At 65.2% G+C, this 56164-nt stretch carries 54 protein-coding genes and 1 tRNA gene (1 of these 55 running past the window's edge); 21 read left to right on the forward strand and 34 right to left on the reverse strand.

Features of this window, described 5'->3' with window-relative positions; genetic code table 11:
* Nucleotides 1-18 precede the first annotated feature (18 nt).
* The 3 genes from thrC to AC1Q7H_RS14060 are packed head-to-tail and all read right to left on the reverse strand — an operon-like array spanning nucleotide 19 to nucleotide 4082.
* Nucleotides 19-1464 (reverse strand): threonine synthase, encoded by a 1446-nt coding sequence (thrC, locus tag AC1Q7H_RS14050; protein ID WP_013957129.1) that lies wholly within the window; start codon nucleotides 1462-1464, stop codon nucleotides 19-21.
* 21 nt (nucleotides 1465-1485) lie between these two features.
* Nucleotides 1486-2796, reverse strand: coding sequence for a homoserine dehydrogenase (locus tag AC1Q7H_RS14055; RefSeq protein WP_013957130.1), 1311 nt, complete (start codon nucleotides 2794-2796; stop codon nucleotides 1486-1488).
* 50 nt (nucleotides 2797-2846) lie between these two features.
* Nucleotides 2847-4082, reverse strand: coding sequence for a pyridoxal phosphate-dependent aminotransferase (locus AC1Q7H_RS14060; protein WP_211979849.1), 1236 nt, complete (start codon nucleotides 4080-4082; stop codon nucleotides 2847-2849).
* Between the two features lie 344 nt (nucleotides 4083-4426).
* Between AC1Q7H_RS14060 and AC1Q7H_RS14065 the strand changes: the two genes are divergently transcribed.
* The 5 genes from AC1Q7H_RS14065 to AC1Q7H_RS14085 all read left to right on the forward strand — a co-directional run bounded on the left by AC1Q7H_RS14065 (nucleotide 4427) and on the right by AC1Q7H_RS14085 (nucleotide 8856).
* Nucleotides 4427-4810 carry an Mth938-like domain-containing protein gene (locus tag AC1Q7H_RS14065; protein WP_211979850.1) on the forward strand — a complete coding sequence of 128 codons (384 nt, stop codon included), beginning with the start codon at nucleotides 4427-4429 and terminating at the stop codon, nucleotides 4808-4810.
* A gap of 127 nt (nucleotides 4811-4937) precedes the next feature.
* Complete coding sequence (locus tag AC1Q7H_RS14070) at nucleotides 4938-5402, forward strand: peroxiredoxin (RefSeq protein ID WP_013957133.1); 465 nt, start codon at nucleotides 4938-4940, stop codon at nucleotides 5400-5402.
* Nucleotides 5403-5830: 428 nt separating this feature from the next.
* On the forward strand, nucleotides 5831-7534 hold the full coding sequence (locus AC1Q7H_RS14075; protein WP_211979851.1) for a PhoH family protein: 1704 nt from the start codon (nucleotides 5831-5833) through the stop codon (nucleotides 7532-7534).
* 135 nt (nucleotides 7535-7669) lie between these two features.
* A complete protein-coding gene (locus AC1Q7H_RS14080; protein ID WP_013957135.1) occupies nucleotides 7670-8131 on the forward strand; it encodes a hypothetical protein in 462 nt (153 codons plus the stop codon).
* 47 nt (nucleotides 8132-8178) lie between these two features.
* A complete protein-coding gene (locus tag AC1Q7H_RS14085) occupies nucleotides 8179-8856 on the forward strand; it encodes a C40 family peptidase (RefSeq protein ID WP_211979852.1) in 678 nt (225 codons plus the stop codon).
* A 60-nt stretch (nucleotides 8857-8916) separates the two neighbouring features.
* On the opposite strand, the gene AC1Q7H_RS14090 is transcribed toward AC1Q7H_RS14085, so the two are convergent.
* From AC1Q7H_RS14090 to AC1Q7H_RS14125, 8 genes are all read right to left on the reverse strand, one after another.
* Nucleotides 8917-9924, reverse strand: a complete 1008-nt coding sequence (locus AC1Q7H_RS14090; protein WP_013957137.1) for an inorganic phosphate transporter — start codon at nucleotides 9922-9924, stop codon at nucleotides 8917-8919.
* A 13-nt stretch (nucleotides 9925-9937) separates the two neighbouring features.
* Nucleotides 9938-10564, reverse strand: coding sequence for a DUF47 domain-containing protein (locus AC1Q7H_RS14095; protein WP_010809517.1), 627 nt, complete (start codon nucleotides 10562-10564; stop codon nucleotides 9938-9940).
* 191 nt (nucleotides 10565-10755) lie between these two features.
* Nucleotides 10756-12147 carry a replicative DNA helicase gene (locus AC1Q7H_RS14100; RefSeq protein WP_013957138.1) on the reverse strand — a complete coding sequence of 464 codons (1392 nt, stop codon included), beginning with the start codon at nucleotides 12145-12147 and terminating at the stop codon, nucleotides 10756-10758.
* Nucleotides 12148-12315: 168 nt separating this feature from the next.
* Nucleotides 12316-12768 (reverse strand): 50S ribosomal protein L9, encoded by a 453-nt coding sequence (gene rplI, locus AC1Q7H_RS14105; protein ID WP_013957139.1) that lies wholly within the window; start codon nucleotides 12766-12768, stop codon nucleotides 12316-12318.
* A 32-nt stretch (nucleotides 12769-12800) separates the two neighbouring features.
* Nucleotides 12801-13079: a 30S ribosomal protein S18 gene (gene rpsR / locus AC1Q7H_RS14110; RefSeq protein WP_006163606.1), complete on the reverse strand. Its 279-nt coding sequence runs from the start codon at nucleotides 13077-13079 to the stop codon at nucleotides 12801-12803.
* A gap of 3 nt (nucleotides 13080-13082) precedes the next feature.
* A complete protein-coding gene (priB, locus tag AC1Q7H_RS14115; RefSeq protein ID WP_013957140.1) occupies nucleotides 13083-13382 on the reverse strand; it encodes a primosomal replication protein N in 300 nt (99 codons plus the stop codon).
* A 77-nt stretch (nucleotides 13383-13459) separates the two neighbouring features.
* Nucleotides 13460-13834: a 30S ribosomal protein S6 gene (gene rpsF / locus AC1Q7H_RS14120; protein WP_010809513.1), complete on the reverse strand. Its 375-nt coding sequence runs from the start codon at nucleotides 13832-13834 to the stop codon at nucleotides 13460-13462.
* A gap of 118 nt (nucleotides 13835-13952) precedes the next feature.
* Nucleotides 13953-14945 (reverse strand): asparaginase, encoded by a 993-nt coding sequence (locus AC1Q7H_RS14125; RefSeq protein WP_013957141.1) that lies wholly within the window; start codon nucleotides 14943-14945, stop codon nucleotides 13953-13955.
* 258 nt (nucleotides 14946-15203) lie between these two features.
* Between AC1Q7H_RS14125 and lexA the strand changes: the two genes are divergently transcribed.
* Both lexA and AC1Q7H_RS14135 read left to right on the forward strand, forming a co-directional pair.
* The gene (gene lexA, locus AC1Q7H_RS14130) at nucleotides 15204-15857 is read left to right on the forward strand and encodes a transcriptional repressor LexA (RefSeq protein ID WP_013957143.1); all 654 of its coding nucleotides are present in this window, start codon (nucleotides 15204-15206) and stop codon (nucleotides 15855-15857) included.
* 110 nt (nucleotides 15858-15967) lie between these two features.
* A complete protein-coding gene (locus AC1Q7H_RS14135; protein WP_010809510.1) occupies nucleotides 15968-16138 on the forward strand; it encodes a hypothetical protein in 171 nt (56 codons plus the stop codon).
* Between the two features lie 39 nt (nucleotides 16139-16177).
* Here AC1Q7H_RS14135 and AC1Q7H_RS14140 read toward each other — a convergent pair whose 3' ends face one another.
* The 4 genes from AC1Q7H_RS14140 to dusA form a co-directional block, all read right to left on the reverse strand.
* Complete coding sequence (locus AC1Q7H_RS14140) at nucleotides 16178-16555, reverse strand: hypothetical protein (RefSeq protein ID WP_211979853.1); 378 nt, start codon at nucleotides 16553-16555, stop codon at nucleotides 16178-16180.
* A gap of 58 nt (nucleotides 16556-16613) precedes the next feature.
* Nucleotides 16614-16689 (reverse strand) — tRNA-His (locus AC1Q7H_RS14145).
* A gap of 106 nt (nucleotides 16690-16795) precedes the next feature.
* Nucleotides 16796-17104 (reverse strand): hypothetical protein, encoded by a 309-nt coding sequence (locus AC1Q7H_RS14150; protein WP_153953610.1) that lies wholly within the window; start codon nucleotides 17102-17104, stop codon nucleotides 16796-16798.
* A gap of 981 nt (nucleotides 17105-18085) precedes the next feature.
* Entirely contained in the window at nucleotides 18086-19150 is a 1065-nt protein-coding gene (gene dusA / locus AC1Q7H_RS14155; RefSeq protein ID WP_211982279.1) for a tRNA dihydrouridine(20/20a) synthase DusA, read from the reverse strand.
* A 661-nt stretch (nucleotides 19151-19811) separates the two neighbouring features.
* Here dusA and AC1Q7H_RS14160 point away from each other — a divergent pair.
* Nucleotides 19812-20114: a hypothetical protein gene (locus AC1Q7H_RS14160; protein ID WP_211979855.1), complete on the forward strand. Its 303-nt coding sequence runs from the start codon at nucleotides 19812-19814 to the stop codon at nucleotides 20112-20114.
* A 1349-nt stretch (nucleotides 20115-21463) separates the two neighbouring features.
* On the opposite strand, the gene AC1Q7H_RS14165 is transcribed toward AC1Q7H_RS14160, so the two are convergent.
* From AC1Q7H_RS14165 to AC1Q7H_RS14175, 3 genes are all read right to left on the reverse strand, one after another.
* Nucleotides 21464-22024 carry an NADPH-dependent FMN reductase gene (locus tag AC1Q7H_RS14165; protein ID WP_013957150.1) on the reverse strand — a complete coding sequence of 187 codons (561 nt, stop codon included), beginning with the start codon at nucleotides 22022-22024 and terminating at the stop codon, nucleotides 21464-21466.
* A 129-nt stretch (nucleotides 22025-22153) separates the two neighbouring features.
* Nucleotides 22154-23242 carry an enoyl-CoA hydratase/isomerase family protein gene (locus AC1Q7H_RS14170; protein ID WP_211979856.1) on the reverse strand — a complete coding sequence of 363 codons (1089 nt, stop codon included), beginning with the start codon at nucleotides 23240-23242 and terminating at the stop codon, nucleotides 22154-22156.
* 93 nt (nucleotides 23243-23335) lie between these two features.
* The gene (locus AC1Q7H_RS14175) at nucleotides 23336-24901 is read right to left on the reverse strand and encodes a methyl-accepting chemotaxis protein (protein ID WP_211979857.1); all 1566 of its coding nucleotides are present in this window, start codon (nucleotides 24899-24901) and stop codon (nucleotides 23336-23338) included.
* Between the two features lie 239 nt (nucleotides 24902-25140).
* On the opposite strand from AC1Q7H_RS14175, the gene AC1Q7H_RS14180 reads away from it, so the two are divergent.
* The 3 genes from AC1Q7H_RS14180 to AC1Q7H_RS14190 all read left to right on the forward strand — a co-directional run bounded on the left by AC1Q7H_RS14180 (nucleotide 25141) and on the right by AC1Q7H_RS14190 (nucleotide 27840).
* Nucleotides 25141-26004 (forward strand): sterol desaturase family protein, encoded by an 864-nt coding sequence (locus tag AC1Q7H_RS14180; protein WP_211979858.1) that lies wholly within the window; start codon nucleotides 25141-25143, stop codon nucleotides 26002-26004.
* Nucleotides 26005-26174: 170 nt separating this feature from the next.
* Entirely contained in the window at nucleotides 26175-26498 is a 324-nt protein-coding gene (locus AC1Q7H_RS14185; protein ID WP_492381401.1) for a hypothetical protein, read from the forward strand.
* Between the two features lie 829 nt (nucleotides 26499-27327).
* The gene (locus AC1Q7H_RS14190) at nucleotides 27328-27840 is read left to right on the forward strand and encodes an autotransporter outer membrane beta-barrel domain-containing protein (RefSeq protein ID WP_249221343.1); all 513 of its coding nucleotides are present in this window, start codon (nucleotides 27328-27330) and stop codon (nucleotides 27838-27840) included.
* A 75-nt stretch (nucleotides 27841-27915) separates the two neighbouring features.
* Here the strand turns inward: AC1Q7H_RS14190 and typA are convergent, their stop codons facing one another.
* A complete protein-coding gene (gene typA / locus AC1Q7H_RS14195) occupies nucleotides 27916-29736 on the reverse strand; it encodes a translational GTPase TypA (RefSeq protein ID WP_153953615.1) in 1821 nt (606 codons plus the stop codon).
* A 188-nt stretch (nucleotides 29737-29924) separates the two neighbouring features.
* On the opposite strand from typA, the gene AC1Q7H_RS14200 reads away from it, so the two are divergent.
* From AC1Q7H_RS14200 to AC1Q7H_RS14240, 9 genes are all read left to right on the forward strand, one after another.
* On the forward strand, nucleotides 29925-30413 hold the full coding sequence (locus AC1Q7H_RS14200; protein WP_211979860.1) for a MarR family winged helix-turn-helix transcriptional regulator: 489 nt from the start codon (nucleotides 29925-29927) through the stop codon (nucleotides 30411-30413).
* 98 nt (nucleotides 30414-30511) lie between these two features.
* A complete protein-coding gene (locus tag AC1Q7H_RS14205; protein ID WP_211979861.1) occupies nucleotides 30512-32056 on the forward strand; it encodes an efflux transporter outer membrane subunit in 1545 nt (514 codons plus the stop codon).
* A 44-nt stretch (nucleotides 32057-32100) separates the two neighbouring features.
* Nucleotides 32101-33357, forward strand: coding sequence for an HlyD family secretion protein (locus tag AC1Q7H_RS14210; RefSeq protein ID WP_013957160.1), 1257 nt, complete (start codon nucleotides 32101-32103; stop codon nucleotides 33355-33357).
* Nucleotides 33358-33359: 2 nt separating this feature from the next.
* Nucleotides 33360-34973: a DHA2 family efflux MFS transporter permease subunit gene (locus AC1Q7H_RS14215; protein WP_013957161.1), complete on the forward strand. Its 1614-nt coding sequence runs from the start codon at nucleotides 33360-33362 to the stop codon at nucleotides 34971-34973.
* A 198-nt stretch (nucleotides 34974-35171) separates the two neighbouring features.
* Complete coding sequence (locus AC1Q7H_RS14220; RefSeq protein WP_013957162.1) at nucleotides 35172-35954, forward strand: IclR family transcriptional regulator; 783 nt, start codon at nucleotides 35172-35174, stop codon at nucleotides 35952-35954.
* Nucleotides 35955-35972: 18 nt separating this feature from the next.
* A complete protein-coding gene (gene pepE, locus AC1Q7H_RS14225) occupies nucleotides 35973-36677 on the forward strand; it encodes a dipeptidase PepE (protein ID WP_211979862.1) in 705 nt (234 codons plus the stop codon).
* A 60-nt stretch (nucleotides 36678-36737) separates the two neighbouring features.
* Nucleotides 36738-37661, forward strand: a complete 924-nt coding sequence (locus AC1Q7H_RS14230) for a DUF1177 domain-containing protein (protein ID WP_211979863.1) — start codon at nucleotides 36738-36740, stop codon at nucleotides 37659-37661.
* On the forward strand, nucleotides 37658-38356 hold the full coding sequence (locus tag AC1Q7H_RS14235; RefSeq protein ID WP_211979864.1) for an AroM family protein: 699 nt from the start codon (nucleotides 37658-37660) through the stop codon (nucleotides 38354-38356). The genes AC1Q7H_RS14230 and AC1Q7H_RS14235 overlap by 4 nt, the downstream gene beginning before the upstream one ends.
* An 84-nt stretch (nucleotides 38357-38440) precedes the next feature.
* Nucleotides 38441-39433: a Bug family tripartite tricarboxylate transporter substrate binding protein gene (locus tag AC1Q7H_RS14240; RefSeq protein ID WP_013957166.1), complete on the forward strand. Its 993-nt coding sequence runs from the start codon at nucleotides 38441-38443 to the stop codon at nucleotides 39431-39433.
* Between the two features lie 37 nt (nucleotides 39434-39470).
* On the opposite strand, the gene truB is transcribed toward AC1Q7H_RS14240, so the two are convergent.
* From truB to AC1Q7H_RS14280, 8 genes are all read right to left on the reverse strand, one after another.
* Nucleotides 39471-40418, reverse strand: a complete 948-nt coding sequence (gene truB, locus AC1Q7H_RS14245) for a tRNA pseudouridine(55) synthase TruB (RefSeq protein WP_153953618.1) — start codon at nucleotides 40416-40418, stop codon at nucleotides 39471-39473.
* A 99-nt stretch (nucleotides 40419-40517) separates the two neighbouring features.
* Nucleotides 40518-40886: a 30S ribosome-binding factor RbfA gene (rbfA, locus tag AC1Q7H_RS14250; RefSeq protein ID WP_010809484.1), complete on the reverse strand. Its 369-nt coding sequence runs from the start codon at nucleotides 40884-40886 to the stop codon at nucleotides 40518-40520.
* A gap of 60 nt (nucleotides 40887-40946) precedes the next feature.
* The gene (gene infB, locus AC1Q7H_RS14255; RefSeq protein ID WP_013957168.1) at nucleotides 40947-43835 is read right to left on the reverse strand and encodes a translation initiation factor IF-2; all 2889 of its coding nucleotides are present in this window, start codon (nucleotides 43833-43835) and stop codon (nucleotides 40947-40949) included.
* Between the two features lie 91 nt (nucleotides 43836-43926).
* Nucleotides 43927-45402, reverse strand: coding sequence for a transcription termination factor NusA (gene nusA / locus AC1Q7H_RS14260; protein ID WP_013957169.1), 1476 nt, complete (start codon nucleotides 45400-45402; stop codon nucleotides 43927-43929).
* A complete protein-coding gene (gene rimP / locus AC1Q7H_RS14265; protein WP_013957170.1) occupies nucleotides 45399-45887 on the reverse strand; it encodes a ribosome maturation factor RimP in 489 nt (162 codons plus the stop codon). Before rimP ends, nusA begins: the two co-directional genes overlap by 4 nt.
* 301 nt (nucleotides 45888-46188) lie before the next feature.
* On the reverse strand, nucleotides 46189-48087 hold the full coding sequence (rluB, locus tag AC1Q7H_RS14270; protein WP_492379021.1) for a 23S rRNA pseudouridine(2605) synthase RluB: 1899 nt from the start codon (nucleotides 48085-48087) through the stop codon (nucleotides 46189-46191).
* Between the two features lie 5 nt (nucleotides 48088-48092).
* Nucleotides 48093-48947: an SMC-Scp complex subunit ScpB gene (scpB, locus tag AC1Q7H_RS14275; protein ID WP_211979866.1), complete on the reverse strand. Its 855-nt coding sequence runs from the start codon at nucleotides 48945-48947 to the stop codon at nucleotides 48093-48095.
* Between the two features lie 569 nt (nucleotides 48948-49516).
* Nucleotides 49517-50275, reverse strand: a complete 759-nt coding sequence (locus AC1Q7H_RS14280) for a sulfite exporter TauE/SafE family protein (protein WP_013957174.1) — start codon at nucleotides 50273-50275, stop codon at nucleotides 49517-49519.
* A gap of 78 nt (nucleotides 50276-50353) precedes the next feature.
* On the opposite strand from AC1Q7H_RS14280, the gene fnr reads away from it, so the two are divergent.
* The gene (gene fnr / locus AC1Q7H_RS14285) at nucleotides 50354-51079 is read left to right on the forward strand and encodes a fumarate/nitrate reduction transcriptional regulator Fnr (RefSeq protein WP_013957175.1); all 726 of its coding nucleotides are present in this window, start codon (nucleotides 50354-50356) and stop codon (nucleotides 51077-51079) included.
* 61 nt (nucleotides 51080-51140) lie between these two features.
* Here fnr and AC1Q7H_RS14290 read toward each other — a convergent pair whose 3' ends face one another.
* The 7 genes from AC1Q7H_RS14290 to ccoN form a co-directional block, all read right to left on the reverse strand.
* Nucleotides 51141-51386 carry a hypothetical protein gene (locus AC1Q7H_RS14290; RefSeq protein ID WP_013957176.1) on the reverse strand — a complete coding sequence of 82 codons (246 nt, stop codon included), beginning with the start codon at nucleotides 51384-51386 and terminating at the stop codon, nucleotides 51141-51143.
* The gene (locus tag AC1Q7H_RS14295; protein ID WP_013957177.1) at nucleotides 51383-51592 is read right to left on the reverse strand and encodes a membrane protein; all 210 of its coding nucleotides are present in this window, start codon (nucleotides 51590-51592) and stop codon (nucleotides 51383-51385) included. The genes AC1Q7H_RS14290 and AC1Q7H_RS14295 overlap by 4 nt, the downstream gene beginning before the upstream one ends.
* 44 nt (nucleotides 51593-51636) lie before the next feature.
* Nucleotides 51637-53085: a cytochrome c oxidase accessory protein CcoG gene (gene ccoG / locus AC1Q7H_RS14300; RefSeq protein WP_436223091.1), complete on the reverse strand. Its 1449-nt coding sequence runs from the start codon at nucleotides 53083-53085 to the stop codon at nucleotides 51637-51639.
* Nucleotides 53086-53158: 73 nt separating this feature from the next.
* Nucleotides 53159-54076 carry a cytochrome-c oxidase, cbb3-type subunit III gene (gene ccoP, locus AC1Q7H_RS14305; protein ID WP_211979868.1) on the reverse strand — a complete coding sequence of 306 codons (918 nt, stop codon included), beginning with the start codon at nucleotides 54074-54076 and terminating at the stop codon, nucleotides 53159-53161.
* Between the two features lie 2 nt (nucleotides 54077-54078).
* A complete protein-coding gene (locus AC1Q7H_RS14310) occupies nucleotides 54079-54243 on the reverse strand; it encodes a cbb3-type cytochrome oxidase subunit 3 (RefSeq protein ID WP_013957180.1) in 165 nt (54 codons plus the stop codon).
* A 3-nt stretch (nucleotides 54244-54246) separates the two neighbouring features.
* Complete coding sequence (ccoO, locus tag AC1Q7H_RS14315; protein WP_013957181.1) at nucleotides 54247-54909, reverse strand: cytochrome-c oxidase, cbb3-type subunit II; 663 nt, start codon at nucleotides 54907-54909, stop codon at nucleotides 54247-54249.
* 18 nt (nucleotides 54910-54927) lie between these two features.
* A protein-coding gene (gene ccoN / locus AC1Q7H_RS14320; protein ID WP_013957182.1) for a cytochrome-c oxidase, cbb3-type subunit I crosses the window boundary here: on the reverse strand, nucleotides 54928-56164 show its 3' portion. The gene runs 212 nt beyond the window's last position; 1237 of the gene's 1449 nt are visible here — the last part of the coding sequence; its start codon lies off the right edge, out of view; its stop codon occupies nucleotides 54928-54930.

The following is a 56164-nucleotide window of genomic DNA, read 5'->3' on the forward strand; positions in this document are numbered from 1 at the left end:
CTACACGCACCCGCGCGCTTACAGGCCGGTGTGGCCGGCGATGTAGGCCTTGACCTGCGCGGCGTCGGCGGGCATCACTTCAAAGCGCTGCGGCAGCCTCTCGATGCCCTCGAACCTGGCCGGGCGCTCCGGCTCGTGGCCGAGCGCTTCGCGGATGGTGTCGGCGAACTTGGCGGGCAGCGCGGTTTCCAGCACCACCATCGGCACACCGGCGCTGAGATGCTCGCGCGCCACCTTGACGCCATCGGCGGTGTGGGTATCGATGGTGATGCCGTAGCGCGACGACAGGTCGCGGATGGTGGCCAGCCGGTCCTGGTGCGTGCTGCGGCCCGAGACAAAGCCAAACTGGCGGATACGGTCGAATTCCGGCGTGCCCGACAGGTCGAAGCCGCCCTTCTCTTCCACGTCACGGAACAGCGCCGCCAGCTTGCCGGCGTCCTGGCCCAGCAGGTCGAACACGAAGCGCTCGAAGTTCGAGGCCTTGGAGATATCCATGCTCGGGCTCGACGTGTGGTACGTCTCGGCCGACTTGCGCACGCGGTAGGCGCCGGTGCGGAAGAACTCGTCGAGCACGTCGTTCTCGTTGGTGGCGACCACCAGCTTGTCGATCGGCAGGCCCATCATGCGCGCGATATGGCCGGCGCAGACGTTGCCGAAGTTGCCGGACGGCACGCAGAACGAGACCTTCTGGCCCGGGCCGCTGGTAGCCAGCAGCCAGCCCTTGAAGTAGTACACCACCTGGGCCACCACGCGCGCCCAGTTGATCGAGTTGACCGTGCCGATCTTCTGGCGCGCCTTGTAGTCGAGGTCGTTGGAGACCGCCTTGACGATGTCCTGGCAGTCGTCGAACACGCCTTCGACCGCCAAGTTGAAGATGTTGGCATCCTGCAGGCTGAACATCTGCGCGGTCTGGAACGCGCTCATCTTGCGGTGCGGGCTCAGCATGAACACGCGGATACCGCGCTTGCCGCGCATCGCGTACTCGGCGGCGCTGCCGGTATCGCCCGAGGTCGCGCCCAGGATGTTCAGCTCCTGCCCGGCGCGGCCCAGCGCGTACTCGAACAGGTTGCCGAGCAGCTGCATCGCCATGTCCTTGAAGGCCAGCGTCGGGCCGTTGGACAGGCCCAGCAGTTGCAGCTTGGTGCCGCCTTCCTCGCCCAGCGTGCGCAGGGGTGTGATGTCGGCGGTGTTGTCGCCCTCGCGTGCGTTGCAGTACACCTCGGCGGTATAGGTCTTGCGCGTCAGCGCGCGCAGGTCCTCGGCGGGAATATCGTCGCTGAACTTGCGCAGGATCTCGTAGGCCAGGTCGGCATACGACAGCTTGCGCCAGGATTCGAGCTCATCGGCCGTGACTTGCGGGTACTCGGTGGGCAGGTACAGCCCGCCGTCCGGCGCCAGGCCGCCCAGCAGGATCTCGGAGAAGGTTTGCGGCAGCTCATGGCCGCGGGTCGACTGGTATTTCATCTGAATCTGCCGGTCCGGCCCTTAGTTCAGTTCTTCCATGCGCAGGCGCGTCACGTCGGACAGCACGGTCTGCAGCGCCTCGATCTTGGCGATCGCCGCGTTGACGTGCTTCTCGCGCGTGATGTGGGTCAGGATGATGATGTCGGTCTGCGGCTCGCCTTCGCGCGATTCCTTCTGCAGCATGGCGTCGATCGAGATACCGCCTTCGGCCAGGATGCGGGTGATCTCGGCCAGCACGCCGGTCTCGTCGGCCACGCGCATGCGCAGGTAGTACGAGCTGTTGATCTCTTCGATCGGCAGCACCGGCACGCTCGACAGCTCATCCGGCTGGAACGCCAGGTGCGGCACGCGGTGGTTAGGGTCGGCGGTATGCAGGCGGGTCACGTCGACCAGGTCGGCGATCACGGCCGAGGCGGTCGGCTCGGCGCCGGCGCCCTTGCCGTAGTAGAGCGTCGCGCCCACGGCGTCGCCCTGCACCAGCACGGCGTTCATCGCGCCTTCCACATTGGCGATCAGGCGCGAGGCCGGCACCAGCGTCGGATGCACGCGCAGCTCGACACCGTCGTCGCGGCGGCGGGTGATGCCCAGCAGCTTGATGCGGTAGCCCAGTTCCTCGGCGTACTTGATGTCGACGGCCGAGAGCTTGGTGATGCCTTCCACGTGGGCCTTGTCGAACTGCACCGGCATGCCGAAGGCGATCGCGCTCATCAGCGTGACCTTGTGCGCGGCGTCGACGCCTTCGATGTCGAAGGTCGGGTCGGCTTCGGCATAGCCCAGCTGCTGCGCTTCCTTCAGGACCACGTCGAAATCGAGGCCCTTGTCGCGCATCTCGGACAGGATGAAGTTGGTGGTGCCGTTGATGATGCCGGCGATCCACTGGATGCGGTTGGCGGTCAGGCCTTCGCGCAGCGCCTTGATGATGGGGATGCCGCCGGCCACCGCGGCTTCGAAGGCGACGATCACGCCCTTCTTGCGCGCGGCTTCGAAGATCTCGTTGCCGTGCACGGCCAGCAGCGCCTTGTTGGCGGTGACCACGTGCTTGCCGTTCTCGATCGCCTTGAGCACCAGCTCGCGCGCGATGCCATAGCCGCCGATCAGTTCGATGACAATGTCGATGTCGGGGCGGCTGACCACCTCGTTGGCGTCGCTGACGATCTCCACTTCTCCGTTGGTCAATTCGCGCGCGCGTTCGGTGTTGAGATCGGCCACCACGGCAATCTCGATGCCGCGGCCGGCGCGGCGACGAATTTCTTCCTGATTGCGCTTGAGCACGTTGAACGTGCCGCTACCGACGGTACCGATGCCGAGCAGGCCAACTTTGATGGGGTTCATGGACAATCTTCTGAGTTGCTAAGGATGAATTGCGGCGCGGCCCGCGAAAATCAGGCCGCTGCCTTGCCGTGGCGTTTTCGGTACGCCTCGAGGAAGCGCGCGATGCGGCTGATGGCCTCGCGCAGGTCTTCCTCGTGCGGCAGGAACACGATGCGGAAATGGTCGGGCTTGGCCCAGTTGAAGCCCGAGCCCTGCACCAGCAGCACCTTGGACTCCTGCAGCAGTTCGTAGATGAACTCCTGGTCGTCCTGCACCGGGTACATCGACAGGTCGAGCTTGGGGAACAGGTACAGCGCCGCCTTGGGCTTGACGCAGGTCACGCCCGGAATCGCGGTGATCAGCTCGTAGGCCAGGTCGCGCTGGCGGCGCAGGCGCCCGCCTTCGTTGACCAGGTCGTTGATGCTCTGGTAGCCGCCCAGGGCGGTCTGGATCGCCCACTGGCCCGGCACGTTAGCGCACAGGCGCATCGACGACAGCATGTTCAGGCCTTCGATATAGTCGATGGCCGGGCGCTTGTCGCCCGACACCACCATCCAGCCGGCACGGTAGCCGCACGAGCGGTAGTTCTTCGACAGGCCGTTGAAGGTCACGGTCAGCACATCGGTCGAGAGCGAGGCGATCGAGGTGTGGGTGTAGCCGTCGTACAGGACCTTGTCGTAGATCTCGTCGGCATAGATGATCAGGCCGTGCTCGCGCGCGATGGCGACGATCTCGAGCAGCAGTTCGTCCGAATACAGCGCCCCGGTGGGGTTGTTCGGGTTGATGATGACGATGGCCTTAGTATGCGGCGTGATGCGGGCGCGGATATCGGCCGGATCGGGCATCCAGTCGTTGGACTCGTCGCAGATATAGTGCACCGGCGTGCCGCCCGAGAGGCTCACCGCAGCGGTCCATAGCGGGTAGTCCGGCGCCGGCACCAGCACTTCGTCGCCGGCATTGAGCAGCGCGTTGACGGCCATCACGATCAGTTCGGAGGCACCATTGCCCACATAAATATCGTCCAGGCCAACGCCTTCGATATTTTTTTGCTGGGTATAGTGCATGATCGCCTTGCGTGCGGCGAAAATACCCTTGGAATCAGAATAACCTGCCGAATTTGGCAGGTTTCGCATCATGTCCTGCTGAATCTCTTCCGGCGCATCAAAGCCGAACACGGCCAGGTTGCCGATATTCAGCTTGATGATCTTGTGCCCTTCTTCCTCCATCTGCTTGGCCTTTTCCAGCACCGGTCCGCGGATGTCGTAGCAAACGTTATTGAGTTTGTTGGATTTCTGGATGGGTTTCACGGCGATGTCGGGCAAGCGTAGCGTGCCGCGCAGGCGGCACCGGACTGGGAATCTGGGCGAATCTGAATTAATGCCGAAGCCCCGTGCGGAAGCCCCGCGCCGAGGCGCCGTCCGCTGCAATGCAACGCGAACGTGGCAGACAGGGAGGCAAAAGCTATAATTTATCGGATTATGACAGACTTCGGCAGGGATTCTTGCATTGCAGCGTGCGCTTGCCGCGCGTACGCCAGGCGCCTGCGCACTGTCGTCCATCTTGTCGTCCACACCGTACCCGCCCGGGGTGCCGGCCATCCGCCCCACGGGCCGGCCCGCCAGCCCGTGGCGGCCGCCGCAGAGGCCTCCAAGTGAAACTCCACGCCGACCAGCCCCAGTCGCTCAATACCGTCACGGCCTACGGGCCGGGATACATCGAGATCAACCTCGTCCGTCACACCAACTCGGTCCTGGTCATGCCCGAGGGCGAAGTACGGCCCTGGCCGGTCAGCCGCTTCGAAGACCTGGAGCCCGCGCATTTCGAGCAACTGGTGGAACTCGGCCCCGAAGTGGTGCTGCTCGGCACCGGCTTGCGGCTGCGCTTCCCGCACCCGCGCCTGACCGCATCGCTGTCGCGCCGTCATGTCGGGGTGGACGCCATGGACCTGCAGGCCGCCTGCCGCACCTACAACATCCTGATGGCAGAAGGGCGCAAGGTGGCGGCGGTGCTGTTGCTCGAACCCGAAGCCGCCTGACCTTTGCAAAAGTTGAGCCGGCGCCACGCTTGAAGTCCGGCAGGGCGCCCCAATCTGCCCCGCCAAGGTGGCAGCCCCCTCACCCGATTCTCCCGATCCCCTGCCCCCTCCCCCAGGAGCCACAAGCATGACCGTCAGTCTGAACAAGGCCGTACCCGACTTCAGCGCGCCGATGACCGGCGACGCCACCTTCCGCCTTGCCGACTACCGCGGCAAGACGGTGGTGCTGTACTTCTACCCGAAGGACAACACGCCGGGTTGCACCACGGAGGCCATGAACTTCCGCGACCAGTACGAGGATTTCCAGAAGGCCGGCGTGCAGGTGTTCGGCATCTCGCGCGACAGCATCCGCTCGCACGAGAACTTCAAGGCCAAGCTTGAACTGCCCTTCGAGCTGATCTCGGATGCCGACGAAGCCGTGTGCACGTTGTTCGATGTCATCAAGATGAAAAAGCTTTATGGCAAGGAGCACCGGGGCATCGAGCGCAGCACCTTCATCATCGACGGCAAGGGCATGCTGCGCCACGAGCTGCGCGGCATCAAGGTGCCGAACCATGTTGACGAAGTCCTGGAAATCGTGCGCGGGCTCTGAGGTATCGCGTCGGTATCGACCTTGCCTCGACACGGACGCCAAGCCGGACGTGCTGTGTCGCAACAAGCCGATGGCAAACCCAATTGCCAAACCCAAAACCTTCGGATACATTGGCCCGTAATGAGTTCAGATTCCGGATGCCACGCTGTTTCGACTCCCCGGCCCAGGCGGTTCGCGCCACAGGCCGGTAGCGGACCTGCCGTGTCGGCAGTCCACCAAAGAAGCTGCCGGATCCCAGCCGCCAACCCTGTTCAGCAGGCATGGCGGCTTTTTTGTTTGCAGCCGCGTCTGTCCTCATGCCTGTCCGCACCGGGAGCCTCGCGCATGCATGCCCCGGCCATCGGCCGCCACGCCGTCTCCGACGTATCGCGGCGTCGCGGCGCGGACACCCTCGCCCCCTTCTTGTCCCCCTGAAAGGAAAGCCAAGCATGCCGCTGCCTACCATGCCCGCCAAGCCTGCCCAATTGCTGGATCCGAGCGAGTTTGCTCCGGTCTCCGCGGTGCCCAAGGCCAAAGCCGCCACACAGGGCAAGAAACCTGTGCCGGCGCTCGAGCGTGTGGCATTGCTGGAAACCGGCGACACCGAGGTGCCTGAGGTCCAGGCCCGCGCCGCCGGTGGCACCCGCGCCCGCAGCACCGAGGCCCCGGCCGTGTCGACGCCTGCCGTCACTGCCGCGCCAGTCAGCCTGGTCAAGCCGTCCTCCGGCCCCACGCGCCGCGCCCGCAAGTCCGAAGGCCCGAGCAAGCTGTTCGTGCTCGACACCAACGTGCTGATGCACGACCCGGCCTCGCTCTTTCGCTTCGAGGAACACGACATCTATCTGCCGATGATGACGCTCGAAGAACTGGACAACCACAAGAAGGGCATGAGCGAAGTCGCGCGCAACGCGCGCATGGTCAGCCGCACGCTCGATTCGCTGGTGGGCGGCACCGACGGCGTGCTCGACGAAGGCCTGCCGCTGGCCAAGCTGGGTAACCGCGACGCGCAGGGCAAGCTGTTCTTCCAGACGCGCCTGAACGACATCAAGCTGCCTGAAGGCCTGCCGCAGGGCAAGGCCGACAACCAGATCCTGGGCGTGGTCAGCGCGCTGCAGCAGCAGTACCCCGAGCGCCAGGTCGTGCTGGTGTCGAAAGACATCAACATGCGCATCAAGGCACGCGCGCTGGGCCTGCCGGCCGAAGACTACTTCAACGACCAGGTCCTGGAAGACAAGGACCTGCTCTACGCCGGCGTACTGCAGCTGCCCGGCGACTTCTGGACCCGGCACGGCAAGGGCGTGGAAAGCTGGCAGGATCCGAAGTCCGGCGCCATGTTCTACCGGCTCACCGGCCCGCTGGTGCCGTCGTTCCTGGTCAACCAGTTCGTCTACCTGGAACCGGTCGACGGCAGCCTGCCGCTGTACGCGCAGGTCAAGGAGATCAATGGCAAGACCGCGCTGCTGCAGACGCTCAAGGACTACACGCACCACAAGAACAATGTGTGGAGCGTGACCGCCCGCAACCGCGAGCAGAACTTCGCGCTCAACCTGCTGATGAACCCGGACATCGACTTCGTCACGCTGCTTGGGCAGGCCGGCACCGGCAAGACCCTGCTGGCGCTGGCTGCCGGCCTGGAACAGGTGCTGGACCAGAAGCAGTACAACGAGATCATCGTCACGCGCGCCACGGTGCCGGTGGGCGAAGACATCGGCTTCCTGCCCGGCACCGAGGAAGAGAAGATGCAGCCGTGGATGGGCGCGTTCGACGACAACCTCGAGGTGCTGCAGAAGAGCGACGACAGCGCCGGCGACTGGGGCCGCGCCGCCACGCAGGAGCTGATCCGCTCGCGCATCAAGGTCAAGAGCATGAACTTCATGCGCGGGCGCACCTTCGTCAACAAGTTCGTCATCATCGACGAGGCTCAGAACCTGACGCCCAAGCAGATGAAGACGCTGGTGACGCGCGCCGGCCCGGGTACCAAGATCATCTGCCTGGGCAATATCGCGCAGATCGACACGCCGTACCTGACCGAGGGTTCGTCGGGCCTGACCTATGTAGTCGACCGCTTCAAGGGCTGGAGCCACAGCGGCCATATCACGCTGGCGCGCGGCGAACGCTCGCGCCTGGCCGATCACGCCGGCGACGTGCTCTGACACTGGCAGCCTGCGGCGCGCCCTGCCGGTGGCGGGGCGCGCCCGCAGTGCCTGAGCGCCGCCGTCAACGACAAGCACTTTGGGGCTATGATGGCCCATGTTTGCCGTTGCCCCGCATCCCCACTGGAGGCGTCGATGAATATCCAGCATCTGCCCCGCAGGCATGTGCCTGCCATCGCCCGCAGCCAGCACAGGCAGCGCCTTGCGCTGGCCGTGCTGGCTGCCGCCGGCATCGCGCTGGCCGCGAGCTGGCGCCCGGCCCATGCCGCCGAAGAAGAAATGGTGATCCGCACCATGGGCCCGGTCAGCTACGTCTGCGGCGGTGTCGCCGAGGACGAGCGCCAGGCGCTGGCCGCGAAGGAAAAGGACTTCAATATAGGCATCCTGTTCATCCAGGGTGCAAACGGTGAATTCCTGTCGGACGTGGCGGTCAGGCTGGTGCGCGACGAGCAGGAAGTCGCCAGCTTCAACGCCGCCGGCCCGCGCTGCCTGATACGTGCGCCCGAAGGCAGCTACAATATCGAGGCCAGTTACAAGGGCCAGGCCAAGTCCATCAAGGTCAGCACCGGTACGCGCAACGCCCAGCTACGCTGGTAGCGGCAAGGCTTCCGGTGCGCCGGCAGGCCGGCGACCAGAAACCCAGGATGCCATTGCGCCGTACCCGAATCTCTTCCCATCCATTGCGTGCGCAGGGCCTGCTTGCCCAGGTCCGGCTGCCGCTGCTCTGCGCCACCGCCCTGTTGCTGGCGGCCTGCGCAAGTTCCCCGCCTTCGCGCCATGCCGGCCTGCCGCGCACGCCGGGCAAGCCCATGATCGATCCCAGCGCCGGACTGGAAGAGATTTCGATCCAGGCGATGTCGCTGGTCGGCACACCCTATCGCTACGGCGGCAATACGCCAGACTCCGGCTTCGACTGCAGCGGGCTGGTGCGCTACGTGGTGTCGCGCGCGGCCAATGTGAACCTGCCGCGCACGACCGAGGCAATGGGCGCCCGCGGCAGCTCGCTGGACCGCAGCGAGGTGGCATCCGGCGACCTGGTGTTCTTCAACACCACCGGCCGCGCCAATTCGCACGTGGGCATCTACGTCGGACAGAACCGCTTTGTCCATGCGCCGTCTTCCGGCGGCACGGTCCGGCTGGAGGACATGGGCAAGCCCTACTGGGCCTCGCGCTACAACGGCGCGCGCCGCGTGGTGGCGGCGGCCAACCAGCCACCCGCGTCGGTGGCACCCCCGGCAGCGCCACCGCTGCCTGAGCCCGCGCCGGCCCCCGCACCGCTTCCGGTCGACGACGATCCCATCGCGGCCTTCGCCAACCAGTGAAACGCCCAAACAAAAAGCCAGGCATCAGCCTGGCTTTTTGCTGGTACGGCGGCCCCTGCCTTACAGGATATGCCGCCCGATCCACCATGCGATCGCCGCCATGAAGGCCGATGCCGGAATCGTCAGCACCCAGGCCCAGACGATATTGCCGGCCACGCCCCAGCGCACCGCCGACATCTTCTGCGCAGAGCCGACGCCGACGATGGCGCCGGTGATGGTATGCGTGGTCGATACCGGCACGCCCAGCGCCGAGGCAAAGAACAGCGTGATCGCCCCGCCCGTCTCGGCGCAGAAGCCGCCGACCGGCTTGAGCTTGGTGATCTTCTGGCCCATGGTGCGCACGATCCGCCAGCCGCCGAACAGCGTGCCCATGCCGATGGCCACGTAGCAGCTGACGATCACCCAGGTCGGCGGCTGGCCGCCGGCCACCACATGGCCGCTGGCGATCAGCAGCATCCAGATGATGCCGATGGTCTTCTGCGCGTCATTGCCCCCATGGCCCAGGCTGTACATCGATGCCGACACCAGCTGCAGGCGGCGGAACCAGCGGTCCACGCGCGACGGCGGCGTGCGAAAGAAGGTCCAGCCCACAATCACCATCATCAGCGAACCGAGGATAAAACCCAGCAGCGGCGAGATCAGGATAAAGGCCACGGTTTTCAGCAGGCCGCTGCCCACCAGCGCACCGGTGCCGGCCTTGGCCACCGCCGCGCCCACCAGTCCGCCGATCAGCGCGTGCGACGACGACGAAGGGATGCCGTAGTACCAGGTGATGACGTTCCAGGCGATCGCCCCGACCAGCGCCCCGAACACGACGTAATGGTCGACGATACTGACATCGATCGTGCCGGTGCCCACCGTGGCGGCCACCTTCAGATGGAAGATAAAGATCGCGACGACGTTGCACATCGCCGCCATCGCCACCGCGTGGTGCGGCTTGAGCACGCCCGTGGAAACCACGGTGGCGATCGAGTTGGCCGCGTCGTGGAAGCCGTTCATGAAGTCGAACAGCAGCGCGAGCGCCACCAGCAAGGCGATCACCCACAGGCTCATTTGTATGGTCTGCATGCCGATTGCCGCCTCAGGCGTTTTCCAGGACGATGCCTTCGATGATGTTGGCGACGTCCTCGCACTTGTCGGTGATCGTCTCGAGCTGTTCGTAGATGGCCTTCAGCTTGATCAGGCGCTTGACGTCGGTCTCGTCACGGAACAGCTTGGACATCGCCGAGCGCATCACGCGGTCGGCTTCAGACTCGAGCTGGTCGATCTGCTGCGCGGTCTTCAGGATGGTGCTGGCGTTGCCCATGTCCTCAAGCAGGCCCACCGCGATCTTGACCTGGTCGCAGCACTGCACGCAGATGGCCGCCAGGCGCAGCGCCTCGTCGGTCAGGTTGGTCACGTCGTACAGCGAGATGGTCTCGGCCACGTCTTCCATCAGGTCCAGGATGTCGTCCATGGTCGTGATGAGCTTGTGGATCTCGTCGCGGTCCAGCGGCGTGATGAAGGTCTTGTGCAGCAGGTCGATGGTGTCGTGCGTGATCCGGTCGGCCTTCTTTTCGGTGGCCTGGACGCGGCGCGCATGGGCCTCGGCGTTGGGCAAGTCGTTGACCAGTGCCTGGAGCTCATGGGCGGCGGTCACCGCGCAGTCGGCATGCTGGTTGAAATATTCGAAGAACTTGCCCTCCGTGGGCATGAATCGGCCGAACATGGAATGTTCCTTGTGGCAGCGTGGTGACGCTGCTGATTGTGTTGCAGGATTGAGCGGGCGCGTTGCATGACAGTCGCGGGTGGTGACTGTCATCAAAGCGCAATATTTTACAGGGTTACAGGGACATTGCCCGCGAATTTGGCGCAAACAAGACGGCGCCGCACAGACGATTGCAGGCTGGCTTGACTTCGTCAGGTGTCGTTGTCGAAGAAAGCCGGGCCGCCGCTGAAGTTGTCGAACTTCGTGAACTGGCCCAGGAAGGTCAGGCGCACCGTGCCGATCGGGCCGTTACGCTGCTTGCCGATAATGATCTCGGCCGTGCCCTTGTCCTGGGAGTCCGCGTTATAGACCTCGTCGCGGTAGATGAACAGGATCACGTCGGCATCCTGTTCGATAGCGCCGGATTCGCGCAGGTCGGACATCACCGGACGCTTGTTGGGGCGCTGTTCCAGGCTTCGGTTCAGCTGCGACAGTGCAATCACCGGGCAGTTGAGTTCCTTGGCCAGGCCCTTGAGCGAACGGGAAATTTCGGAAATTTCCGTGGCGCGGTTCTCGCCGCCGCCGGAACCTGACATCAGCTGAAGGTAATCGATGATGATCAGGCCAAGCTGCCCGCACTGGCGCGCCAGGCGCCGCGAACGGGCACGCAGCTCCATCGGGTTCAGCGCCGGCGTTTCGTCGATGAACAGCTGGGTGTCGTTCATGCGCTGGATCGCATGCGTCAGCCGCGGCCAGTCTTCATCCAGCAGGCGGCCCGTGCGCAGCCGGTGCTGGTCGAGGCGGCCGACCGAGCCGAGCATACGCATGGCCAGCTGGGTGCCCGCCATTTCCATCGAGAACACTGCCACCGGCAAGCCCTGCTCCACCGCCACGTGCTCGCCGATGTTCAGCGAGAACGCGGTCTTGCCCATCGACGGGCGGCCGGCCACGATGACCAGGTCGCCCGGCTGCATGCCGCTGGTCATCTTGTCCAGGTCGATGAAGCCGGTCGGGACGCCGGTGACGTCGGTGGTGGAATCGCGGTGATACAGCTCGTCGATGCGCTCGACCACCTGGGTCAGCAGCGGCTGGATTTCCTGGAAACCCTTCTGGCCGCGCGAGCCTTCTTCGGCAATCGCAAAGACCTTGGATTCGGCCTCATCCAGCAGTTCGCGCACCTCGCGGCCCTTGGGCGCAAACGCGGCCGAGGCGATATCGTCGGCCGCCGTCACCAGCTTGCGCAGCACCGAGCGCTCACGCACGATCTCGGCGTAGCGGCGGATATTGGCCGCGCTGGGCGTGTTCTGCGCCAGCGAATTCAGGTAGGCCAGCCCGCCCACCTCCTCGGCCTTGCCAGCCACCTGCAGCATTTCATAGACCGTGATCACGTCGGCCGGCTTGGTGGCCGAGATCAACCGGGCGATGCTCTGGAAGATCATCCGGTGGTCAAAACGGTAGAAATCCGCCTCGGAGATGAAGTCCGCAATGCGGTCCCAGGCGGCGTTGTCCAGCAGCAGGCCACCCAGCACCGATTGCTCGGCTTCGATGGAATGCGGCGGGACCTTGAGGTTCTCGAGTTGGGGGTCGGCGACAGGCGCGTTCATGGGGAGGGATTATACCGGCGGGTGGACGCACTTCGCCGTACATTTGGCGACCGGGCCTGCAATGACAAGCGAACAACAAAAAAGGCAGGAGCCAGGGCTCCTGCCTTTCTTGCTTGCAGTGCTTGCGGTGCTTCAGCCGGCGCAGCGCGCCGGCGAGGCGGCACGTCCTTAGACGCTCTCGCCCACGACCGACACGGTCACGTCGACCACGACGTCCGTGTGCAGCGCGACGCTGACCGGGTGGTCGCCCACCATCTTCAGCGGGCCGTTCGGCATGCGAACCTGGGCCTTTTCCAGCTTGAAGCCTTGGCCAGCCAGGGCTTCAGCGATGTCGGCGTTGGTCACGGAACCGAACAGGCGGCCGTCCACACCCGACTTCTGGCTGATCTGTACCGTCAGGCCGTTCAGCTTCTCGCCTTCGGCTTGCGCGGCGGCCAGCTTCTCGGCAGCGGCCTTTTCCAGCTCGGCGCGCTTGACTTCGAATTCGGCGATCGCGGTTTGCGTAGCGCGGCGGGCCTTCTTGCCCGGGATCAGGAAGTTACGGGCGTAACCGTCCTTCACCTTGACGATGTCACCCAGGTTGCCCAGGTTGACGACTTTTTCCAGCAGAATAATTTGCATCGCATTCTCTCCTTAACGGACCTAGGGCCTGATCAGTTCTTGTGCAGGTCGGTGTACGGCATCAGCGCGAGGAAACGCGCACGCTTGATGGCCGTATCCAGCTGACGCTGATAGTGAGCCTTAGTACCGGTCAGGCGGGCCGGCGTGATCTTGCCGTTGTCGCCGATGAAGTCCTTCAGGGTGTCCAGATCCTTGTAGTCGATCTGTTCCACGCCAGCCACGGTGAAGCGGCAGAAGCGCTTGCGCTTGAACAGCGGGTTCTGTTGCTGGAAGCGCTTCTTGTTCTTGTTGTCACGTTTGACGAATGCCATGATTCAATCCTTTTCGAATGCTTTACATCCAGTGATGTGAAAGACGAGAGCCTTGCTGTTGCGGTGCCTGCGGGCCAGGAATCCTTCACAGTCGAGCAGCGTGCCGAGCGGCAACCGCTCCAGACGCTGGCCAACCTGTCCGATCCCCATCGCTGCGATTGCAAACTCGACCTGCCGCGGCGTTTGCGCCTCGACGGCCTCGCCGCTGTACTGCAGGATGCAGTTCACGACGGGGACCCCGGCCGGGGTATAGCGCAGGGCATCGCGTTCCGCCAGGGTGGCGGCAAGCCGAAGCTGGTTCAACGCGGGGCCTCTTGCTGGTTGCAATCCATGCTGCCATGGCTGACGCTGTCAGCCATGGCACGCACCGCAGTCCGCACTCAGGCGGCCTGGCCTTCGGTGGTCGTTTGCGCGGCCTTGCGGGCTTCTTCGCGCTGCACTTCCTTCATCATCGGCGAAGGTGCGGTCTCGGCCTTCTTGGTCTGCACGATCAGGTGGCGCAGGACGGCGTCGTTGAACTTGAACGCGTGTTCCAGTTCAGCCAGCGTTTCCTTGCCGCATTCGATGTTCAGGCAAACGTAGTGAGCCTTGGCCAGCTTCTGGATCATGTAAGCCATCTGGCGACGGCCCCAGTCTTCCACGCGGTGAACGTTGCCGTTCTGCGAGGTCACGAGCTGCTTGTAGCGCTCGATCATGGCCGGCACTTGTTCGCTCTGGTCCGGGTGGACGATGAAGACGATTTCGTAATGACGCATTGACGCTCCTTTTGGATTAGCCACCCGGGCGTCACGAGTCCGGTGTGGCAAGGTTGAATAGCCTTACATTATAGCGCGCGTATCGGCAAGTGCGCAAGCCGCTGTTTACACAGGCAAATCAGGCGTTGGCAATCAAGGCCTGCAGCCTCGCCGGATCCCGCGCCAGCCCTGCGTCGGCTGCTAGCGCCATGGCCAGCAGCACGCGCGCCTTATAGGGATTGAGGTCCGTTGCGGAAACAAAAGCCCCATCCGCCGGGCTGAGCTGGGGCGGAATCGCCACATGGCCGGCCCCGGTGCGGGAACTGCGCACCACGGCCACACCCGCGGCAGCGGCATCGGCCAGCGCCTCGGCCAGCACCTCATGCACCGAGCCATTGCCAGCGGCAGCCACCACCAGTCCGGCGACGCCCGCGCGGACCAGCGCATCCACAGCCACCCTGCCCGGCTGGGCGTAGCTGGCCACGATCTCCACCACCGGCCACGCCGTCGGCATCGGCCCAATCACCCAGGCCGCGCGCGGCGCGCGCGCGAAGCGCACGTAGTCATCCTGCACGAAACCCAGCGGCCCGCAGGCCGAGACAAAGGCATCGACCGCCGACGTGTGGGCCTTGGCCACATCCCGCGCAGCGTGGATCTGCTGGTTCAGCACCACCAGCACACCCTTGCCGCGCGCATCGGGATGAGCGGCCACGCGCACCGCATCCAGCAGGTTCAGCGGGCCATCGGCCGACAGCGACGTCGATGGCCGCATTGCCGCCGTCATCACCACGGGCACCGGACACGATTGCGTCAGGTGCAGCGCCATCGCGGTTTCTTCCAGTGTATCGGTGCCGTGCGTGATCACGATGCCGGCCACGTCGGGCTGCGCGGACCAGTGCTCAACCCGCGCCGCCAGCGTTTGCCAGAGCATGAAGGTCATGTCTTTGCTGTCGACCTGGGCCACCTGCTCGGCTTCGATGCGGGCCGCCGACTGCAGCGCGGGCACCGCTGCCAGCAACGACGACACCGGCACGGTCGCCGCCTGGTAGCGAGCGCTGCTGGCGGAGTTGCCGGCCGCGCCAGCGATGGTGCCGCCGGTGGCAAGTACGACGATGCGAGGCAATTGGGTCATGGAGGCGTGCAAAGAAAGTGGGAAAACAGGAATGCCGATTGTAACGGGCGCGCCCCGCCTCGCCGCGGGCCCGCGCTGGCGATCCACAAATCCATCCATGCGACACGCCCCAAAAATTCTGCTTGCGCTCAGGCCGATACTGTATAAAATCACAGCATACTGTTTAAACATACAGTGCCTGGCCAGCCGGATGCAGGATAAAGGATCGACCGATCCCTTACCCGGAATCCCCGCGGCCCCGCACGGAATGGCGATCCCATGGCGACCCTGACACCCCGGCAGCAGCAGATTTTCGATCTGATCCGCAACACGATCCGCCGCACCGGCTTTCCGCCCACGCGCGCCGAAATCGCCGCAGAATTCGGCTTCTCATCGCCCAATGCCGCAGAAGAACACCTGAGGGCGCTGGCACGCAAGGGCGTGATCGAATTGACCCCGGGCGCCTCACGCGGCATCCGCCTGAAGGTGGCACGCAGCGATTCGGAAATGCCTGACCAGTTTTCGTTGCCGATGGCCGGCGTGATGCAGCTGACGCTGCCGCTGGTGGGCCGCGTTGCTGCCGGCAGCCCGATACTCGCCGCCGAGCATATCGACCGCCAGTACCAGGTCGACGCCTCGGTCTTCGACGAACGCCCCGATTACCTGCTGCGCGTGCGCGGCCTGAGCATGCGCGATGCCGGCATCCTCGATGGCGACCTGCTGGCCGTGCGCCGCGCCAGCGAAGCCGCCAACGGCAAGATCGTGGTGGCGCGCCTGGGTGATGACGTGACCGTCAAGCGCCTGCAGCGGCGCGGTGGCCATATCGAACTGATCGCAGAAAACCCGGACTTCACCAACATCATCGTGGAGCCTGGCGAGGAGTTTTCGCTGGAAGGCATCGCCGTCGGTCTGATCCGATCTTCCGGCTTCTAGCCGGGCACCGCAGGCAGCGAGCCTGCGCGGGCCCACCCGCTTCCATTGCTTTGCAGACGCCACCCGGCTTGCCGGGTGTTGACCCCGCTTTGCCCAAAAGAGGTGCCACCATGCCGCAAATCCACCAAGTCGCCGCCCGTCGCCCGGTCAAGCCCGTGCCGTTCCGCCAGAGCAAGGGCGTACGCGTCTACCAGGGTACGCAGCGCCGCACCATGGTCGGCAGCATGGCGGCGATCTGCCGCATGCTTGAACTCGAAACCGCCGAAAAGCTGGCTGCCTGAACCCTGCGGGCGCAGCCCGCGTAGCCGTGGGCCCCGCCCTCAGCTACGCACACACGCCTTGGCTTCGGCTTCCAGCTCCTGCGGCGTCAGCTGCGGGAACCACGTATCGCTCTTGCGCAGTTCCAGAGCCGTACCATCCGGCTTCGCCGTCAGCGAAATCAGATAGGCGTATCGGTATTCACCCCCAGACGTGGTCTGGCCGATGCGGATCTCAGTCTGGTTCTTCGCCGGATAGTTGATGACCGCGGCGTCATCGCCCAGATTGTTGCGCAGGCATTTCGCAACATCGCCCATCGTTGCTGGCGTGAACAAGCGCATGGGCGCACGCGCGCGAATGTCCTTTTCAGAAGTACCGGTGGCACACCCTGCCACCATGGCTGCCATCGCTACGCCAATCACTGCCGCTCGAACAGACATACCATCCCCGGGGAATGCAAAACGGCGCCCTCGCGAGGCGCCGTTCTGGAAAATGCTTTGGGGTGGCTGATGGGACTCGAACCCACGACGACAGGAATCACAATCCTGGACTCTACCAACTGAGCTACAGCCACCGTAGAAGTCATCAGCGCGTTACGTTGCTGATCGACGAAAACCAAGATTATACAAACAGTTTTCCGGGATGGCTAGTATCCGGCACAATTTTTTTTAGATAAAAGCTCAGGTTCGGGACGGGCTCCACTTTGCCTCAAGCAGCACTGCCTGCTTGATGGCCTCGACGGTCTCGGCTTCGGTATCGAACTGCCCCAACAGGCGGCGCGACTTGCCGTTCAGCACGGCTTCCTGCAACGCCTTGCCCGCGGCTTCCGAAGTGCCGGGGTGCCAGCAGTAGCGTGCCGTCCATTTGCCGTCCTGCAGTTGCTCGGCAACCCAGACCACCCTGAAGTCTTCATAGACAACACCGAACGGCGCTTCGTTTTCCACGTTTGCTCTTTCCACGCTGCCCCCCCTGCCGGCATCGGTCCGCATGCCATGCCTTGTCTCGCCTGGGGCAAATGCGAGGGATCGTATCACGGCCGCCGACCAGGGCGCCCGGCCCGGCTGGCACCTTCGCGCATGCCGTCGATCGCTCGCGGAAATATGCTGTGCACAGCCCCTACCTCTGCAGGGTTCATGCCGCAAATGCGCGAAGCGATACTTGTGCCTGAGGGACATTGACCCCCCTCGACCTTCCCGTCAGGCGGCCCGCCCCATCGGGCCGCCTGCCTCTTTTTGGCCACCCTGCCCGCTCATTGCCGTGGCGCCAGCACCTGGCGATGGAACCTCGCGAGCGTATGCGAGCCCAATCGACGTCATCGACAAAATCGACACGTCAACGAACGCAGGGAACGGGAATGCAAATCAAGTGTAGATGGCCTGCGCGAATTCTTGCGCTGACAGTATTGGCGGCCTTGCTCGGCGGATGTGCTGGCGGCGGGGTCGACGGCAGGGAATCCAGCATCACGACATACGGCACGCTGGACGTAGGCATCAGCCATACGCGCTAGCCTGCCAGCGTGACCGATGGAACTCTTTACGAGGGCGACCGTCTAATTCCCTCGTCTGGCGCATGCAATGCGAGCGCGCAAAAAAAGAGTCCGCAGCGCGGACTCTTAAATTTAGCGATCTCAAATGCCCTGAAGGCGGTTGCACTGTAACTGTCATCCCGGCAATGCACCATACGGGTAAACGAAGAGCAACAAGCCTGGCGTAGCAGCAAGAAAGCGCCGACAAAAAAAAGCCCGCCGAAGCGGGCTAATAATCAGTTGAAGAAAGCCCTGTATTCGAGGGCAGGCACAGTGTATGGAAGTGCCCTGCCTCAGCGAATTAGGGGAATCCCTTTCCTGGCGCCGGTTTCCGGGCGATCAGGCATTGCAAGTGCGGCGCGCGGTACCCCCGCGCAGCCATGCACATTTTCACGATTTGAAGTTAGAACGCGGCCTCGGCAGTGCGCGCGCGGGCCACGCTCGCTTACGCGGCAAGTGGCTCTTGTGTCTGCGGCCGCAAGTGCGCGCGCGCCTCTTCGAACAATGCATTCACATCGGCACGCGTGCGTGCCGCATTCATGCGCTTGGCATCCGACAGCACGCGGCGCCAGCCGCGCCCGCCCGCAATTCCACGATGCAGGCCGAGCATGTGGCGCGTGACCGCACCCATATATCCACCCCGCTCCACCAGGTCGCCGATATAGCGCTGCATCGCCAGTTCGACGTCGAGCCGCGACGGCGTCGGCGCACTCGCATCGCCATAGAAGCGCGCATCCATTTCGGCCAATACATAGGGCTGATGGTATGCCTCGCGACCGATCATCACGCCATCGACGTGCTCGAGGTGGGCCGCCATCTCGTCATAGCTGACGATGCCGCCGTTGATCAGGATCTCAAGGCCCGGAAACTCCTGCTTCAGCTGGTACGCCACCTCATAGCGCAGCGGCGGAATCTCACGGTTTTCTTTCGGGCTCAGGCCCTTCAGGATCGCATTGCGCGCGTGGACGATAAACGTGCCGCAACCCGCCTCGGCCACCCGGCCGACGAAATCACGAACGAAATCGTAGTGCTCGATCTTGTCGATGCCGATGCGATGCTTGACGGTGACCGGGATGTCCACCGCTTCGCGCATCGCCTTGACGCAGTCGGCCACCAGTTGCGGCTCTGCCATCAGGCAGGCGCCGAAGGCCCCGCGCTGCACGCGCTCGGATGGGCAGCCGCAGTTCAGGTTGACTTCCGCATAGCCCCATTGCTGGCCCAGCTTGGCCGCCATGGCAAGATCGGCCGGCTCGCTGCCGCCCAACTGCAGCGCGACCGGGTGTTCGGCCGCATCGAAATCCAGATGGCGCGGGACGTCGCCATGCAGCAGCGCGCCGGTGGTCACCATCTCGGTGTACAGCCAGGTGTGGCGGCTGAGCTGGCGGTGGAACATGCGGCAGTGGCGGTCGGTCCAGTCCATCATCGGGGCTACAGATATTCTGCGAGCCCTTATATTTCCTTGTTTCCCGCCTGTAGCCTCAGTTTCCGGGGTGCCGTGAGTGCGTTCCATTTCCTGCCGATTCCGCCTATTTCGTCCAATTTTTCCGTCCCAAGCGCTACGATTTAGCACCATCTCAACTTTTGTAGCGCCGAGAATATGGGGACGATCACGCAGCGCGTGCGAAAGGACGGAAGTATAGGGTACACCGCGCAGGTTCGCCTGAGCCAAGGCAGCGCCGTCGTGTTCAACATGGCGCACCTGAGCCCGGTCTTCTCTATCGCCCAGCCGGCATGGGGGTACCCGCTCAACGAGCAAGCCATGGCGGATGCATGCAAGGTGCTCGGCAAGCTTGGAGGCATCAGTCGGTCGAAACGACAATAAGCCACGCAGGGATAGCCACCCTGAAGAAAATGACCGATGGCGATTCCGGTCAGCGCGCTATACTGTATATCCATACAGTACTCATCCATGCCCCCGCCATGTCGCCCGAACCTGCAAACTGCCCCATCTGCGGCGCTGCCGCTGAGCGCACTCGCGCCCCATCTCATGGCTACCTCTACCATTGCCCGAGCTGTGGCGCCTTTCTCATCACCAACAGCGCACTAGTCCGTAGGAAGGACATTCCGAGTTCCACCCGGGAAAATGTCCGGCTGTTGCGGGCTTATGGCCACCAGCCGCGGATCGAGGTTTCTCGGGACGGCGTGCGCGTCGTCGCCGGTCGGAGCTGAGCATGGGCAACAGCAAACGCGCGGCAGGCTGCCATCTTCCGGCCACACCCCCCAAGCCGTTCCCCGCTCCCGGCGCAAACGGCATCCTCGGTCGAGTTCAGGGGCACTACATTGCCGCTGGCCTGCAGACGCTGCCTCGTGCCACGCACGACGGGCCCAGCCACCATGAGGTCCTGGTCGAGGCTGGGCACCTCGGCACCGTCCGGCTTTTCATCGAGAAGGAGCTGGCCCGCCACAACCGACACAGCCACTACTACTGGTCGGCCTATCGGGCTGAGCCAGCTGAAGAGCAACAGCACGGCTAGGCCAACTACCCCCGGGAAACCCGCTCGCAAGCACGCTTCCGCAATCCGGGTAGCGGTGGCGTACTCGGCCAGTGCATTGTTGATGCGAGGGGCGTTGTCCAGTGCTCCACAACTTCCGGTGGTGCCGCCGGATTTGACTCAAATGGAGTAGCAGCGTGTGAAGCTGGCTGCCGGCCCGGTAGCGGCACTATGTGCAGCATGCCAAAGAGTTAGTTGGGCTCAGCCCATCAGGCTTACTCGTTCATCCGACAGAGCTCAGGATGCCTGACGGCCGACCGCGATCACGCTCGGGCGTCCTTTAGTGTCGTCGATGCGTGGAAGGATGCCCGAAGCAATGCTCTGCCTAACCGCGGCTTTCAGCTCAGCAACATCCCAACGCCCCTGTTCGATGGCGCCCAGCGCATCGCCAGCGACTGCGAATCGCCCGCCACAGGCAGCGCAACGGTAAATGCGGCTGCCATGCAGGGGATCTTGTCGGTCGAGCCAGCGTCGCGCCAACGCGGTGCATAGCAAGCAAGGTACGGCTTCGGTTGTACTCACAGCCTAACCTTGGTCGATTGCCCAACCCGCCTGAATGCCGGCCCAGCGTGTTGCAACCGATTTTCGGCTAGGGCGCGCATTATGGAATGCATGCCTCATCGCCCTACTCGGGTGGCCAGCGCAAAAAATGCGAAGACCGCCGGCATGCACTTGGCCAGTACCCCAAAGGCGATCAACTCCCTAAATAATGGCACCCGCAGCAGCCATGGGACCCATAGTTCAGGGGTCAGCATTAGGGACAGCAAGACATAAGTGGTCAATCCTGAGGCATATGGGCGCATGACCGTGTCCTCGTAGTCGCAGTAGTGTCGACTTAAGTTTCAATTGAGAAACATCCCTTTGGAGGGTAGAACTGTTCGCAAGACAACAGAACCAACCGGCGCAGCCGGGGGGCAGCGCCCCCCTAATTAGAGGGATGTCCAGAATGAGGGATAGCGTCATGCTGACGGAAGCGCGCGGATGCGACTCACGCGCTTCCACTTTCCGCCCTCGCCAACCCTGGCCGAGGGCTTTTCTTTGGTCGAACGGCACCTGATACCCGCCCCCGTTCGCCGCGCGGAGACTGGCCGCATCCCACCTGGAGATTAGGCGACGGGGGGGGCGGTGCCGCCGGAGAGATTCAAGCGGCCCGGTCAACGTTGGCATCTTTGCCTACGACTCTTCGAATAATTTGGTCGGGCAAACAATGACTAGCAGCAGTACCACAAATGCACGGAACCGGGGCGGATGCGCACGCCTTCGTAACCTGGCACGCCCACGGGAGTTACAGGCTACCGCGTCGAGGTTCGCAGCGCCCCGCCCCGGCAGTATCAGCGCGGCGCAGTCCGCTCGATCCAGCCTGCAAACGTCGTCAGAAATTTGCCGAGAAAGCCCTTGGTCGATTCATTGGCGATCGCGCCCTGCTCGTCAAGCAGCTTGTCGACGCCGCTGATATACGCCTCAGGCTGCTGCAGCATCGGGACATTGAGGAACACCATCGACTGGCGCAGGTGCTGGTTGGCACCGAAGCCACCGATAGCGCCGGGCGAAGCGCTGATGACGGCGCCAGGCTTGCCGTCCCAAACGCTGCTGCCGTAGGGCCGCGAGCCCACGTCGATGGCGTTCTTCAGCGGCGCGGGCACGGAGCGGTTGTATTCCGGGGTCACGAACAACACGGCGTCGGCGCGGCGGACGCGGTCGCGGAACGTGGTCCAGGCCTGGGTAGGTTTGTCGTCCAGGTCCTGGTTGTACAACTGCAGCTCGCCGATCTCGACAATCTCCAGCCTGAGCTGCGGCGGCGCCAGCGCGATCAGCGCCTTGGCCAGCTTACGGTTGTATGACTCCTTGCGCAGGCTTCCCACCAGTACAACGACATCACGAGGATTGCTCATTGCGACTCCTTTGACTGTGCGAACGGAATGACGCGGACGGCGCACGCGACCAGGGTTGGCCTGGCCCTGTGCGCCGGTCCAGCCGCAACTCTACCCGAGTCGGCGCCGGCGTGTCCTGCGCAGGAATCGTCAGGCAGCGATGCCCAGCGACGCCAGCGGATGCTCCCCGGCGCGCCACGGGCTTTCGAAGAACGACAGCACCTTCTCTCGGCCGACATCATCAAGCCGGGCGTGTTGCCAGTGCGGCTTGTGATCCTTGTCGACGGCGAGCGCGCGGATACCCTCGACACCATCGCCCTTACGGAACACGTAGTACATCATGTCCAGTTCCATGCGCAGCTCGTCTTCGAGCGACATGCTGCGCGCACGGCGGATCTGCTCCAGCGTCACGCACAGCATCAGCGGCGAGCGGCTGCGCAGCATGGCGGCGGTTTGCGCGGCCCAGTCACCCGCGGCGTCGCTGACGGCGGCAAGGATGTCCGGCATGGTGTTGCCCGCGAACAGGCTGTCGATCTGCGCCGACAACCCGCCCAGCGTGCTTTGCGCCGGCACGCAGTCATCGCGGTGCGCAGCGGTAAAGCCTTCGATGTGCGCCAGCACGGCGTCGCCGCTGGCAAACTGCTGTGTGCGCAGCGAATCGACCAGTTCGGCCAGCCGGTTGCCCGGCAGATAGGCGTCGGCCAGCCCGGCGTAGAGCGCGTCGGCGGCATGGATCACGGTGCCGGTCAGCCCCAGGTACTCGCCGATGCGGCCCGGCGTGCGCGCCAGGAACCAGCCGCCGCCCACATCCGGGAACAGTCCGATATTGGTTTCCGGCATCGCCATCTTGGTGCGATCGGTGACCAGGCGCAGCCGCGCCCCTTGCGAGATACCCATGCCGCCGCCCATCACCACGCCGTCCATCAGTGCGATATAGGGCTTGGCGTAGCGGTGGATCAGAAAGTTCAGCGCGTATTCCTCGACAAAGAACTGATCGAGCAGCGGATCGCCTTCGTGCACAGCCTTGTGGAAATAGCGGATATCGCCACCGGCGCAGAAGGCCTTGCCGCCGGCACCGGCGACCACCACTGCCACCACCTCGGGCGCGGCGGCCCAGGTCTGCAGCGCCTGGGTGATGGCGCGGATCATGTCGAGCGACAGGGCGTTGAGCGCCTGCGGGCGGTTCAGCGTCAGGTATCCGATGCCACCGCGTACCTCTGTCGTGACGAATTCAGTCATGTCGTACTCCTCCAATGCAACTCGCGATTTTACGCCAGTCGCATTGGCAAGCGCACCCCTGCGGGCAGCTTGCGGCGCATGCGCCCTGCACCATCAGGCCAGCCGGAACGTCGCCACCAGCGAGGTCAGGCGCTGCGCCTGGTCTTCGAGCGCCGCCGCCGCCGCTGCCGCCTGCTCCACCAGCGCCGCATTCTGCTGCGTCATGCTGTCCATCTGCGACACTGCAACGTTGACCTGCTCGATGCCATTGGACTGCTCGTCCGAGGCAGCGCTGATATCGCCGATGATGGCGCTGACGCGCTGCACCGCATCGACGATGTCCTGCATCGCCCGGCCGGCGTCATCGACCAGCCCCGAGCCTTCACGCACATTGGCCACCGAGGCGCCGATCAGCGCGCGGATCTCCTTCGATGCGCCGGCGCAGCGCTGCGCCAGGTCGCGCACATCGCCGGCCACCACGGCAAACCCGCGGCCGTGCTCGCCGGCACGCGCGGCTTCCACTGCCGCATTCAGCGCCAGGATATTGGTCTGGAACGCAACCTTCTCGATCACGTCGATGATGTCGACGATCTTGCCCGAGCTGGCATCGATCGATTGCATGGTGTTGACCACGCGCAACACGGCCTCGCTGCCGCGCTCGGCCAGGGTCGCGGCATCCGTTGCCAGCCCGCGGGCCTCGCGCGCGCTGTCGGCATTCTGGCGCACGGTACTGGTCAGTTCCTCCATGCTCGAGGCGGTCTCTTCCAGCGAAGCCGCCTGCTGCTCGGTGCGCTGCGACAAGTCGGCGTTGCCGCTGGCGATCTGCTTGCTGGCCGAGGCGATCGCGTCCGCGCCGCCGCGCACGTCGCCCACCATGGCCACCAGGCTGGCCTGCATCCGGCCCAGCATGCCGAGCATGCGCGCGGTCTCGTTGCGCGCTGACTCGTCGGCCAGCACCTCGCCGCCGGAGGCTGCGACGCTCAGGTCGCCACCCGCGATCTTCTCGAAACGCCCGATCGCCGTATCCAGGGGCTGGACGATCGAACCGCGCAGGCGCCATGCCACCACGGTGCTGAAGGCCAGGCCCACGGCCAGCACACATGCCGACAGCGTGAACAGGTTGCGGTAGCGTTGCTGCGACGCCTCGTAGACCTGCTTCGCGCTGGCGACCTGCAGCTTGTTCAGTTCGGTATTGACGGCGGTGAAGGCGATGTCGAGCCGCGGGATGGTTTCGAGCACGGCCTTCATCATGCCATCGCGGTCGCCGGCGTGCAGCGCGGCGATCATGGGCGTGACGCCCTGCTTGAAGAGCGCATCGCGCTTGGCGGTGACATCCTCCACCGCCCTGGCTTCGTCAGCTGAGCGCGGCAAGGCGAGATAGGCCTGCCAGGCTCTCTCGGAATCGCGCGCAAAGCCTTCCGCGGTCGCGGTGCGCGCCTTGGCATCGGTGGGGTCCGTGGCGAAGGTCGCCTGGTCCAGCAGTACGCGCACCAGCAACTGGTTCGAACGCGCTTCGGCCAGGTTGACCGCGGCCGACAGGTGCTGCCCATAGATCTGGTGCGTCGCCTCGTTGCTGCGCGACATGCCGAACCAGCCCACTGCGCCGACAATCAACAACAACAAGTTCGTGACGATAGTGAGGAACCACAATCTGGCTCCGATGGTAGTGTTCTTGAACATGAAGGCTCCGGGGGAAAGGGGAATCGGGGAAATCGGGAGCGCGCGCCGCGCTGCCGCCCTGTTCAACTACGGCGCGCTGGCTGCGTCCTTTACCGGTATTCACCGCCTTCACACGCGTGACAGAATTGCGTGGCAGTACGGCAATCCACCATGTGGCGGATGCGCCGCGAAACCCCCGCGCGGCGCCGTTTGGAGGAACCCCTCGTAGCAATTCCATGCGGAATATGCAAACTGGCGAGATGAACACTGAATCGCTCGATCCCGGACTCGTGCTGCTGGCCTTTGCGCCAGTGTTCCTGCTGACCATTGGCGCCGAGGCCCGGTACTGGGCCCGCCGCGACCCGACCGCCTACAGCCTGCGCGACACCGTATCCAACGCGGCACTGGCGCTGATGCACCAGGCGTCGGATGCGTTCTTCCTCTGGCTGATGATCCGCACGGTCTACACGTGGTGCTACCAGCACGGGCTGCACGCCATGCCGGAGACCATGTGGTCATTCGCGCTGTTGTTGCTGCTGCAGGACTTTCTCTATTACTGGTTCCACCGCGCCAGCCATCGCGTGCGCTGGCTGTGGGCTTCGCACGTGACGCACCATTCGTCGGAAGGCATGAATTTCTCGACAGCGTTCCGGCAGAGCCTGACGTATCCGCTCTCAGGCATGTGGCTGTTCTGGATTCCGCTGGCGTGGATCGGCTTCACGCCGGACTGGGTGATCCTGGCAGTAGGCCTGAACCTGACCTTCCAGTTCTTCGTGCATACGCGGCTGGGGCAACGCAGGCCGCTGATCGAGTCGCTGCTGAATACGCCATCGGTTCATCGCGTCCACCATGCGAAGAACCCGCAGTACATCGACCGCAACTACGCCGGTGTGCTGACGATCTGGGACCGCCTGTTCGGCACCTTCGTCCCCGAGCATGAGGCACCGGTGTACGGCATCACGCGCCAGGTGCGCACCCATAACCCGCTGACGCTGACTTTCCACGAATGGCGCGACATGTTCACCGATGCCTGGCGCGACCGCGACCCGCGCTACCTGTGGAAGCCGCCCGAGTGGCGCAGCCCGCGCGCACCGGCGCTCGAAGTCGTGCCTGGCGCGCAATAGCCATCGCCTTCACAAGTTTCCGAAGGAACCAGACTGTTGATTTCTGCGCAGAAAATACGAAATTGACCCGCCGCCGGCACCGGCATTTACTTCCATCCGGTGCCCGTGCCGATGCAGCGCGTTGCTGCGCATCGTAGCGATCCTCGACAGGGGCAGGCAAAGCACGCGATGTGGAGATCGCGGCAATGGCGTGCGCATGGTCGAGATTCACCGCCGTAACGACGGACCCGCTCGCGGTGGCCGCCGCCGCTCATTTGCTGCCCTGCCCTGCCTATGCGCAGAAGGCCATCTCAGGCGATGGCATCGCACAGATCGACCTGCGGCAGCCTGCGTCGTTCAGCACCTATACCGTCACCGGAGACCCGGCCTCCACGGACGTGGCATTTATCGGCAGCGCCTTCGTTGCGGATACCGATGCGGTCACCGACGGCGGTTCCGCCAGGTCCTATGTGTTCCGTAATCGCGGCACGATCCGCACCAGTGGCACCAAGTGAGCGGGGGTCTTGCTCGGCTCCGCCGACGCGGGCAGCACGGTGGTCAATACCGGCCTGGTCGAAAGCGACAGCACTGGCGATGGCATCCGTATCCGCGGCATGGCGGGAGTAGTGCGAAACCAGGGCGGCGCCATCCACGGCGGCACCACCGGCGTGCTGCTGGAGCGCGGCGGCACGGTGACGAACCTGGCCGGCTCGGTGATTGGCGCCAGCAGCGGGCACGGCATCAGCGTCGTGAACGATGGCGGCAGCGTCGCCAATGCGGGTGCGATCTCGGGGGGGCTGATCGGCGTTCTGCTGGACAGCGGCGGCAACGTGGCCAATGGCTCGACGGACGGCGGCGCCACCGTCGCCACCGGTGCGGAGATCTCCGGCGGCACGTACGGGCTGTGGATCGGCGGCAGCGGCGGCAACGTGGTCAACTATGCAGGCAGCACGATAAGGGGTAACGGCAATGCAGGCGTCATGATAGCCGGCGCGTCCGGCACGGTCGACAACCGTGGCACCATCGACGGCCTGAAAGACGGCATCCGGCTGGAAAGCGGCGGCACGGTCATCAACCGCGGCATCGTGCGTGGCGGCACCACTGCCGGCATAGCGCTGGCCAACGGCGGCACGCAGGAACACCTGGGCGGCCAGATCGTGGCGCAGCGCGGCAGCGGCGTGCAGGCCGCCGGCGGCGCCATCATCGACAGCCACGCCACCATCGAGGGCGCGCCCAATGCGGTGCAAGCGCGCCAAGGGCAGCGTGCAGGGCTGGAGCATCGGCGCCTAAGGCACCTGGTACCAGAACGACGAGCACAAGCTCGGCGCTTATGTCGACACGTGGCTGCAGTACGGCTGGTTCGACAACAAGGTGGAAGGCGACGGCCTGCCGACGGTCGGCTATGGCGCCAACGGCTGGGCCATCTCCGGCGAGACCGGTTATGCGTTCCCGTTGCGTGGTGGATGGGTGGCGGAGCCGCAGGCCCAGCTCGTCTACGTGAAGTACGGCGCCGATGACGTCAGCGAGCCCAACGGCACGCGCATCACCGGCGCCGACTCCAGCGGCGCGGTCACGCGCGTGGGTGCGCCCCTGCACCGCACTTTCCTGCGTGTCGACGGCCGCAAGATACAGCCATACGCGACGCTGAACTGGTGGCACGCCGGCATCGACAGCAATATCTCGTTCAACCGCTTGCCGCTCGGCAGCCTGTACACGTCCAACCGCTTTGAGCTCAAGCTCGGCATCAACGCCGACATCGGCAAGCGCTGGAGCGGCTGGGCCAATGTGGCCGGCGCGTGGGGGGCACAAAGTTTCTATCAATACGCGCTGCGTGCCGGGGTGAAGTACGCATGGTAAGCAGGTGCCTCATTACCCCACCGCCAACAAAAAACCGCGCTCACGGGCGCGGTTTTTTGTTGGCACAGCCAGCGCTTATGCGCCTTCGCGCGAAGCGCGCTTGCGCTCGTGCTCCTTCAGGTGGCGCTTGCGCAGGCGGATGCTCTTGGGCGTGAGCTCGACCAGCTCGTCGTCGGCGATGAATTCCACCGCATACTCGAGCGACATCTGGATCGGCGGCACCAGGCGCACCGCTTCATCGGTACCCGAAGCGCGCACGTTGGTCAGCTGCTTGCCCTTGATCGGGTTGACCACCAGGTCGTTGTCGCGGCTGTGGATGCCGATGATCATGCCTTCGTACAGCGCATCGCCCGGCTTGACGAACATGCGGCCGCGGTCCTGCAGCTTCCACAGCGCGTAGGCCACGGCGTCGCCGTCGTCCTGCGAGATCAGCACGCCGTTGTGGCGCTCGCCCAGGCCGCCTTCGCGCACCGGTGCGTAGTCGTCGAAGATATGGCTGATCAGGCCGGTGCCGCGCGTCAGCGTCAGGAATTCGCCCTGGAAGCCGATCAGGCCGCGGGCCGGGATGCGGTATTCCAGACGCGTGCGGCCCTTGCCGTCCGAGGCCATGTCGAGCAGCTCGCCCTTGCGGCGGCCCAGCTCTTCCATCACGCCGCCCTGGTGGCTGTCTTCGACGTCCACGGTCAGCAGTTCGTACGGCTCGTTCTTGACGCCGTCGATTTCCTTGAACACCACGCGCGGACGCGACACGGCCAGCTCGTAGCCTTCGCGGCGCATGTTTTCCAGCAGGATGGTCAGGTGCAGTTCGCCGCGGCCAGACACTTCGAAGATGGTGTCGTCGCCGGTATCGGCCACGCGCAGCGCCACGTTGGACTTCAGTTCGCGGTCCAGGCGCTCGCGCAGCTGGCGGCTGGTCACGAACTTGCCTTCACGGCCGGCCAGCGGCGAGGTGTTGACGCAGAAATTCATGGTCAGCGTCGGCTCGTCCACCTTCAGCATCGGCAGCGCGTCCTGGGCGTCCGGCGCGCACACGGTGCAGCCGATACCCAGTTCTTCGATGCCGTTGATCAGCACGATGTCGCCGGCTTCGGCTTCCTGCACGATCTCGCGCTCCAGGCCCTGGAACTTCAGCACCTGGTTGATGCGGCCCTTGATCGGGTTGCCTTCCGGGCCGAACTTGACCACCACGTCCTGCAGCGGACGGGCGCGGCCACGCGAGATGCGGCCCACGCCGATCTTGCCGACGTAGCTGGAGTAGTCCAGCGAGATGATCTGCAGCTGCAGGGGGCCGTCCCGATCGTCGTCACGCACCGGCACCTTGTCCAGCACGGTTTCGAACAGCGGCTTCATGTCGCCGCCGCGCACGTCTTCGGTCAGGCCGGCAAAGCCGTTCAGGCCCGAGGCGTAGATCACCGGGAAGTCGAGCTGCTCGTCGGAGGCGCCCAGCTTGTCGAACAGGTCGAAGGTCTGGTTGATCACCCATTCCGGGCGCGCGCCCGGGCGGTCGATCTTGTTGACCACCACGATCGGCTTCAGGCCCAGCGCCAGCGCCTTGCGCGTGACGAAGCGGGTCTGGGGCATCGGGCCCTCGACTGCGTCGACCAGCAGCAGCACGCCGTCGACCATCGACAGCACGCGCTCCACTTCACCGCCGAAGTCGGCGTGGCCCGGGGTGTCGACGATATTGATATGGGTGCCGTTGTATTCGACGGCACAGTTCTTCGCGAGAATCGTGATCCCGCGTTCCTTTTCCAGGTCGTTCGAGTCCATCACCCGTTCGGCGACTTGCTGGTTGTCGCGGAAGGTGCCTGCCTGGCGCAGGAGCTGGTCGACCAGGGTGGTCTTGCCATGATCGACGTGGGCGATGATGGCGATATTTCGGATGGCGCGGGTCATTGCTGCGTCTCGCTTTGGAGAATCTGAGGTAACCCAACATTCTAGCATGTTGCAGCGCAAGACGCGTTGATCGGAACCGCCACTTACCGAATGAATATCATTGCGAAAAGTGGAATAACCAATTTCCGTTCTTGCGCATCATTAAACGTGAACATATATTTGTCACAGCAAAGATTGCAAAGGCAAAGATGTCACGGCTCCCTTCCACCGATCAGCCAGCCGAATCCACGGCCGGCCCGTTCGACCCCACCGAGTACCAGATGTGCGATAGCGTCGGCTACCTCATGCAACGCGCCAAGAACATGCTGGCGCATGGGGTCGAGCAGGAAGTGAGCAGTCTGGACATCACACAGGCCCAAGCCAGTTGCCTGATGATGCTGGCCACCGGCCGCGCCGCGACCGTAACTGACCTGGGCCGCGAACTGAATACCGACATGGGCTCGGTCACGCGCCTGCTCAGCCGCATGGAAAAGCGCGGGCTGATCGAACGCCGGCGCCGCGACGCCGACCGCCGCGTGGTCGACCTGTCGGTCACGCCACAGGGCCAGGAACTGGTGGAACGGCTGCCCGCCATCTTCTGCAAGGTACTTGCCCACCACTTCCGCGGTTTTTCCGAGGATGAGATCCAACTGCTGCGCAGCATGCTGCGGCGGATCATCGATAACAACAGCGGGTAGCGGGCTGTACGCCGGCCTCCGGCACACCAGATCGTCCGATCAACCGGACACCGTATCAGCCCGTAGAAACCGTAAGGCTCCGGCAGCGGAGCAACACCATGAAACAAGCTCTCTCCCCCCAATCCCCCCGGCGCGCCACCCCACGCACGCTGGCGCGCCGTGCCAGCGTGCTTGCGCTGACTGCCATGGCCGCGGCGGTGCTGGCCGGTTGCGCGGCACTCGGCAATTCGCACAGCACCCAGACCGTGGCCGACCCGGCCACGATGGCAACCTCGCAGACCCTGCCCGACGAACACGGCCAATGGCCCTCGCAGGACTGGGTCGCGCAGTTCAAGGACCCCCAGCTGAGCGCCCTGGTCGATGAGGCGGTCAAGGACAACCCGAGCCTGCAGGCCGCGTTCGCCCGCGTGGAAGCTTCGCGCGCCATGGCCGATGCCACCCGCAGCGCGCTCTATCCGCACCTGGAGTTCGAAGGCAGCCTGCTCCGCCAGCGCATCTCCGAGAAAGACCTGTTCGAAGGCACCCCGCTGGCGGGATCGTGGCAGAACCAGTCGCGCCTGCAGGTGGGCCTGTCCTATGACTTCGATTTCTGGGGCAAGAACCGCGATGCGCTGGAAGCGGCGCTCTCCGACGACCGCGCCGCCGAGGCTGAAAGCCAGGCCTCGCGCCTGATCCTGGCCACCTCGATCGCCCGCAACTACGCCCGCCTGGCGGCGCTGTACGCCCAGCGCGACGTGGCCGAGCGCGCCATCGCCCAGCGCGGCGACCTGACCGAGCTGTCACGCCAGCGCCTGGCCGCCGGCCTCGACACCCAGGTCGAGACCACGCAGGCGCGCGGCACGGTGGCTGCTTCGCGCACCGACCTGCAGCGCGTGGACGAGGAAATCGCCCTGGCGCGCAACCAGCTTGCAGCGCTGCTGGGCAAGGGCCCGGACCGGGGGCTGCAGATCCAGCCGCCGGTGCTGCTGGCGCAGGCCACGCCGACGCTGCCCGACAACCTGACCATCGGCCTGCTGGGCCGCCGGCCGGACCTGGTGGCGGCACGCTGGCGCGTGGAGGCGGCGTCCAAGGACATCAATGTCGCCAAGAAGGAGTTCCTGCCTGACGTCAGCCTGACCGCCTTTGCCGGGCTTGCCGCGCTGGATCCGTCCAACCTGCTGATGAGCGTCAGCCGCACCTTCGGCATCGGCCCGACTATCCGCCTGCCGATCTTCGAAGGCGGCAAGCTGCGCGCCAACCTGAAGGGCAAGTACGCCGGCTACGACATCGCCGTGGCCAACTACAACCAGGCCCTGGTCGATGCGCTGCGCGAGACCGCCGACACCATGACCAGCATCCGCAGCGTCGACAAGCAGATCCAGACCCAGCGCGAAGCCCTGGACCTGGCCGAGCACGCCTATGCACTGGCCACCACCCGCTACAAGGCCGGCCTGGGCACGCAACTGACCGTGCTGAACGCCGAAAGCAACGTGCTGCAGCAGCGCCGCCTGGCGACCGACCTGCAGGCACGGCGGCTGGACCTGCAGATGGGCCTGATGAAGGCGCTCGGCGGGGGCTACCAGGAGCCTGTGGAAGGCCACGAGAGCGCCGGCCACGACCCGGCGCAGCAACAGCACAACACCCAGGCGGGCGCTCGCGGCTGATCCGCGCACCCGGTGATCGAACACAAGATTATTCAGAAGACATCATGAGCAACAACCAGCAAGCGGCCGGCCCCAACACCCCCCAGCACCCTGCCCAGCAAGCGCCGGCCAGCACCAACAACAACGGCAAGCGCAAGCGCATGCTGCTGTCGCTGACTGCGGCAATCGTGGTCGCCGGCATCGGCTATGGCGTTTACTGGGGCATGTACGCCCGCCACTTTGAAAACACCGACGACGCCTATGTCGCCGGCAACGTGGTCCAGGTCACGCCGCTGGTGGGCGGCACCGTGGTGTCGATCGCCGCCGACGACACGCAACTGGTCACCGCCGGCCAGCCGCTGATCCAGCTTGACCGCGCCGATTCGCAAGTGGCGCTGGAACAGGCCGAAGCCCAGCTGGCCCAGGCCGTGCGCGAAGTGCGCACGCTGTACGTCAACAACGGCTCGCTCGCCGCCAACGTGGCGCTGCGCGAAGCCGACGTGGCCAAGGCCCGCGACGACCTGCGCCGCCGCCAGGCCATCGCCGGCTCGGGCGCGGTCTCGAATGAAGAGATCTCGCACGCGCAGTCCGCGCTCAAGGGTGCGGAGTCGGCGCTGCTGGCCGCGCGCGAGCAACTGGCGTCGAACAAGGTGCTGACCGACCAAACCACGGTGGAGAAGCACCCCAACGTGCAGCGCGCCGCCGCCAACCTGCGCTCGGCCTACCTGTCGTTCGCGCGCTCGGCCATGCCGGCGCCGGTGACCGGCTATGTTGCCAAGCGCTCGGTTCAGGTCGGCCAGCGCGTGGCCGCCGGCGCGCCGCTGATGGCCGTGGTGCCGCTGGACCAGGTCTGGGTCGACGCCAACTTCAAGGAAGTGCAGATCACGCATATGCGCATCGGCCAGCCCGTGACGCTGGAAGCCGACGTGTACGGCTCCAAGGTGGAATACCAGGGCAAGGTCGCCGGCTTCTCGGCCGGCACCGGCTCGGCTTTCTCGCTGCTGCCGGCGCAGAACGCCACCGGCAACTGGATCAAGGTGGTGCAGCGCCTGCCGGTGCGCATCGCGCTTGACCCGCAGCAGCTCAAGGACCACCCGCTGCGCGTGGGCCTGTCGATGACAGTCAAGGTCGACGTGCGCCGCGAGGAAGGCGCCGCCATGGCCGCCGCCGCGCCGGCCAAGCCGATGCAGACCGATGTCTATGAAAAGGTAGCGCAGGACGCCGACCAGCTGATCGCGCACATCATCGCCGCCAACAACGGCGGCCGCAGCACCGGCCTGCCCTCGGCCAGCGCCGCCAACGCCAAGCCCGCCAACACCTGATCATGGCCAACTCCCCCACCGCCGCGCAGTCCGACGGCAGCCAGGCGCCGGCGCGGCCGGTCCCGCCACTGGCGTCGCAGCAGCCGCGGCCGCTGACCGGCGGCAAGCTGGTGGTCGGCACCATCGCGCTGTCGCTGGCCACGTTCATGAACGTGCTGGACTCGTCGATCGCCAACGTGTCGATCCCGGCGATTTCAGGCGACCTGGGCGTCGCGCCCAACCAGGGCACATGGGTCATCACCTCGTTCGCGGTGGCCAATGCGATCTCGGTGCCGCTGACCGGCTGGCTGACCACGCGCTTCGGCGCGGTGCGGCTGTTCATCACCTCGATCCTGCTGTTCGTGCTGGCATCGTGGCTGTGCGGCGTCGCGCCCAACCTCGAGACGCTGCTGGCCGCACGGGTCCTGCAGGGCGCGGTGGCCGGGCCGATGATCCCGCTGTCGCAGTCGCTGCTGCTGTCGAGCTATCCGCCGCAGAAGAGCACCATGGCGCTGGCACTGTGGGGCATGACCACGCTGGTGGCGCCGATCATGGGGCCGCTGCTGGGCGGCTGGATCTCCGACAACATGACCTGGCCGTGGATCTTCTACATCAACGTGCCGGTGGGCATCATCACGGCCTATGTCACCTGGGCCATCTACAAGGACCGCGAGACCCCGACCAAGGTACTGCCGATCGACCGCATCGGCCTGGCGCTGCTGGTGATCTGGGTCGGCTCGATGCAGCTGATGCTCGACAAGGGCAAGGAGCTGGACTGGTTCCACTCGACCGAGATCGTGGTGCTGACGCTGGTGGCAATTGTCGGCTTCCTCTTCTTCCTGGCATGGGAAACCTATGAGAAGCACCCCGTCGTCGACATCAGCCTGTTCAAGGGCCGCAACTTCAGCTCCGGCGTGGTGGCGATCTCGGTGGCGTACGGGCTGTTCTTCGGCAACCTGGTGATCCTGCCGCTGTGGCTGCAGACCATCGTCGGCTATACCGCGACGGATGCGGGCATCGTGATGGCGCCGGTCGGGATCTTCGCGATCCTGCTGTCACCGGTGATCGGGCGCAACCTGCCGAAGATGGACGCGCGCTGGGTCGCCACCGCGGCCTTCATCACCTTCGGCATCGTCAGCCTGATGCGCTCGGGCTTCACCACGCAGGTGGATACCTGGACGCTGATGGTGCCCACGCTGATCCAGGGCGCGGCGATGGCGATGTTCTTCATCCCGCTGACGTCGATCATCCTGTCGGGCCAGCCGCCCGAGAAGATCCCGGCGGCCTCGGGCCTGTCGAACTTCGTGCGGATCACCTTCGGCGGCATCGGCGCCTCGATCTCGACCACCGTATGGGAAAACCGCTCGGCCCTGCACCACGCGCAGCTGGTGGAACAGGTCAACCCGTACAACTCGGCCTACCACGACCAGCTCAGCCACCTGATGCAGATGGGCATGAGCCAGGCCCAGGCAATGGGCGTGATCGAGCGCAACATCTCCCAGCAGGCTGCCATGCTCGGCGCCAACGATATCTTCTGGATCTCGGGGATGCTGTTCTTCGTGCTGATCGGCTTTGTCTGGCTGACGCGGCCGGCCAAGGGCGGTGGCGGGTCGGCTGATGCGATGGCGGCGCACTGACCCGACCTCTCCGGTTTTCAAGACTTGGCCCCTGATCGGGGCCATTTTTTTTGCTTCGCCGCCGGGTTGCTGCGCCGGGAATGCCCCCCTTGTGTTCCTGTCTTCGTGCTTCTATTATTTGTAAACCGAATTACGGAACCTACGTTCCGAAAACCGGAACCAAACAGGTAATAGAGATACGGAGCGTGGAGTGGCGGAGTGAGCATTCTTGAAGGCGTGGAAAGCGTGCTGGACCTGTTCGGGCATCACCGGCACGAGATCACTTTCAACGATGTCCTGGACGAACTGGGCCTTGCCAAGAGTTCGGCCTCGCGCCTGCTCGCCCAGATGGTGCGCTATCGCCTGCTGGAACTGCAGCCGTCCACGCGGCGCTACCGCCCTGGCGCGCTGCTGATCCGCGCAGCGCAGGCCGCTGCACAGGCGCATCCCTTCGACGAGCAATGCCGCGAGATCCTGGCCACTCTGTCCGAAGCCACCGGCTTCACCGCCTATCTGTCGATGCTGGACGGCACCGACACCGTCGTGCTGCAACGCCTGAACGGCAGCAACCCGGTGCAGGTGCTGTCGCCGCCCGGCGCACGCCGGCCGGCATTCACCACGGCGATGGGCCGGGTGCTGCTGTCGCGCCTGCCCGAGCCTGAATTCAGCGCGCGCTATGGCGCCGCCGGCGCCCGCAAGCTGCCGGATGCACCCGCCGGCTGTCCTGCCACGGTTGCCGAGCTGCGCGAACGCGTGGCGACGGCCGGCGCCGAGCGCAGCGCCATCGCCGTGAACGAAGGCATGCCGGGCATCGGCGCCGTGGCCACCACGCTGGCAGACCCGCTCTCAGGCGACGTGCGCGGACTGTGCCTGTCTTTCACCGCGATGCAGGTCAGCCAGGCCCAGGCCCAGGCGCTGCGCGCGACGCTGGTGCAGGCCGTGGCACCCGTGGGACAGCGCATCGGCGACCCACTGTGGCTCGACGCCGCCTCACTTATCTAGACTTTGCCGCAACGACCCATGGAACTCCTGTTACTCAGCAACTCCAGCAGCGACGCCGGCTACCTGGTCCACGCCCAGGAAGCGATCCGCGACCTGGCCGCCAGCCGCAAGACTGCCTGCTTTATCCCGTTCGCCGGCGTCACGCGCGACTGGGACACCTACGAGACGCTGGTCCGCGACGCCTTCGCGCCGGTCGGCATCGCGGTGCAATCACTACACCGTCTGGCCGAGCCGGCGGCAGCCGTGCGCACCATCGAGGCGGCCGAACTGATCGTCGTTGGCGGCGGCAACACGTTCCGCTTGCTGCAGTGCCTGCGCGAGCGCGGCTTGCTGGCGCCGATCTCGGCGCAGGTACGATCCGGTGCGGCGCGCTATATCGGCTGGAGCGCGGGCGCCAACCTGGCCTGCCCGACCATTCGCACCACCAACGACATGCCGGTGGCTGATCCAGGCGGCCTGGACGCCCTGGCGCTAGTCCCCTTCCAGATCAACCCGCACTACTTCAATCTGGTCGTGCCCGGCTTCCGCGGCGAAACGCGCGACCAGCGCCTGGCCGAATTCACCGTGCTGCAGCCCGACATGCCGGTGCTGGGCCTGCCCGAAGGCAACTGGGTACGGGTCTCGGACGATCGCTTCGAAATGGGCGGCACCCATGCCGCGCGATGGTTCAGGGGCGCGGAGATTGCCGACGTGCAGCCCGGCGCGCTTTCACTGCCGCGCTGAATTTGCTGGCCTGAGCCCAAGCGTACGGAACCCCTCCCCAGCCCCAGGAAGTCAAGCAAGATGTCTATCAAGCAGGTTATTGAATCGATCGAGCTGCTGTCGGCAGCGAATGTCGACGGCGCAGCTGTCGCCTCACTGCTGCGCTCGCGCGGCCTGGACGATGTCACCGTCACGCGCGTGGAAAAGAACGGCCTCTACACCGATTTCCTCGCCTGCACGGTACCCGGACAGAACCCGGATGCACCCGCGCTTGGCGTAGTGGGCCGGCTGGGCGGCGTCGGCGCGCGCCCGGCCGTGACGGGCCTGGTATCCGATGCCGACGGCGCCATCGTGGCCGTCGCCAGCGCCCTGAAGCTGGCCGACATGGCCGCCACCGGCGACGTGCTGGCCGGGCCGGTGCGCATCCACACCCATATCTGCCCGCACGCCGCCACGCGGCCGCACCATCCGGTGCCGATGATGAAATCGCCCTTTGCGATGCGCACGATGATGTCGCATGAGGTGCACCAGCGGATGGCGGCGATCCTGTCGGTCGACACCACGCGCGGCAACCGCTTCGTCAACCGCCGCGGCGTGGCGCTGACACCCGTGGCCAAGGAAGGCTGGCTGCTGCGCCTGCCGGAACGGATGCTGGACCTGATGGGATGGGTCAGCGGCGAACTGCCGATGGTGTTGCCGTTGACCACCCAGGACATCACGCCGTATGAAAACGGCCTGTGGCATGTCAACTCGATCATGCAGCCGGCCATCGTGACCCCTGCCCCGGTCGTGGGCGTGGCGCTGACCGCGCAGACCACTGTGCCAGGCTGCGCGACCGGCGTCACCAACGCCTTCGACATCGACGTGGCGACGCGCTTCTGCATCGAGGTGGCGAAGCAGTTCGGCCAGGGCCAATGCGACTTCTACGACGCGGCCGAGTGGGCCGAGCTGCAGCGCCGCTATGGCTCGCTGGCCCATCTGCAGACCGTGGGCACCGAGGCATGAACACGCCTGCCGCACGCCAGCCACGCGTGGCCTTCGTCACCATCGGGCAGGCGCCCAGGACAGATGTGGTCCCGCAGATGATTGCCGACCTGGGCCTGCCGGCCACGGTGGAAGAGTTCGGCATCCTGGACGCGCTGGGCCCGCAGGACATTGCCGCGCTGGCGCCCGCGCCCGGCGAGTACCGCTTTGCCAGCCGGCTGCGTGACGGCACGCAGGCGGTGATGGGCAAGCCGGTGGCCGAGGCGATGCTGGCCCGGCTGATGACCTCGCTGGACGACGGCCGCTTCGACGCCCTGGTGCCACTGTGCACCGGCACCGCCCTGCCGCCGATGCAGACCCTGGTCATCGAACCGCAGCAGGTGGTGGACCACCTGACCGTGGCGCTGGCGCAGGGCTGCAAGCGGCTCGGCATCGTGTTGCCGCTGGAAGCCCAGGTGAGCGGCTTCCACCTGATCCAGCCGGTGTCCTGCGAACTGCGCGTCACGCATGCCTCGCCTTATACGGACACAAGCACCGGCCGCTTCGCGCAGGCGGGCGAGACACTGCGCGGCTGCGACCTGGTGGTGATGCACTGCATGGGCTACACCGAAGCCATGCGGGCTGAGGTGGCGCGCCATGCCGGCGCCCCGGTGCTGCTCTCCAACCGCATGGTGGCAAGGCTGCTGGGGCAGGTACTGGCGGGTGCCGCGGCCTGAATCAGGGCAGGAAGCGAACGCATTTTCGGGTAAGGGCGAGCCCGCTGACAAATTGCCCATGACACTGCTGGAGTGGAAGTAACAATGGAAAAGGTGGCGAAGTGGATGGGGCCGCTGGTGCGCGGCATGATGTGGATGAGCGTGGGCGCGGCGGTGATCCCGGGCGCGCAGGCGCAGGAGTGGAAGCCGGTCAAGCCGGTGCGCCTGCTGGTGGGTTTTGCGCCCGGCGGTTCGGCAGATCTGCTGGCGCGCCTGGTGCAGGCCCCGCTGTCGGAAAGCCTGGGGGTGCCGGTGGTGGTCGAGAACGTGCCGGGTGCGGGTGGCAATATCGCCGCCGACAAGCTGGCCAAGGCCCCGGCCGACGGCTACACCATTGGCATGGGCGCCGCCGGCGCGATGGCGGTGACCCACCTGCTCAACCCCAAGGGCACGCCATACAAGGCGGATGATTTCACGCCCATCGCCATGCTGGCCACCCAGCCGAATGTCGTGATCATCAATCCGGCCCTGCCGGTCAAGACCATGGCGGACTTCGTCGCCTACGTCAAAAAGACGCCGCAGGTCACTTACGGCACAGCCGGCGTCGGAACGTCGAATCACCTGATTGCCGAAACCATGCTGCACCGCCTTGGCATCGACATGGTCCATGCGCCGTACAAGGGTGCCACCCCGGTGATCACCGACCTGATGGGCGGGCATATCGCCATGACGGTCGACAACATCACCACCGCGGCGACGCTGGCCAAGACCGGCAAGGTCAAGGCGCTGGCGGTCACCGGCAGCAAGCGCTCGCCCTTGTTGCCGGAGGTGCCGACGCTTGCCGAGAGCGGCCTGAAGGACTTCAACATGCCCACCTGGCAAGGCATCTTCGGGCCGAAGGACCTGCCGAAGGCGATCGTGGTCCGCTACAACCAGGCGCTGCTCAAGGCCCTGGCGAACCCGGAAGTCAGGAAGAAAATGGCTGAATTCGGCTCCGAGCCCGTGGGCGATACACCGGAGCATTTCGCCGGCTTCCTCACCCAGGATCGCAAGCTGTGGGCCGATGTCATCAAGACGGCCAGGATCACGCTAGAGTAATTGCTGACGGGGCTGCCGCTTACGCCCCTCACGCAATTTACAGCTTGACCAGCCGCTCCGGCCGCAACGCGCCTTCGCGCATGCGCGCCACGCCCAGCAGCCGGGCCGGCTCGCCGGCATAGACGCGCGCCAGCGCATCCTCGGCCAGCCCGGTGCCGGCCGGCAGGTCGCGCTGGGCAATGCGCTGGCCCTGCAGGAAGCGCGCTGCAGCGGCCTCGTCCAGATGCACCGGCGCACACTTCTGCAGCAAGGCGTCCACAGGTGCCAGCATGGTCGGGCGCTGCGCGTCGTCGTGCTGTTCGATCTGTTCCAGCGTCACCGCGCCGTCCAGCGTCAGGTCGCCCACGGCGATGCGGCGCAGTCCGGTCAGGTGCGCGCCACAGCCCAGCGCTTCGCCGATGTCCTCGGCCAGCGTGCGGATATAGGTGCCCTTGCTGCACGTCACCCGCATCGTGAACGACGGGGCATTGGGCAAGGCGCAGTCCAGCAGCGCAATCGAACGGATGGTGACGCGGCGCGCCGCGCGCTCCACGGTCTGGCCGGCGCGCGCGTATTCATACAGCGGGCGGCCGTCCTTCTTCAGCGCCGAATGCATCGGCGGCACCTGTTCGATCTCGCCGAGGAAGCTTGCCAGCGCCTGCTCCACCGCGGCGCGGTCGCAGGTGACCTCGCGCACGTCGAGCAGTTCGCCTTCGGCGTCGCCCGTGCTCGAGCGCGCGCCCAGCCGCACTACGGCGTCATAGGTCTTGTCCGCTTCCAGCAGGTCTTGCGAAAACTTGGTGGCCTCGCCGAAGCACAGCGGCAGCAGCCCCGTGGCAAGCGGGTCCAGCGTGCCGGTATGGCCTGCCTTGGCCGCGCGCAAGAGGCGCTTGGCGCGCACCAGCGCGTCGTTGGACGACAGGCCCAGCGGCTTGTCGAGCAGCAGCACACCATGGACCTCGCGGCGCGGCAGGCGCGGCGGACGGTTGGCGTTGGAATCGGTCATCGGGAGAAAGCGGGAGGCGGGACGGCGATGCGGCGCGGATGGCGGCAATGTAAATCGTGCGGCCGCGAAACCCATGCCAGGGAGGCATGGGCGCCGGCTTCAGTCGTCTTTCGAACGCGTGGCGTTCGCTTCGTTGATCAGCTTGGACATCTCGATCGCATGTTCGACCGAGGTATCGTGGAAGAAGCGCAGCGTCGGCACGGTATGGATGTGCAGGCGCTTGTACAGCAGCGAGTGCAGGTAGCCGGCCTTTTCGTTCAGGATGGCTTCCGCCTCTGCGGCTTCTGCGCCCAGCACGGTGAAGTACACCTTGGCGTGCGCATAGTCAGGCGTCAGCGCGACCGACTGCAGCGTGACCAGGCCGAGGCGCGGGTCGCGCAGTTCGCGCTGGATCATCTCGGCCAGGTCCTTCTGGATCTGGTCGGAGATGCGGAGATTGCGGGAGGAGATGCTGCCTTTCTTGGCCATTCAATACTGTCTAGTCGAGATGACAACGGCAGGCCGAAGCCTGCCGTTGCTTGCGACGCCTTACAGCGTACGCGCCACCTCTGTGATTTCGTACACCTCGAGCTGGTCGCCTTCCTGAACATCATTGAAGTTCTTGATCGACAGACCGCACTCAAAGCCTTGCTTGACTTCCTTGACGTCGTCCTTGAAGCGCTTGAGCGAATCCAGCTCGCCGTCGTGGATGACCACGTTGTTGCGCAGCACGCGCACCAGCGAGTTGCGCTTGACCAGGCCGTCGGTAACCATACAGCCGGCCACCGCACCGATCTTCGGCACGCGGAACACCTGGCGCACCTCGACCTGGCCGATGGTGGTCTCGCGCTTCTCCGGCGCCAGCATGCCCGACATCGCCGCCTTGATCTCGTCTACCGCATCGTAAATGATGTTGTAGTAGCGGATATCGATGCCGTTGTGCTCGGCCAGCTTGCGCGCACCAGCGTCGGCACGCACGTTGAAGCCGATGATGACCGCCTTCGAAGCCGTCGCCAGGTTGACGTCGGACTCGGAGATGCCACCCACGCCGCCATGCACGATCTGCACGCGCACTTCGGCGGTCGACAGCTTCTGCAGCGACTGCACCAGCGCTTCCTGCGAACCCTGCACGTCGGCCTTGACGATCAACGGCAGCGTCTGCACTTCGCCTTCGGCCATCTGCTCGAGCATGTTCTCCAGCTTGGCGGCCTGTTGCTTGGCCAGCTTCACGTCGCGGAACTTGCCCTGGCGGAACAGCGCGATTTCACGTGCCTTGCGCTCGTCCGGCAGCACCAGCACTTCTTCACCGGCGGCAGGCACTTCCGACAGACCCTGGATTTCCACCGGGATCGACGGGCCGGCTTCCTTGGTCGGCTTGCCGTTCTCGTCCAGCATGGCACGCACGCGGCCGTAGGCGCTGCCAGCCAGGACCACATCGCCACGCTTGAGCGTGCCGCTGCTGACCAGGATGGTTGCGATCGGGCCCTTGCCCTTGTCGAGCTGGGCTTCCACCACCAGGCCCTTGGCCGGGGCATCCACCGGCGCCGTCAGTTCCAGCACTTCGGCTTGCAGGAGCACTTGCTCGAGCAGGTCTTCCACACCGGTACCCATCTTGGCGGAAACCGGCACGAACGGCGAATCGCCGCCGTATTCTTCCGGCACCACCTGCTCGGCCACCAGTTCCTGCTTGACGCGGTCCGGGTTGGCATCGGGCTTGTCGATCTTGTTGATCGCCACGACGATCGGCACACCGGCAGCCTTGGCATGCGCGATGGCTTCCTTGGTCTGCGGCATCACGCCGTCGTCGGCGGCCACCACCAGGATCACGATATCGGTCGCCTTGGCACCGCGGGCACGCATGGCCGTGAAGGCCTCGTGACCCGGGGTATCCAGGAACGTAATCACGCCGCGGTCGGTTTCCACATGGTAGGCACCGATGTGCTGCGTAATCCCGCCGGCTTCGCCCGCTGCCACCTTGGTGCGGCGGATGTAGTCCAGCAGCGAGGTCTTGCCGTGGTCGACGTGACCCATCACGGTCACCACCGGCGGACGCGGCAGCAACTCGGCGTCGGTGTGTTCCTCACCACCCACCACCAGCAGCGCTTCCGGATCGTCCAGCTTGGCGGCATACGCCTTGTGGCCCATTTCTTCCACCACGATCATGGCGGTTTCCTGGTCCAGCACCTGGTTGATGGTCACCATCTGGCCGAGCTTCATCATCTGCTTGATGACCTCGGACGCCTTGACGGCCATCTTGTGCGCCAGGTCGGCCACGGAGACGGTTTCCGGCACGTGCACTTCACGCACGACCGGCTCGGTCGGCGCCTGGAAGCTGCTGCGGCTGTCGTCATGCTGCTGCTGCCTGCCGCCGCGGCCACGCGGGCCACCGCGCCAGCCGCCCACGCCACCCGACGTATCGCCACGGGTCTTCAGGCCGCTGCCCTTCTTGCGGCTGCTGTCGTCCTGCCAGCCCGCCTTTACGACCTTGCCCTTCTTGTCGGCGGTTGCCGTGGTCGTGGTCGTGGTGACCGGCTTCTTTTCGTCCTTCTTCGCTTCCGTGGTCGCACCGGCCGGCTTCACCGGCTTGTGCAGCGTACCGGTCTGCTCGGCCTTCTTCTCTTCAGCCTTGCGCTCGGACGGCGCCTTCAGCACGCGCGGCGGGGCGTTCAGCATCTGCTGGATCGCGCGGGCCTCGGCTTCGGCAGCCTCGCGGCGCTTGCGCGCAGCGACTTCCTGCTCGGCGCGGGCCTTGTCGGCAGCAGCCTTGGCCTCGTCGGCAGCCTTCTGCGCCTCGGCGCGTTCGGCGGTTACGCGTGCCTTCTCGTCCTCTGCCTTCTTGCGCGAGGAATCCTCGTTGGCCTCGGTCACGGCGCGCGATGCGGCAGCCTCTTCCTCCGCCTTGCGGGCGGCGAGTTCGGCCTGGCGGCGCTGTTCAGCCTCCAGCGCTTCCTGGCGGGCGCGGCGCTCGGCTTCTTCACGCTCGGCTGCCTCGCGGGCGGCCTTGGCTTCAGCTTCCTGGCGCGCCAGCAGTTCAGCCTGTTGGCGTTCATCCTCGTCGCGGCGTGCTTCCTCGACAGCATCGGCGACAGGCGCCTGGGCTTCGGCCCCGTCGGCCTGGGTATCGGGCGCAGCTTCGTCGCGCTTGATCAGCACGCGCTTCTTGCGCACTTCCACCTGGACCGTGCGGGTCTTGCCGGTGCCATCCGACTGGCGGATCTCGGAGGTTTCGCGCTTGGTCAGTGTGATCTTCTTGCGGGAGCTGTCGTCGGCCTGGCCGTGCGAACGCTTCAGATAGTCCAGCAGCCTGGTCTTATCCGATTCCGTGATGATGTCTTCTGGCGTCGCTTTGCCCACCCCAGCCGCCTGCAATTGTTCCAGCAGGGCAGCTGCGCTGCGACTCAGTTCTGCGGCCAGTTGGGCAACTGTTGTGCTTGCCATTCAAACCCTTTCAATGCTTGGTTTCTACGTCGGGACAAATCGTTGCGGAAAGCGCGCCCGGGCCAAGTGTAGGCCGGCCCGGGCGTGTCCCTCAGTTGAACCAATGTTCCCGTGCTTTCATGATCAGCGACTTGGCTTCTTCCTCGCTGACACCGGTCATCTCGACCAGCTCGTCCACGGCCAGTTCGGCCAGGTCGTCACGCGTATGGATATCGCCTTCGGCCAGCTTGCCGATCAATTCCGGGTTGAGGCCGTCGAGCGAGCGCAGGTCCTGCGACACCTCTTCCACCTTTTCTTCCCGGGCCAGTTCCATCGTCAGGAGCGCATCACGCGCGCGATTGCGCAGCTCGTTGACGGTGTCTTCGTCAAAGGCCTCGATCTCCATCATTTCACTGATGGGGACATAAGCCACTTCTTCCAGCGTGGAGAAGCCTTCCTCGATCAGGATGTCGGCAACTTCCTCGTCCACGTCCAACTTGGCCATGAACAGCTTGCGCACGACATCGCTCTCTTCGGCCTGCTTCTGCGCCGATTCTTCCTGCGTCATGATGTTGATCTGCCAGCCGGTCAGCTCGGACGCCAGGCGCACGTTCTGACCACTGCGGCCGATGGCGACGGCGAGGTTTTCCTCGTCGACCACCACGTCCATGCTGTGCTTCTCTTCATCCACCACGATCGACTGCACCTGCGCCGGCGCCAGCGCGCCGATCACAAATTGCGCCGGGTCTTCCGACCACAGCACGATGTCCACGGCCTCGCCGCCGATCTCGTTACGCACCGCGGTGACGCGCGTGCCACGCACGCCCACGCAGGTGCCGATCGGGTCGATGCGCTTGTCATGCGCGACCACGGCGATCTTGGCGCGCACGCCCGGATCACGGGCAGCCGCCTTGATCTCCAGCAGGCCCTCTTCCATTTCCGGCACTTCGTTCTCGAAGAGCTTGATCAGGAACTCGGGCGCGGTGCGCGACAGTTCAATCTGCGGGCCGCGCGCGGCGCGGTCCACATTCAGGATATACGCACGCACGCGGTCACCGGTGCGCAGGTTTTCCTTGGGGATGATCTGGTCGCGGGCCAGCAGCGCTTCCACGCGGCCGGACTCGACGATCAGGCCCTTCTTGTCGGCGCGCTTGACCGTGCCGGTCATGATCTTCTCGCCGCGATCCAGGTAGTCGTTCAGGATCTGCTCGCGCTCGGCGTCGCGGATGCGCTGCAGGATTACCTGCTTGGCAGCCTGAGCACCGATGCGGCCGAACTCGACCGACTCGATCTGCTGCTCGATAAAATCACCCAGCTCGATGCTGGGGGTTTCATCGCGGGCTTCGAACAGCAGGATCTGCTTGTCCGGCTCTTGCAGGCCCAGCTCGTCGGGAACGACCAGCCAGCGGCGGAAGGTTTCATGCTCGCCCGACTCGCGATCGATCGCGACACGGATATCCACGTCTTCCTCGAAACGCTTCTTGGTGGCCGAGGCGAGCGCCGCCTCCAGGGCACCGAATACCACATCCTTGTCGACGTTCTTCTCACGCGCAAGCGCATCGACGAGCAACAGAACTTCGCGGCTCATTGCTTGTTCCCTTTTCTTTGATTTCCTTTGAAGTCGATCACCGGCACCAGGCGTGCCTTGTCGACATCGGATACGGCAAATTCCAGCAGCGCCGGGCCATCTTTGCCCTCGAACTCCAGGCCAATCTTCTCCTCGCCCGCCGCGCCGGTGGGCTCGCGCAGGATGCCTGTGAAGTTCTTCTGTCCGTTGACGGGCAGGCGCAGCGTCACGCGCACCTCCTCGCCGGCAAAGCGAACGTAGTCGGCCAGCTTCTTCAGCGGCCGGTCCAGTCCGGGCGACGAAACCTCGAGGCGTTCATAGTCGACGTTCTCGACTGTGAACACGTGGGTGAGCTGGCGGCTCACCTTTTCACAATCCTCGATGGCAATGCCGGTTTCAGGCTGATCGATATAGACACGCAGCAATCCGGCCGGGGCACGCTCGAGCTCGACCAGCTCATATCCCATGCCGCTTAGGGTGGTTTCGATCAAATCTGCCAGATGCACTGTTATCCCGAGTAATGGCCATCAACACCGTGGCAGGCAAACCCGCCGGTGCCGTCCGGGACGACCCTGCTGCAGCCCTGCCTGTCCGCCATCCCCCCGCTCCAGCGGAGAGAACCGAAAAACGGGCGAACCAAAAAAAAATGGGCGCAATGCCCATCATTCGCCCATCCTCGACGAGGATGGCTTTTTGAATAGACTTGAATTATACGCGGATTATGTCGAAAAGGCAAAAGCCAGACATTTCCGCGCACTGAACCCGGCGCCGGCGGGCATTCAGCCCGCCATGCGCCGCAATCAGCGCTTATCGGTTGCCGCCGCGGTTGCCACCACGGTTGCCGCCGCCACCGCCACTGCCTCCGCGCGGGGAACGGTTACCGCCCGGTTTCGACGCCTTCGGCATCACATTGCCGTTGGCTTCGCCACCGCCACGACGCGGCTTGCCCTGACCCTGGCCGCCCAGACCGCCCTGGCCACCCTGACCGCGCATGCCACCCATGCCGCCCATGCCGGCGCCACCGCGCCCCTGGCGTGCGCCAGTGCCGCGCCCGCCACCCAGGTTGGCCGCGTGCGAGGTCAGCAACGTGGGCCCGTGGCTGATATAGCCCATCGAGGTCTTCATCGGATCCGGCTGGCTGCTGCGGCCGCCGCCACCGCCCCGGGCACCGCCCTGGTCGAAGCGCGGCAGGCCATCCATACCCGTGGGCATCGGCATGCCGGCAATCGCGGCTTCGGTGCGCTGCTTGCGCCCGCCCACCTTGGTAGCGCCCTTGGGGGCCTGCTCGCCCTTGCCGGGCACCTTCAGGCCGACACCGGCCATCAGCGCCTTGACGTCATTGGGCTCGACTTCCTGCCAGCGGCCGCGCTTGAGGCCGCGCGGCAGCAGGAACTGGCCGTAGCGGGTGCGGATCAGGCGCGACACGGTCAGCCCGACCGCCTCGAACATGCGGCGCACTTCACGGTTGCGGCCCTCGGTCAGGGCCACGTGGTACCACTGGTTGACACCTTCGCCACCGCCGTCGGCAATGCGCAGGAAGTTGGCTTCGCCGTCATCGAGCTTGATGCCGTGCAGCAGGCGCTGACGGTCGGCCTCGGCCAGCTCGCCCAGCGTGCGCACCGCGTACTCGCGCTCCACGCCGTAGCGCGGGTGCATGAAGCGGTTGGCAATGTCACCCGACGTGGTGAAGATCAGCAGACCTTCGGTATTGAAGTCCAGGCGGCCCACCGCGACCCACTTGCCGCTCTTGATGCGCGGCAGGCTGTCGAACACGGTCGGACGGCCTTCCGGATCGGACTGGCTGACGATCTCGCCGGCGGGCTTGTGGTACAGCAGCACGCGCGGCGGCTTGGTCGACACCTTGCGGTGGATCAGCTTGCCGTTCACGCGGACCTGGTCCGCCGGCAGGATGCGCTGGCCGATATGGGCCGGCAGGCCGTTGACCGAAACGCGGCCCTGCAGGATCAGTTCTTCCATCTCGCGGCGCGAGCCCAGCCCGCCCTCGGCCAGCACCTTGTGCAGCTTGGGCGCGTCGTCGTCAGCCGACAGCTCGCGCACCGGCTTGGCCTTGGTGCGCGGGATGACGGTGTCTTCAGTGTCGTACTGCTCGGAGATCACGAAGCGGAACAGGTCTTCGCTGCTCGCCGCGGTCTTGTCCCCGCCGCCCTGGCCCTTGCGGGGCGCCTGCGGCTTGCCGCCATCCTTGCGGCGGCCCTGCTGCCGCGCGCCGGCGCCCTGCGCCTCGCCCGGCGCCGCCGCCTTGCCTGAGCGCTGGACCGGCTTGCGCTTGCGGCCGGGCTGCTCGGGCTTGTCGGTGCCTTCGGCCCTGGCCGCGCGGTCCACCTTGTCTGCCTTGCTGGTGCCCTGGCCGCCCTGGCTGCCCTGGCCGCCCTCGCCCTGCCCCGTCTTGCGCTTGCCGCGGCCGCGCTGGCCACCGCGCGCGCCGCCCGCCGCCTGGGCGGCGCCCGCTTCACCGGCATCGGCCTGGCCGCCGGCGCTGGCGCCTTCGGCGCCCTCGCCGCGGTCCTGCGTTGCCTGGCGGCGCGATGCGACCAGGTTCCTCAGCCCGCGGCGCAGCCCCTTGCGGCGGGGCGCGGCTTCGCTGCCCGATCCGGGTTCTGCGGCGCCGGTGTCGGCGGGTGCGCCCGCATTGCGGGTGTCTTGCTCAACGGAATCAGACAAGATATTCACTATCGGATGTTGCATGTTGTTCAGTTCGGCACGCGCTCGTCGTGCTCGCTCGGGTGCGGCGGGGTGCCGTTGTCCGGCAAATCGCCCCGCGCCCCGTCCGGATTGGGTGCGGCTGGTTCGGTGGAAGCGGCCTCGGCGGCATCGTCGGCTGCAGCTTGCAGCGGTTGCACGTCAAAGCCATTGGCGCCTTGGTCGACCGGGTCGGTCGTCTCGGCTTCGTTCGCGACGGATGCTTCGGCCACATCCGCTGCCTGCGCGGCGGGGTCGGCAAATGCTTCCTCGTCGGCACTGGCTGCCTTGTTTGCAGCCAGATCTTCAAAATTGATGGCCTGTTGTTCCAGCAGGGTTGCCTGCGCCTGCGCCTGGGCGTCTTCCAGCGGCGGCAGCTCATCCAGCGTACGCAGCCCAAGATCGTCCAGGAATGCCTTGGTCGTCGCATACAGCGCCGGCCTGCCCGGCACGTCGCGGTGTCCGATCACCTCGATCCAGCTGCGGTCCTCAAGCTTCTTGACCACTTCCGTGCTGACCGTTACGCCGCGGATTTCCTCGATATCGCCGCGGGTCACCGGCTGCCGGTAGGCAATGATCGCCAGTGTTTCCATCACGGCGCGCGAATATTTTGGCGGCTTTTCGGGATTCAGCCGATCGAGGTATTCACGCATTTCCGGCCGGCTCTGGAAGCGCCAGCCGCTGGCCAGGGCCACCAGTTCCACGCCGCGCGGCCGCCAGTCCTGGCGCAGTTCCTCAAGCAGCACGCGGATGGTGTCTGCGCCGACGTCGTCGTCAAACAGCCGCCGCAGGTCATTGACGCGCAACGGTTCCTGCGCGCAGATCAGCGCCGTCTCGAGGACGATCTTCGCCTCTTGGGTATTCATGTTGATGGTGTGCAGCCTGTCTTTGCACCTGCTCCCGGACGGATCCGGGGCATCGGAGATTTTGGATACAGCGGTACGAAAGCCACCGCCATCTCATTGCGCAGCTAGCCGGATACCTGCTGCATCCAAGCCGTGCACTTCCCTATCTTTGCATCGAGTTGCCGGGTCGTTCCGGCAGGAGATCGTTCGCGTGCCGTTATGGATCGGCCAGCAAACCTCTTGCGTAGCGCGCCCGCACATATCGGACGTCGCTGTCAGCGAACTGAAGGCCTCGGACGCAAGAAAAACGGGTATCGGGAGCAAGGCCGGCATCGCCAACACCGCAGTGCCAGCCGGACTTTTGAACCAGATCTTTTGAACCGGATGGACTGCGGGGACGGGACGGGCATCGAAAACCTTCCGCTTCCCCTGCCCTGAACGCGCCTTCTGGTAGGAAGGCCGCCTGGCGCTGCTCGCCCGCTGCTTACCGCGGCTCATTCTATGCCGCGCGATACCGCAATGTTGGCGATTGTATGGCATTCCCGCCCCCGCCTGCAACCATCATCCGTTGCCCGGGCGGCGCCGGCGCCTCAGAACACCAGGCAGAATCCATGCTCGGCCAGCGAATGTGGCAGCAGCACCGCTCGCGCAATGCCAAGGGCGCCGAACGCCATCACCGCCAGGCCGGCCCCCAGGCGCACGCCGGGACGTCGCGACAGCGTACGCAAGTAGCCCGCGAGGCCGGACAGCACCAGCAGATTAGGCAATGTGCCGAGCCCGAACACGCCCATCACGAGTGCGCCGGACGCCGCGTTGCCCGCCAGCAGCGCCAGCGTAAGCGCCCCATAGACCATGCCGCACGGCACCAGCCCCCACGCCAGGCCCACGCCATAACGCCGCGCCAGTCCGCTTCGCGCCCGCACAAACGCCGGCATGGCGCCTGCCAGGCCACCCAGCCGCCGCGCCACCGTTGCGCCGGCGCGCGCCGCCAGCCGCTCCAGCCAGTCGACGGTAAAAGTGTTGCCGCGCAGCAACCGCCAGCCCGACCACAGCAGCATGACGCTGCCCGCGCCGAACAGCCAGCGCTGCACCGGCAGGTAATCCTGCTTCCATGCCGAGGCACCGAGCGCGCCTAGCGCGGCACCAAGAAGCATATAGGTCGAGATCCGGCCCAAGTGCATAGTCAGCAACTCGGCCAGCCAGGCGGCGCGGCTGGGCACCAGACTGATCGTCACCGTCGCGCCGCGGCGTTGTTCCACGGCCAGCGCCACGCCGCCGCACATGGCAGCGCAGTGGACTCCGCCCAGCAAAGCCAGCAGAAAAACGCTGATCAGCACGCCAAATGTCAATTCTTACTCCCTACCGCATCACATCGCACGGTAAAATGTCCTAATCGCGCCCTCGCTGCCATTTCTAGCAGGTTCCAATTGCTCACCTCCATTCCCATTACCGAGATGTCGCCCCGCTGCTCCACCTGTGCAATGGGGCAGCTGTGCCTTCCGGTCGGCATGTCGCAGCAAGACCTCGCCAAGATGGACACGCTGGTACAGGAACGCATCCGCGTGCACAAGGGTGAAACCTTGTATCGCATGGGCGATCCGCTCACCGCGGTCTACGCCGTGCGCTTTGGCACGCTCAAGACCCACGTCACCACTGAAGACGGCCGCTCGCAGATTACCGGCTTCCACCTGCCCGGCGAAATCGTCGGTCTCGACGGGCTGGGCGAGATGCAGCATGCCTCCGATGCCGCCGCCCTGGAAGATACCGAAGTCTGCGTGGTCCGCATGAGCGAACTGCAGTCCCTCTCGGTCGACCTGCCATCGCTGCAGCAGCAGTTCCTGCGCCTGATGGGCAAGGAAATCACGCACGACCAGCTGATGCTGGTCACGCTGGGCTCGATGCGCGCCGAGGAACGCCTTGCCGCCTTCCTGATCAACCTCTCTGAGCGCCTGTCGGCGCGCGGCTATTCGGCGTCCGAGTTCGTGATGCGCATGAGCCGCGAAGAAATCGGCAGCTACCTGGGCCTGAAGCTCGAAACCGTCAGCCGCCTGTTCTCTCGCTTTGCCGAAGCCGGCCTGATCCAGATTCGCCAGCGCCACGTCAAGCTGGTGGACATCGACGGCATCAAGCAACTCTACAGCCGCTCCTGCTAAGCGGCCAAGCGCTGCCAGTGCCGCATCCGGCCATGGCAGCGCAGACCTCACGCCAGTCCGCTCATTCCAGTTCGTCGGTATCGCTGAGCCGCGTCGGCATGGTGTAGAGCGTCAGTCCGCTGGACAACGCGCAGAACACCCAGGCCATCAGGAAGCCGATGGTGTAGACCGATTCGCGGGACGCTTCGATCGGCTGGCCGAAGAAGTTCAGGTCACCGGGATCCACCACCGAAAACACCGTCGCGGTCGCAAAGCCAGCCATCAGGAACGCCGGCCAGAGTACCCACATCAGCCAGCGCAACCTCATGGCTGCCTCGCTGCGGCAGCCTTGGGCGGCGCGGCATCGGCCTTCTCCACCACCAGGCCATGGCGCGTTGCACCCTGCACCGGCATGTCCGGATGCGTGGACGCCAGCCAGATCGTCACGCCGCACGCCACCATCGCCACCAGCGGGCCGCTCATCAATAGCCACGGCCACGGCTCCTTCCACCACGGATTGCCTTGCTGACTCATCTTGCCCCCTTCATCTTGACGACTAAGTCCGCGTCTGCCTAGCTTCACAAATCGCGCGGCACGATGAAACTGGTGGATTGCCGGATTTCGGCCTGCCCCCGCTCCGTGCCTTCGCTCGTCACTGTCACGTTGATCTTGTGCGTGCCCCGCGCCGCGGCCTCGATCGGCACGCGGATCCGGATCGGCAGCAACCGGTTGGACGTCGGCGCCAACGATTCGGCCTGCTTGTCGTACTCCACCTTCAGGTTCTTCAGCTCGTCGCTGTCGGCGCGCACGCTGATCTTCATCGGCGCTTCGGTGGTGTTGATCAGCTGCAGGCGATAGACGTTCTCGATCCAGCGGCCTTCCACTTCACGGCCGAGCGCACCACGGTCGCGGATGATGTCGACCTTCAGCGGCGTGCGCAGCGCGATCGACGCCATGAAGCCGCCCAGCAGCACCACCCAGATCACGGAATAGATGATGACGCGCGGACGCAGCAGGCGCTTGCGCGATGCCGCTGCGGACAAGGCCTTGCGCATCGCGTTTTCCGAGGTATACCGGATCAGGCCGCGCGGATAGTCCATCTTGTCCATGACCTGGTTGCAGGCGTCGATGCAGGCGCCGCAGCCGATGCACTCGTACTGCAGGCCGTCGCGGATATCGATGCCTGTCGGGCACACCTGTACGCAGATGCTGCAGTTGACGCAGTCGCCAAGCCCCGCCTTGTAGTGATCGGTCTTGCGCGACCGGCTGCCGCGCGGCTCGCCGCGGCCGACGTCGTAGGTCACGACATAGGTATCGCGATCCACCATCACGCTCTGGAAGCGCGCATACGGGCACATGTACTTGCACACCTGCTCGCGCATGAAGCCCGCATTGCCCCAGGTGGCGAACGCGTAAAACAGCATCCAGAACGACTGCCACGGCCCCAGCGACAGGCTGAGCACCTCGCCGCCCAGACCGCGGATCGGCGCGAAATAGCCGATGAAGGTAAAGCCGGTCCAGAGCGCAATCAGCACCCACAGGAAGTGCTTGGTCGCCTTGAGACGGAACTTGCGCAGGCTCCACGGATCGCCATCGAGCCGGATGCGGGCGATGCGGTCGCCTTCGACCCGCCGCTCGATCCACATGAAGATCTCGGTATAGACCGTCTGCGGACAGGCATAGCCGCAGAACAGCCGCCCCGCGATCGCCGTGAACAGGAACAGCGCCAGCGCCGAGATCACCAGCAGCACCGCCAGGTAGATCACATCCTGTGGCCACAGCACCAGCCCGAAGATGTAGAACTTGCGCGCGCCAAGGTCGAACAGCACGGCCTGGCGGCCGTTCCATTGGAGCCAGGGCGTGCCGTAGTAGATCAGCTGGGTCAGGATCACCAGCCAGACCCGCCAGCTGGAGAAGGCGCCCGTCACCGAGCGCGGGTAGATTTTGCGGCGGACCTCGTAGAGCGTTTCGTCAGAGGTCTCGCCCGGCGCAGCGGCCGACCGTTGCAGGTCGGCCGCCCGGGCCATTTCTTCGGTCCCGGGTGCATTCATGGGCATGCTCTCCCGCGAGCCACCAGCGCCCGCTCACATGAGTCGTCGGTCATTGCCCGGCTCCACTCCCGATGTTGGACAAACCCCAGATATAGGCCGTCAGCATCCGGATGCGTTCAGGCGTCAGGATCTCCTCATGCGCGGGCATTTTGTTGTTGTGGCCCTTCAGGATGGCGTCGACGATGCTGCCTTCCGAGCTGCCATACAGCCAGACGTTGTCCGACAGGTTGGGCGCACCGAGCGCCTGGTTGCCCTTGCCGCCGGCGCCGTGGCATGCCACGCAGGTCGTCTTGAAGGTGCCCTCGCCACGCGAAGCACGGATCGGGTCCGACGACAGCCCCGACAGCGAGCGCACGTATTGCGCCACGTCGCCCGCCTGCTTGGCGTCGATGGTCGCGGCAAACGGCGGCATCACGCCATTGCGGCCCTTGGTGATGGTCTGCTGGATGGTGTCGGGTTCGCCGCCATAGAGCCAGTCGTTGTCCGTCAGGTTCGGGAAGCCGCGGCTGCCGCGCGCGTCCGAACCATGGCACTGTGCGCAGTAGTTCAGGAACAGGCGCTGGCCGATCTCGCGCGCCTGCGGATCCGCCGCCACCTGCTTGACGTCCATCTTCAGGTACTTGGCGTAGATCTCGTTCTGCATCTTCTCCTGCGCCGCGCGGTGCGCGGCAAGTTCGCCCTGCGTGGAGAACTTCAGCACGCCGGCATACGAACCCAGCCCCGGGTACAGCACCAGGTAGGCCAGGCTGAAGATGCAGGCCAGCAGGAACATCCACATCCACCAGCGCGGCAGCGGGTTGTTCAGCTCGCGCAGGTCACCGTCCCAGACATGGCCGGTGTCTTCAGTGCCGCCGGCGGTCTTGGTGACCTTGCGTTGCGAGAACAGCAGCCACACGCACCAGACGATGCCGACGAGCGCGATGGCGGCAATGTAATAACTCCAGAATTCGGAAATGAAATCGCTCATGGCTAGGTGTTCCGGCTCGATGTTGTCGTAGTTTCGTCAGGCAGCGCGAACGGCAGCATGGCGGATTCCCGGTTGGCGGCCTGCCGGCCGGCGGACCAGGCCCACCAGCAGATCCCCAGGAAGACGACCATCGACACGACGGTCGCAAAGGCAGTGATCATGGCCATGGCTTACTCCTTGGGTGCCGCGGCCGCGGCGGAATCCACGCGGACGTTGCGGCGGTTGGTGCCCAGGCCTTGCAGGTAGGCAACCAGCGCATCTTCTTCGGTCTTGCCCTTGAGCTCGTCCGGTGCCTTGGCGATCTCGGCATCCGTGTACGGCACGCCCAGGCGCACCAGCGCGTGCATGCGGGCCTGGATATCGTTGGTGGGCAGCTCGGCCTTTTCCAGCCACGGGTACGATGGCATCACCGATTCCGGCACCACATCGCGCGGATTGCGCAGGTGGATACGCTGCCAGTCATCCGAGTAGCGCCCGCCCACGCGCGCCAGGTCAGGACCGGTGCGTTTGGAGCCCCACAGGAACGGGTGGTCGTAGACCGACTCGCCCGCCGTGGAGAAGTGGCCGTAGCGCTCGGTCTCGGCCTGCAGCGTGCGGACCTGCTGCGAGTGGCAGCCGACGCAGCCTTCACGGATATAGATATCGCGGCCCATCAGCCGCAGCGGCGAATACGGGGTGATGCCCGGATCCGGCTCGGTGGTGGAGTGCTGGAAGAACAGCGGCACGATCTGGACCAGACCCGCAATGCTGACCACGAGGATCGTGCAGATGATCAGCCAGCCGATGTTCTTCTCCAGCGTTTCGTGGGAAAAGAAGCGTTGTTTGTCGGACATCTTTCTATCCTGGATTGATCAGTGGGCAGAGGCAGGGATGCTGGCCGGGATCGGCGCATCCACGGCGGGCTTGCCGACGATGGTCTTGAGCACGTTGTAGGCCATCAGCAGCATGCCGGACAGGAAGCACAGGCCACCCAGCAAGCGAATCAGGTAGAACGGGTACTTGGCCTTGACCGCTTCGACGAAGGCATAGGTCAGCGTGCCGTCAGGCTGCGTGGCACGCCACATCAGGCCTTCCATCACCCCGGCGATCCACATCGAGGCGATATACAGCACCACGCCGATGGTCGCGATCCAGAAGTGCCACTCGATCAGCCGGACGCTGTACATCTGCTTCTCGCCGAACAGGCGCGGGATCAGGTAGTAGAGCGAGCCGATCGAGATCATCGCGACCCAGCCCAGCGCGCCCGAGTGCACGTGCCCGATGGTCCAGTCCGTGTAGTGCGAGAGCGCGTTGACGGTCTTGATCGACATCATCGAGCCTTCGAACGTGGCCATGCCGTAGAACGACAGCGCCACCACCAGGAACTTCAGGATGGGGTCGGTGCGCAGCTTGTGCCAGGCCCCCGACAGGGTCATGATGCCGTTGATCATGCCGCCCCACGACGGCGCCAGCAGGATCAGCGAGAACACCATGCCCAGCGACTGCGCCCAGTCCGGCAGCGCGGTGTACTGAAGGTGGTGCGGGCCGGCCCACATGTAGGTGAAGTTCAGCGCCCAGAAGTGAACGATGGACAGGCGGTAGGAGTAGATCGGGCGCTCGGCCTGCTTGGGAATGAAGTAGTACATCATCCCCAGGAAGCTGGTGGTCAGGAAGAAGCCCACGGCGTTATGGCCGTACCACCACTGGATCATCGCGTCCTGCACGCCGGCATAGGCCGAGTAGGACTTCCACAGCGACACCGGCATCTCGATGTTGTTGACGATATGCAGCAGCGCGATGGTCAGGATGTAGGCGCCGAAGAACCAGTTGGCGACGTAGATATGCCGGGTCTTGCGCTTGACGATGGTGCCGAAGAACACGATCGCGTAGGCCACCCAGACCGCGGTGATCAGCAGGTCGATCGGCCATTCCAGTTCGGCGTATTCCTTGGAGCTGGTGATCCCCAGCGGCAGCGTGATGGCGGCGGCGACGATGACCAGTTGCCAGCCCCAGAACGTGAACGCGGCCAGCGGGCCGCAGAACAGGCGCGCCTGGCAGGTGCGCTGGACCACGTAGTACGAGGTCGCGAACAGCGCGCTGCCGCCGAAG

Source organism: Cupriavidus sp. GW823-FHT06D04, from assembly GCF_058795055.1.

Excerpts from the sequence above, each read along its gene's own strand:
- AC1Q7H_RS14240 (WP_013957166.1), top strand. The coding sequence starts at position 38,441 with ATGGAAAAGGTGGCGAAGTGGATGGGGCCGCTGGTGCGCGGCATGATG.
- AC1Q7H_RS14125 (WP_013957141.1), bottom strand. The coding sequence starts at position 14,945 with ATGACCCAATTGCCTCGCATCGTCGTACTTGCCACCGGCGGCACCATC.
- AC1Q7H_RS14095 (WP_010809517.1), bottom strand. The coding sequence starts at position 10,564 with ATGTTCGGCCGATTCATGCCCACGGAGGGCAAGTTCTTCGAATATTTC.
- AC1Q7H_RS14090 (WP_013957137.1), bottom strand. The coding sequence starts at position 9,924 with ATGCAGACCATACAAATGAGCCTGTGGGTGATCGCCTTGCTGGTGGCG.
- AC1Q7H_RS14140 (WP_211979853.1), bottom strand. The coding sequence starts at position 16,555 with ATGTCTGTTCGAGCGGCAGTGATTGGCGTAGCGATGGCAGCCATGGTG.
- AC1Q7H_RS14150 (WP_153953610.1), bottom strand. The coding sequence starts at position 17,104 with ATGCGGACCGATGCCGGCAGGGGGGGCAGCGTGGAAAGAGCAAACGTG.
- infB (WP_013957168.1), bottom strand. The coding sequence starts at position 43,835 with ATGGCAAGCACAACAGTTGCCCAACTGGCCGCAGAACTGAGTCGCAGC.
- truB (WP_153953618.1), bottom strand. The coding sequence starts at position 40,418 with ATGACCGATTCCAACGCCAACCGTCCGCCGCGCCTGCCGCGCCGCGAG.
- AC1Q7H_RS14235 (WP_211979864.1), top strand. The coding sequence starts at position 37,658 with ATGAACACGCCTGCCGCACGCCAGCCACGCGTGGCCTTCGTCACCATC.
- rpsR (WP_006163606.1), bottom strand. The coding sequence starts at position 13,079 with ATGGCATTCGTCAAACGTGACAACAAGAACAAGAAGCGCTTCCAGCAA.
- AC1Q7H_RS14055 (WP_013957130.1), bottom strand. The coding sequence starts at position 2,796 with ATGAACCCCATCAAAGTTGGCCTGCTCGGCATCGGTACCGTCGGTAGC.
- AC1Q7H_RS14070 (WP_013957133.1), top strand. The coding sequence starts at position 4,938 with ATGACCGTCAGTCTGAACAAGGCCGTACCCGACTTCAGCGCGCCGATG.
- ccoP (WP_211979868.1), bottom strand. The coding sequence starts at position 54,076 with ATGAGCGATTTCATTTCCGAATTCTGGAGTTATTACATTGCCGCCATC.
- AC1Q7H_RS14200 (WP_211979860.1), top strand. The coding sequence starts at position 29,925 with ATGTCACGGCTCCCTTCCACCGATCAGCCAGCCGAATCCACGGCCGGC.
- AC1Q7H_RS14180 (WP_211979858.1), top strand. The coding sequence starts at position 25,141 with ATGAACACTGAATCGCTCGATCCCGGACTCGTGCTGCTGGCCTTTGCG.
- thrC (WP_013957129.1), bottom strand. The coding sequence starts at position 1,464 with ATGAAATACCAGTCGACCCGCGGCCATGAGCTGCCGCAAACCTTCTCC.
- AC1Q7H_RS14210 (WP_013957160.1), top strand. The coding sequence starts at position 32,101 with ATGAGCAACAACCAGCAAGCGGCCGGCCCCAACACCCCCCAGCACCCT.
- AC1Q7H_RS14080 (WP_013957135.1), top strand. The coding sequence starts at position 7,670 with ATGAATATCCAGCATCTGCCCCGCAGGCATGTGCCTGCCATCGCCCGC.
- AC1Q7H_RS14290 (WP_013957176.1), bottom strand. The coding sequence starts at position 51,386 with ATGAGGTTGCGCTGGCTGATGTGGGTACTCTGGCCGGCGTTCCTGATG.
- AC1Q7H_RS14205 (WP_211979861.1), top strand. The coding sequence starts at position 30,512 with ATGAAACAAGCTCTCTCCCCCCAATCCCCCCGGCGCGCCACCCCACGC.
- AC1Q7H_RS14295 (WP_013957177.1), bottom strand. The coding sequence starts at position 51,592 with ATGAGTCAGCAAGGCAATCCGTGGTGGAAGGAGCCGTGGCCGTGGCTA.
- pepE (WP_211979862.1), top strand. The coding sequence starts at position 35,973 with ATGGAACTCCTGTTACTCAGCAACTCCAGCAGCGACGCCGGCTACCTG.
- AC1Q7H_RS14230 (WP_211979863.1), top strand. The coding sequence starts at position 36,738 with ATGTCTATCAAGCAGGTTATTGAATCGATCGAGCTGCTGTCGGCAGCG.
- dusA (WP_211982279.1), bottom strand. The coding sequence starts at position 19,150 with ATGGAACGCACTCACGGCACCCCGGAAACTGAGGCTACAGGCGGGAAA.
- ccoO (WP_013957181.1), bottom strand. The coding sequence starts at position 54,909 with ATGTCCGACAAACAACGCTTCTTTTCCCACGAAACGCTGGAGAAGAAC.
- typA (WP_153953615.1), bottom strand. The coding sequence starts at position 29,736 with ATGACCCGCGCCATCCGAAATATCGCCATCATCGCCCACGTCGATCAT.
- AC1Q7H_RS14165 (WP_013957150.1), bottom strand. The coding sequence starts at position 22,024 with ATGAGCAATCCTCGTGATGTCGTTGTACTGGTGGGAAGCCTGCGCAAG.
- AC1Q7H_RS14310 (WP_013957180.1), bottom strand. The coding sequence starts at position 54,243 with ATGGCCATGATCACTGCCTTTGCGACCGTCGTGTCGATGGTCGTCTTC.
- rpsF (WP_010809513.1), bottom strand. The coding sequence starts at position 13,834 with ATGCGTCATTACGAAATCGTCTTCATCGTCCACCCGGACCAGAGCGAA.
- rplI (WP_013957139.1), bottom strand. The coding sequence starts at position 12,768 with ATGCAAATTATTCTGCTGGAAAAAGTCGTCAACCTGGGCAACCTGGGT.
- AC1Q7H_RS14170 (WP_211979856.1), bottom strand. The coding sequence starts at position 23,242 with ATGACTGAATTCGTCACGACAGAGGTACGCGGTGGCATCGGATACCTG.
- AC1Q7H_RS14135 (WP_010809510.1), top strand. The coding sequence starts at position 15,968 with ATGCCGCAAATCCACCAAGTCGCCGCCCGTCGCCCGGTCAAGCCCGTG.
- ccoG (WP_436223091.1), bottom strand. The coding sequence starts at position 53,085 with ATGGCCCGGGCGGCCGACCTGCAACGGTCGGCCGCTGCGCCGGGCGAG.
- AC1Q7H_RS14085 (WP_211979852.1), top strand. The coding sequence starts at position 8,179 with ATGCCATTGCGCCGTACCCGAATCTCTTCCCATCCATTGCGTGCGCAG.
- scpB (WP_211979866.1), bottom strand. The coding sequence starts at position 48,947 with ATGAATACCCAAGAGGCGAAGATCGTCCTCGAGACGGCGCTGATCTGC.
- AC1Q7H_RS14175 (WP_211979857.1), bottom strand. The coding sequence starts at position 24,901 with ATGTTCAAGAACACTACCATCGGAGCCAGATTGTGGTTCCTCACTATC.
- lexA (WP_013957143.1), top strand. The coding sequence starts at position 15,204 with ATGGCGACCCTGACACCCCGGCAGCAGCAGATTTTCGATCTGATCCGC.
- nusA (WP_013957169.1), bottom strand. The coding sequence starts at position 45,402 with ATGAGCCGCGAAGTTCTGTTGCTCGTCGATGCGCTTGCGCGTGAGAAG.
- AC1Q7H_RS14215 (WP_013957161.1), top strand. The coding sequence starts at position 33,360 with ATGGCCAACTCCCCCACCGCCGCGCAGTCCGACGGCAGCCAGGCGCCG.
- AC1Q7H_RS14075 (WP_211979851.1), top strand. The coding sequence starts at position 5,831 with ATGCCGCTGCCTACCATGCCCGCCAAGCCTGCCCAATTGCTGGATCCG.
- rbfA (WP_010809484.1), bottom strand. The coding sequence starts at position 40,886 with ATGGCCAAGAAAGGCAGCATCTCCTCCCGCAATCTCCGCATCTCCGAC.
- rluB (WP_492379021.1), bottom strand. The coding sequence starts at position 48,087 with ATGCAACATCCGATAGTGAATATCTTGTCTGATTCCGTTGAGCAAGAC.
- AC1Q7H_RS14100 (WP_013957138.1), bottom strand. The coding sequence starts at position 12,147 with ATGAACGCGCCTGTCGCCGACCCCCAACTCGAGAACCTCAAGGTCCCG.
- AC1Q7H_RS14160 (WP_211979855.1), top strand. The coding sequence starts at position 19,812 with ATGGGCAACAGCAAACGCGCGGCAGGCTGCCATCTTCCGGCCACACCC.